This is a genomic window from Lederbergia citrea, assembly GCF_018343525.1.
Classification (GTDB): Bacteria; Bacillota; Bacilli; order Bacillales; family Bacillaceae_C; genus Lederbergia; species Lederbergia citrea.
Genome location: NZ_JAGYPH010000001.1, coordinates 1,401,477 through 1,459,147, shown reverse-complemented (window position 1 = coordinate 1,459,147; position 57,671 = coordinate 1,401,477). Strand labels below are relative to the sequence as shown.

Sequence of the window (57,671 nt, the reverse complement as noted above, 5' to 3'; positions counted from 1 at the left end):
GAACTTGGCCTAGAACAAATTGGCGTTAAAATGACGGATCGTGGCGTCATTGAAATTGATAAACAATGCCGAACAAATGTAACGAATATTTTTGCCATCGGCGATATCGTACCTGGACCTCCATTAGCTCATAAAGCTTCTTATGAAGGAAAGATTGCGGCTGAAGTTATTTCGGGCCAGCCATCTGAAATAGACTATCTTGGAATTCCAGCTGTCGTATTCTCTGAGCCTGAACTTGCTACTGTTGGTTATACTGAGAAGCAAGCAAAGGATGAAGGACTTGATATTGATGCGGCTAAATTCCCATTTGCAGCTAACGGACGCGCGCTTTCACTAAACAATACGGATGGATTCGTTAAGTTAGTGACTCGTAAGGAAGACGGCTTAGTGATTGGAGCGCAAATTGCAGGAGCTAACGCATCTGATATGATTTCAGAGCTTGGACTAGCAATTGAAGCAGGCATGACTGTTGAAGATATTGCCATGACTATACATGCACATCCAACATTAGGAGAAATTACGATGGAAGCAGCTGAAGTTGCATTAGGAACACCTATCCATATTGTAAAATAATTTTACTAAAATACCCTTTCCAGCAAATAGGAAAGGGTATTATTTTTCATTTCTTTTTATAGAAATGTAATATTTATGCAATATATAGGAGACATTAATTGGTTTAAAATGTAGTGGGAGGTGCATATTATCAGTAATGGTATTATTAAACGGAAATGATGGTGATACCGTGCTGATGAAGAAATATGTCGCCCTCCTGCTGCAGTTAATCATTTGGAGTGGATTTACGATGGCTCAATGGCTATCTGGAAAAGATCACTTTTTTTCAAAAATCATTTTGTTCGTGGTGTTTTTTTATCTTGCCTTTTTGCTTGCGAGAATGATAGTAAAATCAAATAAACTCACCCTGTGGATTACAATTATGAGCCTTTCAACATATGGAATGCTTCATCTACTGCTTTCTTATGTGATGACAGATAGCATTATTCTTTAAAATATTTTATATATAACCTATTATTTTGAATGGAGAGATTAATAATTTCGGACAAGGGTATATTATAAGAAAAATAAAGTATCAGTTTGAGAGAGGAGAACAGAATGAAAAAGCTAATGACCATGTTAGCTGCAATATTAATATTATCAGCATGTAGCAGCCAAACAGCATCGAATAAAATGAATGAAGAAAAAGAAAATGTAGAAACAGAGGAAAATAAAGCAATAGAGGAAAATACAACAAAAGATAAAGAAAAGGAAGCGCTGGAACAAGATACAGCGGATGTTGAAGAGGAACAAGTGACAACAGCTCCTGAATATAAAATGAATGAGAATAATTACGCGCTTGAACCTATTGGAAAAACAAATCCAAAGGTTGTCTTACTTACAATCGATGATGCACCTGATAAATATGCGCTAGAAATGGCCCAGACATTAAAGAAACTAGATGCCCCGGCCATATTTTTTGTTAATGGCCATTTCATAAATACGCCTGAAAAAGAGCAAGTTTTAAAAGACATTTACGAGCTTGGCTTTGAAATCGGTAATCATACATATTCTCATTCCGATTTAACAACATTAACTCCTGAAAAACAACGTGAAGAAATTCTTTCGGTGAGTAACAAGATAGAAGAAATTACAGGTGAAAAGCCGAAATTCTTTCGGGCACCATTTGGAGCAAATACAGATATAAGCAGGCAAATTGCATCTGAGGAAAATATGCTCGTAATGAACTGGACTTACGGCTACGATTGGGAAAAGCAGTATATGACGAAAGATGCTATTGCTGATATTATGATTAATACTGAATTTTTACGTGATGGAGCAAATTTACTCATGCATGATCGAGAATGGACAAACGCTGGCTTGGAGGAAATTGTAACAGGCTTAAGAGATAAAGGGTATGAAACTTTAGATCCTAGTTTAATAGAAACGCCAAAAAATGATTGATGAATGAGCTATTTACTGAAAAAAGAGCATCTGGTCAGATGCTCTTTACAGATTGTCGATAAAGAGTATATTTCTTGGCAATTTTTCATTAATTGATAGTCTCTTTGATTTCCGCTCCGGGCACTCGCTTTCCGCGGGGAGGTCCGAGAGCCTCCTCGGCGCTTTGGCGCCTGCGGGGTCTCCCGTGACCTCTAGATCCCGCAGGAGTCGAGTGCCCTCCGCTCCAATCAACAAGGATGCGTACCAACATAAGTATTGCAACACACTTTTTCTAACCTCTAAGTGTGCTGCAATCTTTTTTTATATTTTGACAGTCTGAAGTGAGGAGAATCTGTTCACTTGCATTCTTCAATTCCCGTAACTGGTAGTAGCGAAGCCCATGCAGCTCTCTTGAGTCTGCGAAGCTTCGTTCAATTTTTTCAAATCTAATTTATAAAGCATTTTTCCCGAAGGTAGTGAAATGAGGCATTTCTGTATGATAACCGAAACCTAAAAACCAACGATAAGCCGTGTTGGTTTGGAGAAGCGTCCGCTCGACTCCTGCGGGATCTGCGAGACAGCCGAGACCCTGCAGGAGCGTAGCGACGAAGCGGCTCGGCGCTCGCCCCGCGGAAAGCGAGCGGTAAGCCTCGGAAAACCAGATCTAACTAATATAAACTCGCTTTTTCGAGTTTTTTACAGTCTGAAAAGAGCATCTGGTCAGATGCTCTTTATTTTATAGCCTTATGTTCTTTAATGACTTTCAGGGTTTTCAAAGTTTCATCTTCAGGCCCTTGAACGGGCAATCCGACATCAATATTCTTTCGGATATAGCGTAAATTTTCTTCTGTTATAATTTCCCCTGGAATGAAAATAGGAATTCCGGGTGGATAAACCATTATAAACTCTGCACTGATTCTGCCTGCGGAATCTTCAAATGGAACAATCTCAGTATCAGAATAAAATGCATCTCTAGGTGTCATGGCAAGAAGCGGTATCTCCGGAAGAAAGACAACACTATTTATATTTTCTTCATTTGATTTGCCATACTGTCGTGATAATTCTTTCAGGGCTTCAATAAGCATATTTCCTTCAAACTCCGTGTCACCAGGCGTGATAATACATAAAATATTATATAAATCAGATAGTTCAACTTCGATTTGATATACTTCGCGAAGCCATTTTTCTGCTTCATAGCCATTTATCCCTAGATCTTTAACTGAAATAATTAATTTGGTAGGATCGTATCCGTATACCGCCTTTGACTGCAATATCTCGTGACCTGTACAAGATAGATGAGGGATGCTATTAACCCTGCTTCGGATGGAATTGGCAAGGTTAATAGATTCATCAATTAGATCCCTTCCTTCCGTTGCTAGTCGCTTTCTTGCAGCATCAAGCGACGCTAACAATAAATAAGATGTTGAAGTTGTCGTTAGCATGCTTAAGATAGATTGTACACGCTGGGGCGAAATTAGACCTTCACGGATGTTTAAGATGGAGCTTTGGGTTAATGATCCACCGAGCTTGTGCACGCTTGTAGCGGACATGTCGGCCCCAGCTTCCATAGCTGACATTGGCAAGCTTTCATGAAAATGAATATGGACGCCATGAGCCTCGTCAACAAGTACTGGGAGATTATATGAATGGACAATCTCTACAATCTTTTTCAAGTCTGCCGTGATCCCAAAATAAGTCGGGTTGATGACGAGCACCCCTTTAGCATCAGGATGCATATGAAGTGCTTTTTCTACAGCTTCAGTTGTAATGCCATGGGAAATACCCAGTATAGGATCGATGTCTGGATGGATAAAAACGGGTACTGCTCCAGAAAAGACAATTGCAGCCATGACTGATTTATGAACATTCCTTGGAACAATGATTTTATCGCCAGGTCCACAGACTGACATGACCATTGTCATAATAGCACCGCTAGTCCCTTGAACTGAAAAAAAAGTGTGGTCGGCTCCAAATGCTAAGGCAGCCAATTGCTGCGCTTTTTTAATCATCCCTTTAGGATGGTGTAAATCGTCTAAAGGCGCAATATTAATTAAATCAATAGATAAAGCATTTTCACCGATGAATTTGCCGAATTCAGGGTCAATTCCTGCTCCGCCTTTATGGCCGGGTATATGGAATTGAATTGGCTTTTTTTTCACGTGCTGAACCAAGCCTGTAAATAACGGCGTTTCTTGTTGAGACAATGATCTCCACTTCCTTTTGTATGCACATGATTGATCTTAATGAGTTATTAAAATATAAATTAAAAACACAAAAATTATATCATCTATGATTTTCTTTTCCTAGCATTTTCTAGTTATTCGCCATCAAGATTGAAAAAAATGATGAATAGTATGAGAATACATTTAGGTATATCGGTGCTGTCGTGAACAAATAATAAAAACCACGACGGAAATAATGGATTTGAGGTGAGGAGTAAAATGGAGTATCAGTACCCTTTTTCCCAAGATTGGACCACTGACGAAGTTATTGACGTAGTTAAGTTTTTTCAAGCTATAGAAAAAGCATACGAAAAAGGAATTGTTAAAACAGAATTAATGGAAGCGTATCGGAGATTTAAGGAAATTGTACCTAGTAAAGCAGATGAGAAAAAGTATTGCAATGAGTTTGAAGAATCAAGTGGATATTCATCATACAAAACGATCCAAAAAATGAAAGCCGAAGAAACAGATAACACAATTAAAATGAATCAGTGAGCACTCCGATTGAAAAAGCGATAAGTTTACAAAAGTTGATAAACGGGTACAAAAAAACAAAAGCAATCATTATAATTTAAGTGTTTTTTCACATTGTGCTGTCGATCATCTCCCGGGACTTAAACAGTATATAGGTGAACACACAATTTTGTTACCGGCATTCTCTCGGCAACATACTATATAACAAGTAGTTCCCGAAAGTGAATTTTAGTCATATCAATTTCGGAAGGGGTGTTTTTCCATGAAACAAGTAATGAATGCATATCGGAAAAAGAGCTTGGATAAACAAAGACTTGCCGTCCTTCGTCTAGAACTCAATTATGAACTAGCTGTTCTTTTTGAAGCGTTGCAAGATGAAAATGAAGATATGAAATCTAAATCGAAGCGTAAACTGGAAAGAATACGTGAAGAATTATTAAAATTGGAGGCCCTCTAGGTAGAATTTTATGTGGCTGACAGTGAAAACAATTGATAATCGATATTGAAACGGACTCCCTGAACGCAGGTTGTTCGTTTTTTCCTTGATAATACATATTTTTTTCTCTAAGCTATAGTTAATGAACTCGGAAGAAGTGGATTGCGATGGAGGAATGAAAATGACATGTTGGGCTAGTGTGGATGAACATGCTAAATTATGGTTGAAAGAAGCAGGCAAAAAAATCATTGCTTCCTTTCAGACAGCACTTGAGATTAACACGAAAGCTGATGCAAATGATTTAGTCACAAATATTGATCAGCAAATTGAACAATATTTTACAAAAGAAATTCGATTGACATTTCCTTCCCATAAGATTTTAGGTGAGGAAGGGTTCGGAGACGAATTAGTGAATACAGATGGTGTGATCTGGATAATCGATCCGATTGATGGGACAATGAATTTCGTCCATCAGCAAAGAAACTTTTTTATATCAATCGGTATTTTGGATAATGGTATCGGTAAACTTGGCTATCTTTATGATGTGGTTCATGATGAGCTATATTATGCTGAAGCAGGGAAGGGGGCATATTGGGATGAACTAAAGCTCCCTAAGCTAGAAGAGGTTCCTGTAGAAAACGCACTAATTGGCTGTAGTGCTACATGGATGGCTCCTAATCGTTATATGGATCCAACTAACACCCTAATCCCTTTAGCGCAGGATGTAAGGGGAACGAGGTCATATGGTTCAGCAGCTCTCGAATTTGCTTATGTTGCAACAGGAAGGCTTGACGCTTATATCAGTATGAGACTTTCACCATGGGACTTTGCTGGCGGTAAAATTATCGTTGAAGAACTTGGGGGAATTGTCACGGATTTGAACGGGGAAAAGTTAAGTATCCTTCAAAAGAGTTCTATCTTAGTAGCTAAGCCGGGTCTTCATGCAAAAATCCTCGAAAATTATCTAAAAAAATAAGTCTAAAACGGAAAAGGCGCATATAGTGCGCCTTCATTCTATTTTATTATAGTTTCCCCGCATCAAGCATTTTTTTCTTTACCTTAAACCCGTAGCCCATAACAGCAACTAAAATAATCAAACAAACAATCATGCCGACTGAACTTCGTGCACCCAAGAATATCCCAATTCCTACGATAGAGAAGGTTGCCAATATGGCTAGGAAAAGGAGATTCCATTTGATATTATTCATTAACTCGCCTCCTTGCAATCCTATAGTACAAAAAAAAATACCTTTTTTCTACAGAATGTGTTATAATCATTCAGTTAATCCTATAATAAAAGCTTTAAATAAAAAGAGATGAGCATCCCAATATGCTTATGCTTTTTATATCATACATCTAACATGTCTAGCTACAGCGCCTAGCCCCTCGAGGTCAAATAACCTAATCCAATAAAAGTCAAGACCGGACTTTTGTTGGATCAGAACATTTGCTTGTCGGGGCTGACCAAGGCGCTTGCGCTTTTCTTAATTAGGCAGGAGGAAATAAATTGAAACTTAGAGAAGATATCCGGAATATTGCCATCATTGCACACGTTGACCACGGTAAAACCACTTTGGTTGACCAGCTTTTGAGACAATCTGGAACATTCCGAACAAATGAGCAAGTGGCAGACCGGGCAATGGATTCCAATGATATTGAGAGAGAACGTGGAATAACCATCCTAGCTAAAAACACCGCCATTCAATATAAACAAACGAAAATAAATATAATGGATACACCTGGACATGCTGACTTTGGGGGAGAAGTTGAGCGGATTTTAAAAATGGTTGATGGTGTACTTCTTGTTGTTGATGCATATGAAGGTTGTATGCCGCAAACACGATTTGTGTTGAAAAAAGCTTTGGAACAAAATTTAACTCCAATTGTGGTTGTAAACAAAATCGACCGCGATTTTGCTCGCCCAGAAGAAGTCATAGATGAAGTCTTGGAATTGTTTATTGAATTGGATGCAAGTGATGAACAACTTGAATTCCCTGTTATTTACGCTTCGGGAATTAATGGAACAGCGAGTAAAGATCCAAATCAGCAGGACGATAATATGGAGGTATTGTACGACACCATTTTGGAGTTTATCCCAGCTCCAATTGACAATAAGGAAGATCCGTTACAATTCCAAGTTTCTTTGTTAGATTATAATGATTATGTCGGAAGAATAGGAATTGGCCGGATTTTTAGAGGTTCCATGAAGGTTGGACAACAAGTTTCCATTCTTAAGCAAGATGGAAAAACGAGACAATTTCGCGTATCTAAAATGTTTGGATTTTTCGGTTTGAAAAGGGTCGAGATTGATGAAGCATTTGCAGGTGACCTAATTGCTGTTTCTGGAATGGAAGATATCGATGTGGGTGATACAATTTGCCCAACAGAGCATCAAGAGCCACTGCCGCCATTAAGAATAGATGAGCCAACGTTACAAATGACATTTCTCGTCAATAATAGTCCGTTTGCCGGGAAGGAAGGAAAATATATTACATCCCGAAAAGTTGAAGAACGGCTCAAAAGCCAACTTGAAACAGATGTTAGTTTAAGGGTAGATGATACTGAGTCCCCTGATGCTTGGATCGTTTCTGGTCGTGGTGAACTGCATCTATCAATCCTAATTGAAAATATGCGCCGTGAAGGATTTGAATTGCAGGTCTCTAAGCCACAAGTAATTGTAAAAGAAATAGATGGTATTAAATGTGAACCGATTGAACGTGTCCAAATAGATATCCCAGAAGAGCATACAGGCAGTATAATCGAATCACTTGGTTCTAGAAAAGGGGAAATGTTGGACATGGTCAATAATGGAAATGGCCAAGTTCGTCTAATTTTTAATGTTCCAGCTCGAGGATTAATTGGGTACACGACAGAATTTATGTCATTGACAAGAGGTTACGGTATTTTGAATCACACGTTTGATTCCTACCAGCCGATGCAGCAAGGAAAGGTCGGAGGCAGGAGACAAGGCGTAATCGTATCAATGGAAACCGGTAAAGCCACGACGTACGGTATTATGCATGTAGAGGATCGTGGAACCATATTTGTAGAACCGGGAACAGAAATATATGAGGGTATGATTGTTGGAGAGCATACACGGGAAAACGATATAACAGTAAATATTGCAAAAACGAAGCATGCGACAAATGTTCGCTCAGCAACGAAAGACCAAACAACTGTTATCAAAAAGCCAAGAATTATGTCTCTAGAAGAAGCGTTGGAGTATTTAAATGATGATGAGTATTGTGAAGTAACTCCAGAATCAATCCGACTTCGTAAGCAAATTCTAGATAAAAATGAACGTGAAAAATATGCTAAAAAGAAGAAGTATGCTGAAATCGAACAATAAATGATTGTATGAAAGTAAAATATGCTATGCTAGACTCGGTCCCTGTGCGCAGGGCCGGGTTTTTACACTTATAATTATATATGGAAGGGAGTTGCGAAGAACTTCATGTTACATATATTTTTTGTTTTAGGGTTAACGACCGCAGATCAAAGAGCAATCGACAGTTTTTCTCCTACTTTAAGATTTTTTTATCTTTTGACTAATAATCCATCAATAGCGAATTGGTTATTATGGTTTACCATTACAGGCCTTGCTATTTTGGTTTATAAATTAGGATTTGCCAAAAGATTGCCTTTACTAAAATCTGCTGTTATTTATCTATTTCTAATAACAGGATGCTTATTTTTAACATTCCTTGCCATTTTCCTGCCGATCGCAGAAGGACTTATGGTTGCGGCCTTAATATTAATTATTTACAAAATAAGACTGAAACGTGAAAAAAAAGCAGGAACTATATAACCAAAAGCGTAAGCGCCTTGTTCAGATGAAAAAACCCGCTACATCTTTAGATGTAACGGGTTTTTTTTTGCTTTTATGCAGCAATTAAAAATCGTTTTCTTTTGTGTTGTAACTATACAGTTGAAAAGATCCGCTTGTATGTCTTGCTTCTGTATTGGCTTTTATTCGATCATGGCAATTCTCGCACATATAAGTGTGAATAGGTCTGTTTCGTAATTTTTTTGCAAGTGGCGAACCGTCTTCTAATGATGACTGCTGGTCACAAATAACACATTGTACTTTCATGGTTTAAACACCTCTGGTGAATGAAAACATTCTATTTCACCACATTATAACATGAAATGCCATAAAAATAATTACTTTTGTTGATTGGACTGGTCTTTCTGTTCCATTTCTAATTCCCGATCATTTGACCTATTCATTTCATCTTTTGGTCTTTCCGTAGCATTTTGTGGGTTTTTTCCGTTCTCAGGAAGAGGTACGTCAGGCATCAGTCTTCCAATCATTGCCGAGAGTTCATTCATAATCCCTTGGATTGGTTTACCTGCAGAAATTTCCCTTCGCATTTCTATTAGCCTGGCATTGACATCTGGATCGGCAACTACCATTGCACCTACTCCTTGTGGATCATGCCTTAGGCTTTCAGAAACGGCATACTTAATTGTCCCTACTTTTGATCGGTCAACATTGGGGTCCACATCAATTCCAACTATGGCGATATTCCCAATTACTAATCCCGTTGCATTCCTTACATTCGGTATATCTCCTGCCAAGTCTGCTAAATATTGCGCTCTTTGTTCATCTACCATGTCCGATCGGTCCCGAACATCTATGTGACTGTCCTTAACCGATACTCCTTGGGGCATGACGTCCATATTATTCTGATGTTGGGTATTCTTTTGTTGGCAAGCGGACATCAGCAACAAAAACAATAATAAAAATAATGCATTTCGCATATCCATCCCTCCAGTGCTTCCGCATTTCTCTTTTATTTTGCTATTTAATTCTATCTTTATTCAAACTGTCATATATTTCATAAAATAGTCTGATCCCCTGTATGGCTAACTGCTGGAACCGGCCGCCGTAAAGCCACATATGATATATCAAAAAGGAGCAGGAGGCATCAATATTGACGAAAATATACGTGTTAGATACAAATGTCTTGTTACAAGATCCAAATGCGGTCTTCTCATTTCAGAATAATGAGATCGTAATTCCTGCTGTTGTACTTGAAGAAGTGGATTCAAAAAAAAGATATATGGATGAAATTGGCAGGAATGCAAGACATGTTTCGAAATTAATTGACAGCTTCAGAGAAGCAGGGAAACTCCATGAAAAGATCCTACTAGAGAATGGAGGAACGCTGCGGATCGAACTTAACCACCGCTCCTTTCATCAACTTCAGGAAATATTTATAGAGAAAACAAATGATAATAGAATTTTGGCGGTAGCAAAAAATATCGCTATAGAAGAAGAAACAAAACCTAATGGAAAACCCGTCATTCTCGTTAGCAAAGATGCTCTTCTAAGGGTGAAAGCTGATGCTTTAGGTTTACAGGCTGAAGATTTCTTGAGTGATCGAGTAGTCGAAGTCGATCATCTTTATACCGGTCTTCAAGAATTGCATCTAGATATAGATAAAATTGGTTTATTTTATGAAAAAGGTGAGTTGCCATTGGAGAAGTTTGCTAACCAAAAGTTTTATTCTAACCAATTCTTAATCTTAAGAGATGAACTTGGAAGTTCGGCATCAGGAATTGGTATTGTAAATCACACTGGCACAGTCGTAAAAAAACTCGTAAATCATTATGACTCGATTTGGGGGATTAAACCTAGAAATGCTCAGCAAACTATGGCTGCTGAACTTTTATTCAGGAAGGATATTCAGCTAGTCACCATGATTGGAAAGGCAGGAACGGGAAAAACCTTATTGGCGCTTGCTGCAGGCCTGATGCAAACTGAGGATTTACGTATGTATAAAAAGTTGCTTGTCGCTCGTCCGATTGTACCTGTCGGGAAAGATATCGGATATTTACCGGGGGAAAAGCAAGAGAAGCTCAGGCCGTGGATGCAGCCGATATATGATAACCTTGAATATTTATTTAATACTAAAAAGCCAGGTGAACTAGATGCTATTCTCGCTGGAATGGGGTCAATTGAAGTTGAAGCGCTAACCTATATCCGCGGACGCAGTATACCTGATCAATTTATTATCATTGACGAAGCGCAAAACCTAACGAAACACGAAGCTAAAACAATCCTGACAAGAGTAGGGGAGAGAAGTAAAATCGTATTTATGGGGGATCCAGAGCAAATTGATCACCCTTATTTGGACGAATACAATAATGGACTAACTTATGTATTAGAAAGGTTTAAAGAAGAACCAATCGCAGGACATATAAAACTTCTTAAAGGGGAGCGTTCCGGTCTTGCGCAGTTGGCAGCGGATTTATTGTAAGATAAAAAGCAGTCGGATGATTTTGATATCCGGCTGCTTTTAAATTATTCTACCCTAAATGCTTTCACGTTTTTAATTGGATTCTCACGGTTTGAGCCGTCAGGATAAAGAATATGAACAGGACCGTTCTCAATCATCGGCTTCCCATCTTTTGAGAATTGAACGATTATTTTGTAACCTTCTTCTAAAGGAAGATCAATTTCTTCTGTAATAGTTTCAATGACGAGCTTAGTCGCATCCTTGGCAGGTTCAGCATTTTTTAAAAAAGGCTCGAATATGATGCCAAATGTTCCCGTCAAAATTTTAACTTTTTCAAATTGACGCTCTGATTTCAATGTTGGGGGAGAGACAGCACCTTCTTTAATTACCCTATCCCAATGCTTCGATACGACAGTAAATTCCTCGCTATCTTTACTCTCTTTTTGCTTTTCTGTGAAATATGTATTTAGATCAATTCGGCGATCATCGAAAATCCAAACGCCGGCATCAAGTGTAATTGGGAACTTGACTTTTCCTTTGATTGGCATGATTGTATCCACAATTTCAGCCCCTTTCTATAGTCTAGTAAATTATATCGCGAATACCGGTAAATTAAAAGTTGTTGTCCCCTTATCATAACTGACAATACATATCATTATTATTAATATGAATCCCGGTCCATTTACCCTTGCAATTTGGGCAGTTTAAATGTAAAATTTACAGATAGTATTGTCTATTTGTTCATATGTCTAGCGCAAGGCGCTTGCGCTTTTCTATAAGATAGGGGGATTTATGTGGTGTCTGAAATGAAAATAGATCATCGGGAAAAAGCCTATGCCCTTCTTAAGGCAGACGCTGAGAAAATATTGCGTTTGATACAGGTGCAAATGGACAACTTAACAATGCCGCAATGCCCTTTATACGAAGAAGTGCTAGACACTCAAATGTTCGGATTATCCCGCGAAATAGATTTTGCTGTCCGTCTTGGCTTGATCGATGAGAAGGATGGGAAAGAATTAATGGGCTCGCTTGAGAGGCAACTTTCTTCACTGCATGAAGCATCATTGAAAAAATAAGGGTTTTCCGGCTAAAAGGGAATCTTAGTATAGCTTTTTGTTATGCTTGCGTGCAGGAATTTTATATTAAAACTCAAACAGTTCGATGTAATTGTTTGGGTTTTTTTATAACTCAATTATAGATTGGAAGAGTTTTATGTTCAAAAAAATACTAAAATCTTATGACTATTCGATTATAGCTGTGTACATATTGCTTTGCTTATTTGGTCTTGTGATGATATACAGTTCTAGTATGGTAATGGCTGTCCAATGGTATGAATACCCTGCCGATTTTTTCTATCAAAATCAGAAACTTAATTTATTGGCGGCATTTACAGTTTTTTTATTCTTTGCAGTTTTTCCTTATAAGGCATTTAGGAATAAAAAGTTTCTTATTGTGATGACGATTATATCTGTATTAGGTTTATTTGCTGTTTCTGTCTTAGGTCATGTAACAAATAATGCCCAGAGCTGGATTCAAGTAGGGGCAAGGAAGGTACAACCATCAGAGTTTGTAAAAATCAGCGTCATTATTTATTTATCAGCTGTATATGCAAATAAACAACGTTATATTGACCAACTGAATAAAGGCGTTTTTCCGCCCATTATTTATCTAGTTTTTGTCTGTTTCTTAATAAAAATAGAACCGGATAACGGAACTGCGGCGATTACTTTATTAATTGGTTTAATGATTATTATCTGCTCTGGTATGCGATTAAAGACGATTATTAAACTTATTATGATGGGAGTTTTAGCTGCATCGTTGCTGGCTCCATTTGTCATTTTGAAACTTGATAAATTTTTCACAGCTGGAAATATGAAGCGGATATCAGGATTCTTGGATCCGTTCGGAACAGCAGGGAATGAAGGATTTCAACTCGTCAATTCTTATTTAGCCATCGGTTCAGGGGGATTAAAAGGTTTAGGCTTAGGCCAAAGCATTCAAAAGATGGGTTATCTTCCGGAAGCTCACACGGACTTTATTATGGCGGTCATTGCCGAAGAATTAGGAGTGTTTGGAGTTGGATTTGTAGTGCTTGGGCTAGGATATATTGTCCTTCGGGGTTTTTATGTTGGCATTAGATCCCGGGATCCATTTGGCAGTATGCTGGCAATAGGGATTGCTGGAATGATTGGAATTCAAACTTTCATCAATCTCGGAGGAATGTCGGGATTGATTCCGATTACAGGAGTACCATTACCATTTATTAGTTATGGCGGTTCTTCCATAGTAGTTTTATCAATAGCAATGGGAATTCTCACAAATGTAGCCATGTTTAGAAAATATGATGAAAAGTTTAAGACTAAAAAGACTACACCTGAACCAAAGTTAGAATCATCTCCTCTTAATTATCGTAATGAAACAAAATTCCGAAACCGATCAAAATTAAATATATAGATTGCGGTTTGGAGAAGCGTCCGCTCGCCCCGCGGAAAGCGAGCGATAAGCTTCGGAAAACCTGCCTTACCAATATAAAAAAACTTGCACAACGGCTGTGCAAGTTTTTTTATTGAATAATTACTTTAGTTGTTTTCAATTCCGACTCTTGAACTTTATCATACGCTGCTTCTGATACAACTTGAGGATTTCGAGTTAGCAGCATAATAAAGTAACTTAATAAACCGAATAAACATGCGATAAACAGAGCGTGTGCTAGCGCAAAGTAAATATTTAAGCTAGTTATGACAACGATAGCACCTGCTGTTACTTGTAGAGTCACAATAATAAGAGCGATAATCCATCCCCAATACATTACCTTTTGGTGCTTGTAATGTTTCATGGCAAGTATAGCTATATACGCAATCCAAAGGAAAATCAAGCCTGCAGCTAGACGGTGACCCATCTGGATCCATTCATATATATTTGCAGGAAAAGCAAAAGCTCCGTTTACGCAGAGCGGCCAATCCCGGCATACGAGGCTTGCGTCTGTATGTCTGACAAGGGCCCCTGTATAAACGACTGCATAACTATAAATTGTTACACCAATAGTGTGGACTTTCATTCTTTTATCAATAACGAGTTTACTCGTATCGAATTTTTGATCTACCTCGAAAACAAGCAAGGTTAATAAAAATACGGCTGCAAATGAGATGAGTGATATGCCAAAATGAAGGGCTAATACAAAATCAGACTGAGGCCACATGACTGCCGCTGCACCAATCAATGCTTGCAAAAGTAAAAAAGAAACAGATAGAACTGCTAATGGCTTCGTTTCTTTTTTGTGACCGATTGCTTTCCAAGCCCAAATAGAAAGGCCTAGAACGAGTAGACCTGCACTTCCTGATACAAGACGGTGAGCAAGTTCAATAATAAGGGCCGGCGTAATTTCCGTTGGGATCCACTCTCCGTTACATAACGGCCAAGTCCTTCCACACCCAAGCTCGGAACCGGTTTTCGTCACCAATGCTCCTCCAAGCAAGACTCCCAGCATGACAAATGTCGTGAGAACAGAAAACCATTTTAATTTGCGGTGCAAATCTTCACCTTCTTACTATAAATATTAATTCCATTTCCGATAGTACATAATCAGACAAGAAAAAACAACCGACAAAATTGTTACAATACCTAAATGGAAAGTGAAAGCTTGATAATACTTCTAATTTTTGCTAAAAGTAATAGAAGATATACTTAAGTAAAACAGTTGCCTATTTGAGTGAGCTGTCACAGATTGGACATACTCTTTTCGCAATGATTCTCCAAATTAAATGAAAAATATGATTTAATATTGAATTGGACCAATATAACTATACCCGGCTAGCATTCTGTTTTTTTGTCACAATATGGTACAATATTTAAAGCGGTCTGTCATATATAATGAATCGAAAGATTTTTAGAAAGAAAAAATAGTGAACAAATACTGAAATCTAGCGGGAAAGTGAGAAAATAAGCGAGGAATGCATTATAGTATTTATGTATGGACTTAGAATTTTGCAAAGAAGGGAGGAATTAGAATGGGAAATAGTCGTACTCTAACAACAATGCAAGAAACATCTAGCCCTCCAACAACTGCATGGAAAGATTTTGCGGCACTTATCAAAATTGGCATCGTAAATTCCAATTTAATTACGACATTTACTGGCCTGTGGCTAGCATTTATGTTTACAGGGGCACATTTTCTCCAGTCAATTGATATTGTGATTTTCACATTGTTGGGTTCATCGCTTGTTATAGCGGGCTCATGTGCATTGAATAACTACATAGACCGGGATATCGATCCGATTATGAAACGAACGAAAGGAAGGCCAACAGTTACCGGCAAAATAAGTGGATCTAGAGTGCTTATCGTCGGTTTCACTTTCGTATTTCTAGGATTGGCCATGTTGTTTATGACCAATATTACAACTGGGATCATTGGCATTATTGGTATATTCAGTTATGTTGTTTTATACAGTATGTGGTCAAAGCGACTGTATGTAAGTAATACGGTTATCGGTAGTATTTCAGGTGCGGTTCCACCTTTAATTGGTTGGGCAGCAGTTGATCCAACATTACCGCCTATGGCTTGGATGCTGTTTTTGCTCATGTTTATTTGGCAGCCGCCACATTTTTATGCGTTAGCCATGAGAAGAGTGGAGGAATATAGAGCTGCCGGTATCCCAATGCTTCCTGTTGTAAAGGGATTCGCTGCAACAAAAAAACATATCATCATTTGGGTAGCCATGCTTTTACCAATTCCGTTTTTCATGACGTCCCTAGGACTACCTTTTGTTATTCTTGCAACAGCTTTTAATATTGGCTGGCTTGCTCTCGGTGTAATTGGGTATAGAATGAAAGACGAAATAAAATGGGCTACACTTATGTTTGTATATTCATTAAACTACTTGACGATTCTGTTTACAGCAATGGTCATCTTTACTGTCATTTAACTTTAGGAATTCTTTCTTTAATAGGAAATCCACATAGAAGAACCGGTCCTTAGAACCGCTAAGACACTTTACGAAAGAGGGGTTTGATTAAACTATGAAAAAATGGCTGCAAAAGTGGCGTCTCGCATCAGTTTTTGCGATTTTGGCGCTTGTCCTGTCAGGATGCGGCGAGCCATTCCTGTCCGCTCTTCGACCGGCAGGTCAAGTAGCTCAAGAGCAATATGACCTTATTCTGTTTAGTTTAGGAATCATGATGTTGGTCATCGTAGTAGTTTTCGTCATCTGGATTATTGCACTCGTGAAATTCCGTCGAAAAAAAGGCGAAGAGAACAAAATTCCTAAACAAGTTGAGGGAAGTCATGTACTAGAAATTATTTGGACAGTTATCCCGATCGTTTTACTTTTAATCCTTGCTGTTCCAACTGTTGCTGTTACTTTTTCCCAAGGCGATGTATCCGCAATTGGTAAAAAAGATGAAGACGGCAATCCGGAAGCACTTGTCGTCAACGTACGCGCTCATCTTTACTGGTGGGAATTTGAATATCCAGATTTAGGAATCGTAACAAGCCAGGACCTTGTTATTCCAACTGAGGAAAAAGTTTATTTCCAATTGAAATCTGCAGATATAAAGCACTCGTTCTGGATTCCTCCACTTGGCGGGAAACTAGATACGAATCCTGATAATATCAATAAGTTTTGGTTAGTAGTCGATCAAGATAAAGCAACCGAAGCTGGAGATGTTTTCTACGGAAAATGTGCTGAATTATGCGGTCCTTCGCATTGGCTCATGGATTTTAAAGTAAAAGCATTGCCTAAAGCTGATTTTGATCAATGGGTTGCAGGTATGCAAAATGCTGAAAAAGTTCAACCTTCAACTGATCTTGCAGTAAAAGGTGAAGAAATTTTCAATAATAGCTGTATTACTTGTCATGCTGTCGGTACGGATAACGCAACACCACCTGAAGGTAGAATTGCACCTAACCTAGCAAATTTTGGAGAACGCGAAAAAATTGCTGGTGTTCTCGATCATAATGAAGAAGAATTGAAAAGATGGTTAAAAGATCCGGAAAGTATTAAACCCGGAAACAAAATGACCAATACTTATCCGAAGTTGGAAGAGGATGAATTAGATGCTCTTGCCGCTTATTTAATGGAATTAAAAGTACACAATAAATAAACGGCCCTGAAAAAAGGAGGTTAAAACGTGAGTAGTATTGCTCAAAAAAGAGGCTTCGGAGCTACGGTTTGGGACTACATGACAACTGTAGACCATAAGAAGATTGCTGTTTTATATCTTGCAGCAGGTGGTTTCTTCTTTTTACTTGGCGGACTCGAAGCGATGATTATACGAATTCAGCTGGCTGTACCTGACAGTAATTTTGTCAGCGCCGGAGTATTTAATGAAATGCTTACAATGCATGGTGTTACAATGATATTCTTAGCCGCCATGCCGATCTTAATTGGTTTCATGAACTTAGTCATGCCACTGCAAATTGGTGCCCGTGACGTTGCATTTCCATTTTTGAACTCCCTAGGATTTTGGCTGTTCTTTTTTGGAGGATTGCTTCTGAACTTATCATGGTTCTTAGGTGGTGCGCCTGATGCAGGTTGGACATCATATGCATCATTGTCACTTAATTCTACAAGTCATGGTATCGATTTTTATGCATTAGGGTTACAAATATCAGGGTTTGGTACATTAATGGGCGGAATTAACTTCTTGGTTACCCTTATTAATATGCGTGCCCCTGGAATGACTTATATGCGTATGCCGATGTTCTCATGGACAACTTTTGTAGCGTCAGCACTAATATTATTTGCTTTTCCTCCACTTACTGTTGCATTGTTCATGCTTACATTCGATAGGATGTTCGGAGCAAACTTTTTTAATGTAGCTGCGGGAGGAAACACGATTATCTGGGAGCATTTCTTCTGGATTTTCGGTCACCCTGAAGTATATATTCTTATCTTACCGGCATTTGGTATTTTCTCTGAGATTTTCTCAACCTTTTCAAGGAAGCGCCTTTTCGGATACTCATCGATGGTATTTGCGACAGTATTAATTGGATTCCTTGGATTCATGGTTTGGGCTCACCATATGTTTACGGTTGGGCTTGGTAATATCGCGAACGCAATTTTCGCAGTTGCATCGTTTGCCATTGCAGTGCCAACTGGGATTAAAATTTTCAACTGGTTGTTTACGATGTGGGGAGGAAGTATTAAATTTACTACTCCGATGCTTTATGCAGCAGCATTTATTCCTTCATTCGTTATGGGTGGAGTAACGGGCATCATGGTCGCGACGGCACCTGCCGATTATCAATTCCATGATACGTACTTTGTTGTTGCCCACTTCCACTATGTTATCGTTGGGGGAGTTGTGTTAGCGATTTTGGCTGCTACGCATTTCTACTGGCCAAAAATGTTTGGTACTATGCTTAACGAGACACTAGGTAAACTTACTTTTTGGTTATTCCTAATCGGTTTCCATTTAACTTTCTTCATTCAGCATTTCCTAGGGCTTATGGGAATGCCACGTAGAATTGCTTCCTACATGGATGGACAAGGATTAAATCTTGGAAACATGATCAGTAGTATTGGTGCAGCATTCATGGCTGTCGGAGTCTTGATTTTGTTGTATAACATTATCATTACACAAGTTAAAAATGTACGTGTTGGCAATGACCCTTGGGAAGATGGACGTACACTTGAGTGGGCGCTTCCTTCACCGCCTCCATTTTACAACTTTAAGCAGCTTCCTTTAGTTCGTGGGATTGATCCTTATTGGCTTGAAAAAATGGAAGGTAAAACAGAGATTACACCGGCTGAGCCACTTGGAGATATCCATATGCCTAATGGTTCAATCCTTCCGGTTTTCATCTCACTAGGATTCTTTATCGCATCATTTGGCGCCATTTACCGGACGGAACATTCATGGGGACTTGCAGTATTGATTATTGGACTAATCGTTGCATTTGGTTCAATGTTACTCAGATCCCTGAAAGATGATCATGGTTTCCATATTCCAAAATCAGAATTAGTGGATGATAAAGATAAGGGGGTAAAGGCATAATGCATGTTGAAGAGAAATTCACACCAAAAACATGGCCTGAAGCACCCGAAAAAGCAACCCTTGAGGGGAAAAATAAATTTTTGGGTTTCTGGTTCTTTCTTGGAGGCGAAACAGTATTGTTCGCTTCCCTCTTTGCAACATATCTTGCATTGAAAGATAAAGTTCCAACGAGCAAAGATTTAATTTCAACTGATATATTTGAACTGCCGCTTGCATTCATTATGACAATGGTTCTTCTTACAAGTTCTATCACGAGCGTGTATGCCATTTACCATATGAAAAACTTTCATTTCAAGAAAATGCAGGCATGGCTATTAGTTACAGTACTATTAGGCTTGACTTTTCTTGGTTTAGAAATATATGAATTCTGGCATTATACTTCCGGTTTAGGATTTGGATATACTTCGAGTGCATTTAGTTCAGCGTTTTATACACTCGTTGGTTTCCACGGGGGGCACGTTGTGTTCGGTCTTGGCTGGATCATTGCATTAATGGTTCGAAATTCGAAAAGAGGATTAAACCTATTCAACGCTCCTAAGTTTTATGTTGCGAGCCTTTACTGGCACTTTATTGACGTTGTTTGGGTGTTTATCTTCACTGTTGTATATTTAATGGGAATGGTGGGATAAAAGATGGAAAACCAACATTTGAATTCTGGCAACCCTAGAGTAGATTATGAATATCGCCGTAGAAGAAGCGCTGAGGAAATGCGTCATCAAGTAATTGCCTTTGCCATCTCCATTTTCTTGACATTGATTGCATTTGGTGCCGTTTATGCCGGTTTTGATAAATGGTTTGTTGTTCCATTTATCCTCTTGCTGGCTCTTGTACAAGTAATTTTTCAATTGTATTACTTCATGCACATGAGCCATAAAGGTCATGAAGCACCACAGCTGTTTATATATGGGGGCATAATCATTGGATTTGTCACAGTCGTTTGCTTCCTAACAATTGTTTGGTGGTAATGAACAAATACGGAAGTGCCAGTCGCTGGGCACTGGAGCTAGATGATGATTTAAAAAGCCAGCCGATTTCGGCTGGCTTTTTAATGTTCATCAACTTGTCATTAGCCTGCGTTGAACTATAGAGGCTGGAAAAGTATAATGGATGTTAGGATGTATTACAAACAAAGAGGTGAAGGCGTATGCCTTTAAGTATTTTTGGTTTCCGGGCACTATGGAGTCCGTATTTTATGATTTTTTGTTTACTATTAATTGCGGGTTATTTTTATCTAACTGTCAAACAACGACATAAATTTGCAAATAGTGAACCTTTAAAAATCAGCCAGGCAATTTTATTCGTACTTGCGATGATTCTGTTGTATGTGACAAAAGGATCGCCGGTCGACTTAGTGGCCCATATTATGTTTACGTTTCACATGGTGCAAATGGCTTTCCTGTATTTAGTTATACCACCAATTCTTATCTCGAGCATTCCGAATTGGGTATGGCTACATATTCTTGAATACCGATATATTAAGAAAATATTTGCTTTCTTTACGAAGCCATTAATAGCGCTAATATTATTTAATGGAATCTTTTCTATTTATCATATTCCATTAATTATGGATGCAGTAAAGATGAATATTGTTATCCATGCGGTTTATACAGTCGTCTTGTTTGTTCTAGCTATATTCTTATGGTGGCCGCTGTTAAACAAACTTGAAGGCCAGTATCAATTACACGGTCTGAAAAAAATAGGCTATATTCTTGGTGACGGTGTCTTGCTTACGCCTGCATGCGGGATGATTATTTTTGCTCCAGCGGCGATGTATGCAACCTATACAGATGGTGAGATGTGGATGAAAGCGATGGCGCTTTGTGTGCCGGGAAGTACATTGTCCGGTTTATCCATTAGCGGACCAGAATTGTTTACAAATATGCCTGCTCAAGAGGATCAGCAGCTTGGCGGAGTATTAATGAAAATAATCCAAGAAATTGTTCTTGGTGTTATGTTGATGAAGGTTTTCTTCGAATGGTATAAAAAAGAACAACGGGAAGGCGACCAGATTAATAATGATGCGATACTGCACCATGAGCCTCGTCCAGTGGAATAAATGTGAGGGAGCATCTCTCTCACGTACATATATTATGTTAGGGGAAGGATTCTAGATTATGATAGTTCCAATAATGCCAACTATTAGCACTGCCTGTATTGTCACCAGTGCGATTCTCGTGGCCGTAGGCTGGGGAAAGATAAGAAAACGCGATATTGAAGGTCATAAAAAGATAATGACGTTAGCAGGGATTTTTGCGGTAATCTTTTTTATCATCTATTCAAGTCGTACAATTTTTGTAGGGAATACATCTTTTGGCGGACCCGATGATATAAAAATATTTTATACAGTTTTTCTGATTTTTCATATTTCACTTGCTACAATTGGGGCAGGACTGGGTATTTTCTCTTTATGGACTGGTTATAAAAATAAACTAGCAAGACATCGAAAGTTAGGACCATATACAAGTGTCGTTTGGTTTTTTACGGGTATAACGGGTGTGGTAGTTTATTTATTACTATATGTGATTTACCAAGGTGGAGAAACCACTTCAATGATTAAAGCAATCCTAGGATTTTAAATAAAAAAAGCTCTCCCATATAATGTTATTATATGGGAGAGCTTTTTTACATAAGGAGGGAAAAAGATGAATGTTATTAAATTGACACAAGAATATTTCAGAGAAGCCATTGAAATGTCTATGTACGCATTCCAATATGAGCTTTCGCAAGAGCAAATTGATGAGCGATTGAAATCGATGAAAAGTCAAAATATCCTTGGTATCATTGAAGGTGAGAAATTGGCTGCAAAACTTTATATTCTTCCATTTAAGATTATTCAAAATGGGAAGGAATTTAATATGGGTGGTGTCGCCGGAGTGGCAACCTATCCTGAATTTCGAAGAAGAGGATATGTAAAACAATTACTAAATAAAGCACTGGAAGACATGAAAGAAAAGGGCCAAGTAATTTCAATGTTGTCACCGTTTTATATTGATTTTTATCGGAAATATGGATGGGAACTCTTTGTAGAATATCAGCTAATTAGTTTGGAGAAAGAGGATCTAATAAATCGGAGTGGAGAGTCCTATGGATGGATAAAACGCTATAAAAAAGGTGAGTTCTATGAAGATCTTAATACTGTTTATGAGAAATTTTCCCTGAATTATTCTGGAATGTTAGTGCGTAGCGAAGAATGGTGGAAAAAAAGTGTGTTAAATAATTTTTCACCAGCAATCTATTTTTCGGATGATGGGCATCCACAAGGTTATATACTTTATAAAATTGAAAATAGAAAAATGGAAGTTAAAGAATTTATCGTCCTCAATCATCAGGCAAGATTGGCGCTATGGAGATTTATTTGCCAGCATGATTCTATGCTTGATAAACTCGAGATAAAGCTTCCAATGAATGAGCAATTACCATTTATACTGAAGAATCCTAATGTTAAAAGAGAAGTTAAACCATATTTCATGGCTAGAATTGTTGATGTGGAAAAGTATTTGCAAGCTTATCCATTTATTAATCCTGGAACCAAGTCAGTTATCTTCAAAGTGATTGATGAGCATGCTCCCTGGAATGAAGGTAAATATGTTATTACGACATCCGGCGTGACGAAAATTGCTGATGGAAGCTACAATGAAAATCAACCATATTTAGTTCTCTCCATTAACAGTTTAACAGCACTACTTCTTGGCTATATGAATGCAATCCAATTATGGGAAATTGGAGCTATTCAGGGTAACTTGGAACTAGTAGAATGTTTGCATTCTATGATTCCGAGGCAAACACCGTATTTTCTAGACACTTTTTAACTGTAAAAGACGCCGATGAATATGGCGTCTTTTTGATGATTTATATCTTGAAATTCATTTTAATTAAACCTGCTTCTTTTGCCGATTTAAATACGATTAGTAAAGTGGGACCAAGAATCAATCCCAAAACACCAAGTAATTTGAGACCAAGATACATTGAAATCAATGTTGAGAGGGGTGAAAGCCCCATATGCGTTCCCATTACTTTCGGTTCGACTGTTCTTCTAATGATTAATAGAATAACCGCCAAGATGGCAAGTTTTGTACCTAAAGCAATATTACCAGTCAGCAGATGATATAAAGACCACGGTGCCAAAATGACAATGGAACCGATAATCGGAATGAGGTCAATAATCCAAATAATTAAAGTCATGACAATCGCTACTTTAGGTGCGATAAGAATGAGTCCGATAAAAGCCGCTATCATAATAATAATGCTAACAAAGAACTGGGCTTTAAAGAAACCAAAAACAACGGAAGAAAGACGGGAAGTCATAAATGACACTTTTTCCGATGTCTTTTCAGTCATGTACTCATATATGCTGCTTCTAATCCGCGGCAAGTCAATCATAAACATGAACAATGCAATCAAGTACACCAAAAAACTTACTAAATAATTGGGTATGTATGATAAAAATGCACTGATTTTTTCAATATTTACATACTGTTTTAAACTGGTCTTAAAAGTTTCAAATAGATTATTTGCTTCCTCAGTAAAGGCTGTAACTACTTCCTCAGGAAAGTCCTTTGCAGCATTTTGAAAATGTTCTTCATAACTATGCCACATGTCAGTTAAATTATTTATGTATATAGGTGTATCTTCAATTAATTTAATACCTTCTCCAATTACTTTAGTAACAATAAAGAATATGCCTGATCCTAAAAGAAGAGTAAATAAAGTAAACACAATAATAATAGATAATTGCCTCTTTAGTTTAAATTTAGCTTGAACTATTTTAGTTAAGGGATCTAACATCAATGCGGTAATAAAAGCTACAATAAGCGGCACTGATACAGGCAAAATATAAAACATAACTAATACTATTAAAATGATAAGAAGGATCGAAATTAAATATTTCTTTTTTAAAAATCCGCTCAAAACAGGGGGCCACCTCTCTCCAATAATAGTTCTTATTATCCATTATAATTCCGACATCCATATTTAGCCAATTAACAACTATAAAAAAAGAACACGGTAATTTCCGTGCTCCTCTTGCATTTTATTCAGCAAATACTTCAGCTTCTTTATGAATATTAGCGATGATTTGATTGCATTGCTTTACAAGATGTGCCGGAAAATATTCATCTTCCCCATACTCGACTCCATGAGGGTAGTAGTGTTTTCCGAGCATAGGAGTCATTAATTGAATATAAGCATCATGTGCTCCTACATCTCCTTCAACAGCATAACCCGGAATGCGCAAGTAATATATACCTTCTTTAATTTGAAATTTATAATCGTAAGTGACACGCTCATAATCCCATTGGCCTGCCCGGACCATTCCGTTATTTTCCATTACTTCATCAAGGCGATTTAAATCTAGTTTTAATGATTCAAGTCCGCTATTCTCAAATCTCATGATATTTCCCTCCTAAATATTCCCCGTCGTTTTATCGACTTTGCATTCAAAAATTGATTTTTCCTCATGTCTAATCATAGTCGAAAAACCTTTCCGTTGCAACGATATGCAGTTGATCAAATCTCATTAGCAATTGAGAACAATATTATGTATAGATTAGAAGGCGAATGGTGAATATAAAAAATGGTCAAGGCACTTTCACTATATTTTTGGGAGGAATTAAGCAAATGACACAAATTCGAGATATTATGACGACTGAGGTTCTAACTTGCTCTTTGAAGGATAATGTTTATGAAGTTGCTGTAAAAATGAAAGATGAAAATGTGGGTGTCATACCGATTGTTGATAACGATAGACTAGTCGGTTTAATTACCGATCGTGATATTGTTTTGCGCTGCATTGCTGAAAAGAATCCTCCATCATCCAAAGTTGAGGAGATAATGAGCAGTCGCATTGTTACCGTTACTCCTGATACTACAACACAAGAAGCCGCACGTATCATGGCTAAGGAGCAAATTCGCCGCCTGCCAGTGGTTGAAAATGGAAAGCTTTCTGGGATTGTTGCACTCGGCGATTTAGCTGTTCGGGATTTGACTGATGACCAAGCAAAACATGCGCTATCTGATATATCAGAACCAGATGAAACTCAATCCTTTCACTAAGATCCTAAAACCCTGATATCAGGGTTTTTTCTTATAAAGTAAAACCTATTATGGTACTTGTTATATTAAATGTTATAATAAAGAAAAACTGCATAAATATATTAGTTTTTTGTCGATTTTTGTCATGAAGGGAGGAATCCTACTGCGCACATTATTTAGAGTTATGATTTTCTCAGTCATTATATTTTTTATTATGATTTATTATTATTCTGTTCCAGACAATAATGAACCATTGAAGGATAGTAATTATTCAACCTCTCCCAAAGTTGATAATTTTATCGACGATATAATAAATGACGGAACGAGCCGACCAAAAGAAGGCCTTTCGATTTACATCGGAAAATCAGTGGAAAAATTGATTTCAGATTTTGGTGAACCTAATAGAAAAGATCCTTCTGCATACGGATATGAATGGTGGATTTATAATAATTTTTCAGGAACATATATGCAGGCGGGCATTATTGATGGGTCTGTTGTCACTGTTTATGCAATTGGCAACCAATTGAATGTGGCTCCCTTCTTAATCGGTCAAACGATCGAAGAGATTTATCGTTCAACCCTTCTTGAAACAGAAATAATGGTTGCTACAAAGAGGGGAACTTATCGATTTGAGTTATCGGAAGAGGATTTAAATATTCGTCCCCTCGTTCAATTGGGGGATATTTTTGCACAGTTATCAATTGATAAATATACTGGAACACTTTCAAGTATTAGATTTTATGATAAAAAAACGCTAATTTCCCATCGGCCATATGAAATGGCGTATCGCGGTGATTTTATCCAATCTTCGGAACCCACAGAAGAAGAGTGGCAAGCTATTGAAAAAGGCAGTGAGCAGCAAATTTACGATATTACAAATGTGATTAGGGGCCGCTTTGATTTAGATGCATTGGCATGGGATAACAATGTCGCTGAAGTGGCTTATGGACATAGTAAGGACATGTATGAGCATGGGTATTTTGCGCATGAATCTCCTCAGTTTGGCGACCTTGCAGCTCGGCTTGCGGCCAATGATATTCATTATCAAGCTGCCGGAGAAAACATTGCATCTGATTACAATGACGGTCCTGCTGCTGTTGAGGGATGGTTAAATTCCGAAGGACATAGGAAAGCGCTTTTGGAGAAGGACTACTCCAGTCTTGGTGTGGGCGTATTCCAAAAGTTTTATACGCAAAATTTTATCCAAAACGAGTAACATCAAAGACCTTTTAAAGGTCTTTTTATTTTGATATAGGATAGATCAGGTTTTCCGAAGCTTACCGCTCGCTTTCCGCGGGGCGAGCGCCGAGCCGCTTCGTCGCTACGCTCCTGCAGGGTCTCGGCTGTCTCGCAGATCCCGCAGGAGTCGAGCGGACGCTTCTCCAAACTAATAAAGTTCTGTATTTTACTTTTCTATATATCCATTCATTTTTATCATGGAAAGTAAAGCTCACCTTAAGGTGATGGAATGATGACAAGAAACCAAAATCTTGAACATGAAATTAGAAATCCTCACAATTGAACAACTTGTTCTACTAGACCATTTAGTTCGCAAATTGGAAGCTGTAATTGATTTTAACTTTATTTACCCATTGGGCGAAGACATTTATTCCTCATTGGGACGGCCTAGTATAGATGCCTTTGTTTTAACTAAGATGACGCATATTCAGTATGTATTCGGAATTCGCTCCTTACGTCAAACAATTTAAGAAAATGAAACCAATAAGGCATATCGTTGCCAGTTACGGGAATTGAAGAATGCTAGTGAACAGGCTCTGCCTACTGCAGACTGTCAAAATATAAAAAGATTGCAACACACTTAGCAGGTTACAAAAAGTGTGTTGCAATACTTATGTTGGTACGCATCCATGTTGATTGGAGCGGAGGGCACTCGACTCCTGTGGGATCGAGAGGTCACGGGAGACCCCGCAGGCGCCAAAGCGCCGAGCAGGCTCCCGGGCCTCCCTGCGGAAAGCGAGTGCCCGGAGCGGAAATCAACAGGCCGGTTACAGAGACCATCAATCAATAAAAAATTACCGAGAAATATACCATTTATCGACAATCCGCAAAGACCTTTTAAAGGTCTTTTCATTTTACTTAAATCACACATTATGACGCAATGCCATAATCTGAATATAGGATAAATGATTCAGTTGAGGTGAGAAACAATGGCGAGGAAAAGTCTGCATCCGTCAGTCGAACAATTTAAGTCTTTTGTTAAAAAACATCCAAAACTTTTAAAATCAGTTAGAAACGGAGAAAATACATGGCAGGAAGTTTATGAAGACTGGTACTTACTTGGAGCAGATGACCCAAAATGGAATTCATTCAAAGACGCCGGCGCCAGTGAAGAGACCGCTGTAGAAAAGACTGAAACTGATAAGGGCTGGATGAATCAAATAACTGGCATCATTAAAAAAATGGACGCAAATCAAGTGCAAAATCATATTCAACAATTAAGCCAAGCAATCGGTGCTATTCAAGGTGTACTCGGTCAGTTTCAAGGTGGAATTGAACAAAAAGCAAATCAACCTCCTTCAGCAAACACAAATCCTTTTTCCTTTAAAAAAGACTAATTGAGAGGAGAAATGGCCATGAGAGAAGAAATACTTCAGTATATTTATTCGAAAAATGAATTAAAGCAGTTTATCAGAGAACAGCCATACTGGTACCGAAAACTTGCAAGGGAACCTGAAAGCCTAGAGCAATTTGAAATTGCGTCACTCCATTATTTTAAAAAGACAATTCCTCATCGAGTCGAAAAATTTTCCAATGGCCTACATATGGCATCGATGATGATGGGGATGTTGCAATCACTGAATTCTTCTGGATGATTTCTAGATTAAATATTGTATGAACTTCCTTCTTTAGTAAAAGCTAAAGAAGAGGAGTGATTTCATATGAAGAAAATTATCGTTTACTTATTTTTTTTGGTGATTTTAGCTGGCTGTAGTTATGGAGATCCCGAATCTGAAATTAAAGCGCAAGCTTCACAAAGCGGTGCGAGCGTATCTCCGCAGGCGATTGATATACGTCATATCGTCGAAGGTAAAAGTGTTATGGTCGAGTGCATCATTAGTGGGGTATCATTTTCCGGCAAAGACTTAGGTTTAGATCAAGGGAAAATTATGTTGTATATAGATGGAGAAATGTATGGAGAGTATAGTACTGCCGCTTTTATCGTAAAAAACTTAGAGGCCGGTACCCATAAATTTAAAATAGACGTAGTAAATAAGGATAATAAGCCTTTTGGTATTAGTAGGCAGTTTTTAGTGACAATCAAATAATACTGGTCGCAACAGTATGAAAAACATGATAAAATAACGGTTGGAGGTGAGCTATTTGCTTGCTACAATCGAAAGTGTTGAATTACTTGAAAAAGCCGAACTGATTGGTGAATGTATCATTGCATCTGACATCGCTGAAAAATATAGATTTTTTTATCATAAATTACAGAATGACGTAGATACAAGAAAGAAAATTGCTGCCTTTGCAAAGATGAAAGACTTATATGATGATGTACAAAGGTTTGGCCGCTATCATCCTGATTATAAACAAATCATGACAGAAACCCGAGTGCTAAAACGGGAGATGGATCTTGATGAAAATGTGGCAAACTTTCGCAGAGTCGAGAATGAGCTGCAATCATTATTAGATGAAGTGAGTGTTTTGATTGGCAGATCTGTATCAACAAATGTAAAAGTTCCAACAGGCAATCCATTCTTTGATTCAGGATCCTCATGTAGTGGTGGCTGTGGTAGTGGCGGGGGATGCGGTTGTTCATAAAAAGGCAGAAAGAGAAAAAGGGGAAAAATCATGTTTAATGGAAGACAAGGATTAATTATTTGGTTGTTTAGTTTGAAGAACGCTAAAGCATTAAGGCGTTTTGGCAATGTCCATTATGTCTCTAAACGGATGAAATATGTCGTGCTTTATTGTAGTGAGAATGAAGTAACCTCATTGTCCGAGAAATTATCGTCCATGCCCTTTGTCAAAAAAGTGGAACCGTCTTATAAACCATTTTTAAAAACAGAATTTGAAAACTCCAAACCTGATAAAGCGAAAGAATATGACTACAGAGTTGGACTATAAGTGAATGTTGGCTGTCCCTTGTTATTTTATTTTAAGGGGCAGTTTTTTTATATGTGAAAATTGGTAAAACAAGCCGATAATAATGATAAGGATAAAATTATACTGAACATCATTGCAAGGAGAATCCAAATTGAAAAAGACCTCATTTTTCTTATTCATCTTTTTGCTTTGTTTAACATCAAGTTTACTTTTTTATCAATGGAAAGGCTATTCATCCCAAACAGAAGATAGCTTTCAAAATACAAAACAGAAAGTCAGTATCAGCCAAGTTGCTAATGCTTTTCGTGTTGAACAAACAATAAGTGATATACCTGCAGGCAAATACGCCATTAGCCTGCCTAAAAAAGCTAAAGAAATTACCTGTTATTTTGCAGATGATCAAGTTTGCGACTTGAAAGAGGCTAAAAGGTTCACGCTAAATATTGAAGAGGGGAAGGTGCATTTTACATATTTGCTGCCAGCACAAAGTAATCTTAAAAGTATTCTTCTTCGAAATTGGACAGTTCATATTGAAGACTTACCAATTGTCTCTACCCGTGTGCAATTAAGCGATTCGCGATGGCGAAAAGGAAGCTGGGTAAGTGATGGAAATTTGTTAGGAATGAAAAAAATGGCTTTATTAGATTATTATGTTTTTGAAAAAACAGGGGACGCACCAGTTTTATTTTGGCAGCAAGAAGCTTTAAATAAAACAAAAGTCAATGATCGTCTAACTGTTTTTGCAAATGCCGATGTTGACAAAGCAATTAATTTGATTGATGTGAAGAAAAATAAAGGAAAGAATTATTCTGTCGTTATTACGAGTCTCCATGAGGAAGTGGATGAGGATACTTTTATGCTTGTCAATTCCAAGAATAAATTAAATACGATTTATGAAAAAATTGCGATCACCGAAATCGAAAATTCACTTATCTTTCCTGATAGGGAAAAATGGTTAATAGGAATTATCTCATCTGCTATCTTCAAAAAGCCTGTCGGAGAACAAAAGGCGAAAAATATGTATTTAGAGCTAACAAATAAATTAAGTGCGGCACAGCTCGATGATTGGTTAAATAAAATTATTTTGTCACAAGAGGAACCTCTTGATAGTATAAAAATGGACGAGGTTTTAGAGGAAACGACAGGATTTAAATCGCATTTTTTTGCTTTAAATGCTGATATTGGAACGCCTTTGGAACCATTTTTACTTGTTGATCCTCGTTATGTATATGTTGATGGCATCAAAACTGAAGAGGCATTAATAGTGCATGAGGACGGAAAATCTTTTCTCGCCTTGGAACCGCTATTAAAATCTTTACAATATAAGACACAAGTTATTTCAAATCAAAATGGCTTGAAAGCGGAAAAAGGATTAATCAAATATCGATTTTACCCCAATAAAAGAATTTTTGAATTGAACGGCCAACAGTATGGAATGCAACAAGCTCCTATTGTAAGAATAGGTAAGGATCTTTACATCGACATTATCTTCATTAATATCCTTCTTAACGCACAGGTTATTGATGATGAAAATGAAATAAAAATAAATCAATAAAAAACCCTGCATTTTCATGCAGGGCCCTTCTATGTCCATTAAAACGGATAGAAGGCAAAGGGAGAGGAGAAACCGGAGGAAGAACTTATGGGGAAACGTAAGTCTTCTCCGCGGTTGGCAACAACATCAGTAGATGCTGTTATCGTCATTATCACCTTAATAGCTGATTTTATACATAGAAACATTATTTCGAGATAACCTTCTTGCAATTGGAATGGTTACATTAATTGTGTTAGGATGATAAGGAAAATCTATGATAATTTGGTGAAGAAAATGAGAGTCATTTCAGGAACTTGTAAAGGCAGGCAGTTAAAATCTGTCCCTGGAAGCCAGACTAGACCAACAACTGATAAAATAAAAGAGACAATATTTAATGTTATCGGCCCTTATTTTACTGAAGGGTTAGGTCTGGATTTATTTGCAGGCAGCGGTGGTCTAGGAATCGAAGCGCTTAGCAGAGGCTTGGATAAAGTTATATTTGTGGACAGGGATATGAATGCTATTCAAACGATTAAGCGCAATATCGCACTATGTGGATTAGAGGAAAAGAGTGAAATATACCGCAATGACTCAGAGCGGGCATTAAAAGCAATAATCAAAAGAGATTTACAGTTCGATTATATTTTTTTGGATCCCCCATATTATCGGCAAAAATTAGTTTCATTACTAAAGTTGATCGATGAAAGCAAATTGCTTAAAGCACAAGGTGCCATTATTTGTGAACATAGTACAGATGTCGAGCTTCCACAAAATATAGGAAAATTAGTACAAGGAAAAGCAGGGGACTATGGAAGTATCGGCTTAACAATTTATGTAATAGACGTTGATAAGGGAGTGCAACTATGACTAGTATTGCAGTTTGTCCTGGCAGTTTTGATCCGGTAACGTTGGGACACCTTGATATTATCAAGCGGGGAGCTAAAGTTTTTGATGAAGTTTATGTAGTGGTACTAAGCAATTCTTCTAAAAAACCATTGTTTTCCGTTGAGGAAAGAATCCATCTGCTTAAAGAAGTAACGAAAGAAATGGAAAATGTTAAAGTGGATACCTTCAACGGTTTACTAGTTGACTATGCAGATAGTGTAAACGCGAACGCAATTATCCGAGGACTAAGAGCGGTATCCGACTTTGAATACGAAATGCAGATCACTTCAATGAATAGAGTGCTTAATGAAAAGATTGAGACTTTCTTTATTATGACGAATAACCAATATTCATTTTTAAGTTCAAGCATAGTTAAGGAAGTAGCTAAATACCATGGGAATATTTCTGAACTTGTTCCAAAAGAGGTAGAAAAAGCATTATTAAATAAATTCAGTCGTTAATCATTTGAATTAAGTAGGAAAGGATGTATTCTACATTAGGTAATAGAATTCATCCTTTTTTTATAATAAAAAATGTACAAAATCAATGAAACAATTGTTAATAAAGGACCAAATTTAATAAATATGTGCAATATGTTTTCCCACCATACATCATGTTCTTGAAGAACTACTGGTACAACCGTGTTTTCCGTAGAGGCTAGATGAAATTTTAACGAAAATGGTTTCCAAAGAATAAAGGTTAATAAACCGGAAAGAAAGCCATGTATGATGCGAGCTGCAAAGAACGGTTTAAATCTAATATCAGTCGTCGCTAAAATACTAGCAACTTGTGCTTGAACACTTAAGCCGCTGAATCCGAGAATAGCGCTTGCCATAATCGCTTGCTGCATTAAGTTTGCTTCTTCAATCTGACTCGTCATCCGGCTCCCAAGTGTAATTTCGAAAAGACCTGCTATAAAAGGAACAGATAGTTCCCGAGGCAAATGAAGAACTGTGAGGGCATATTCTACTATGGATGCCAAAATAAGTGTGATATTTAAATGGAATAATAATTTGTTTATAACTGAAAACAAGATAATAAATCCACCAATCATGAGTAAAGTGTGGATCGATGAAATAACAGCATCCCCAATTAATTTACCAATTGGTTTTTTATTTTGCAGCCTTGTGCGATGAAGGGCGGATAATGCTTGTACAATGATCGGTTTTGTTAAAGACTTTGAAATCACTTTGTTCTTCTCATTCTTACCGTAAAATCTCATCATCACTCCAACGCAAAAATTCCCTAAATAATGAGCAACTGCAAGTAAAATCCCTAGCCTTGGATTATGAAAAAAGCCAACCGAAACTGCCCCGAAAATAAATAATGGACTAGAGGAATTTGTGAATGATACTAATCTCTCAGCCTCAGTTCTTGTTAATTGCTTTTCCTGTCTCAACCGAGCAGTTAATTTAGCTCCGGCAGGGAATCCTGTTGCCATCCCCATTGCCCATGCAAACCCACCAACACCTGGAACCCGAAATAGTGGCCTCATCAACGGTTCTAGTAATACCCCCATAAATTTGACTACTCCAAAACCAATTAACAGCTCAGATATAACAAAAAAAGGAAATAGTGATGGAAATACGATCTCCCACCACATTTGTAATCCTCGAATGGATGCTTCAAAAGATTGTTCAGGAAGCGAAATCATAGAGATTGCCATAAATGTTACACCTGAAGCTAGAAGAACTGACTTTATTTTGGAAATATTCAATACGTATACCTCCTGTCCGACATCCACACATTCAATATACTCATAGAATCGACTTTTAGACCATAAAATGTGGAAGGGGGAGATACATATGGACATGCCGAAAATTGGGATTGCTTTAGGGTCAGGAGGAGCTAGAGGGTTCGCTCATTTAGGGGTATTAAAAGCACTTCAAGATAATTCAATACCCGTCAATATGATTGCAGGCAGCAGTATGGGGGCTCTGGTTGGCTGCTTCTATGCATTTGGGCATGATCTCGAGCAGTTAATAAAGTTATCTACAGCCTTTAAAAGAAAATATTATCTTGATTTTATCGTGCCAAAAATGGGGTTTATTGCAGGAAACCGAGTAAAGAATCTCATCGGTTTATTTATGCAAGGGAAGAATTTGGAAGAATTAAATATTCCGGTTTCTGTTATCGCAACAGATTTGCAATCAGGTGAAAAAGTTGAGTTCATGAAAGGGCCGATAGCAGAGATTGTTAGAGCGAGTATTGCTATTCCAGGAATATTTACACCCGAAAAATTTAATGGGAGACTACTCGTTGATGGAGGTGTTGCAGATCGGGTCCCGGTATCTACAGTAAAAAAAATGGGGGCTGATATTGTAATTGGATCAGATGTTGCAAGGGTCAATCCGAAAGCAGAGATATCGACTGTTTATGATGTAATCATGCAAAGTTTAGATATTTTGCAGATGGAAATTGGGGAAGCAAGAGAATTTGAATCCGATGTTATGATTCGTCCCCATGTCGAGATATTTAGCGCTCGAGCGTTTAAAAATATAGAAGAGATTATCCATGCGGGGGAAGAGGAAACGCTAAAGAAAATTTCAGAAATCAAACATGTGATTGAACAATACACAAATAAAGAAAGCAAATCAAAACCATCTTAAATGCAGAAGCAGCAAATTTAGGCTGCTTCTGGTTTATGCATTATTAAAAATTGGTGGTTGTCTATATTCAAAAGCCAGTAGTTTTCTCCGGTATGGTTCTGCTAACCCATGAGCATAAACATCTGCCGCTCTTATATCGAGCATGAGCATATTATTTTCATACGCAGAAAGCTTTGAAACAAGTGGGATTGGCAGCTCTTTCTTGATTTGGTTTAAGTATTCTCGACCTATGCTACTCATACCAAGTAGTCTTGCGTATTGAGGGCTTTTATCCAAAGCATGTATAGTAGTTTTACGTGTGTTTGTAAGGATATGGACACAAAGTCGCTGCAGTCTTGTCCAAGTATATCGTTTTGTTTTTATTGCTTTCATAAAGGAATGGAAATTATCTGCAGAATGTGCCGCTTTTATTAACCGATTTTCCAGCCCTTCTTCCACTTCGTAAATCTCTCTCAGCTCTTCCTTATTCATCGAAAGCAGCCGATATTGTAAATATGGCCAGTAATCTTCCCAAATATGAAATTGCGCAAAATCCGAGCTATATTGATGGAGGTTAGCTAAAGTTTCATGCGGTATATATGCTTGAATTTCACTTAAATTGCCATGAGCATTCAAGGATTTGCGAATAGAGGTAGCACTGGCAATCGTAGCATCACTAAACGACTCATCATGGTATCCCGCACTCTTTCTTTGGATAGTGTAAAAATTCAAACGCGGATTAATTTCCGCAGCTGCATATACGTAGTGGTATCCAAGGATATTATTAGGTGTAGATAAATCAACAGAACGAGAATCTGGACCTAGTTCCTGATATGCTAACGCTAATGCCGATGGATAGCTTATCCCTTGTTTAATAAACATGCGAATATGTTTATCATATTCCGTTTTTTTATCATTCATAAAACTTAAAGTATGTATAAACTGCTGAATATCCCCTGACTCACTCCCGAAACATATACCGCTGCATTTCATCGCATTTAATAGAAAAATGGCTCCGTGGGCAAAAACTTCAGCTTTTTGAACAGCGAAGGCATACGGAAGTTCAATGACAATATCCACTCCCGACTGCAAAGCCATTTTAGTACGAGACCATTTTGAGACAAGGGCGGGCTCTCCTCTTTGTAAAAAGTTACCACTCATCACAGCAATAGTAACGTCTGACTGTGATAACCGTTTAGCCGCTTGGACATGGTATAGATGGCCATTATGGAAAGGATTATATTCTGCGACAATTCCAACACTTTTCATCCTAGTTATCCTCCAATAAACTCAACAAAATTTTATATATCCATCATACTTGATGTAGAGTTAATTGAAAAATTTTCAGGATAAAGAGGGGACTTAGCCCCCTCAAATCATGTCATCTTTACTCTTCTCGATGTCCATGAGATCCTTATTGTCCGTGATGGCCGTGACTCCCGTGATGCCCGTGATGCCCGTGATGGCCGTGATGGCCGTGACCTCCATGATGCCCATGATGCCCATGATGACTGTGGTGACTATGGTGTCCTTGGTGATATCCAGTATGATGATAATACCCTCCATGTCCAGGATACCCACCGGACATAGGATACCCACCGGACATAGGATACCCTACATTCATTGGATATGTGCCAGGTCCATAGTATGGGTAAGGAAATCTTGATTGATCCATAAAACTCACCCCCATGCTCAATGATTCAACATAGTGTATGCGTTTGAATATTTGTAGTGAAGATAGTAGCCCGTTTCGGGAAAATATATTGGGAAATCCCCTACATAATCAATAGTTTTTAAAGTATCAATAAAAAGGGTAGAATACATAGGAAGCGAGCGTAGTTGCCATTCTACCTTTTATATATCTGTAAAGATAATATATTGACAAACCGTATACTGAAAGCTATAATTACTTTTGTTGCCAAGAGGTGATGATGATGAAATGGACAGTAATTCAATTGCAAAAGTTTCGGAACAATGCCATGAAGATAGACGATTATATCGAAGTCGCAGCGGATCTACGACAGAGGGACCCCGAAATTAGGGGGGCATCTCCCATTCACGTTACGGGAAAAGCTGATATTGACTCTCAAAAGGTAACTTTTCATCTTCATTTGACAGGGACACTTATTTTGCCGTGTTCACGAACACTTGCAGATGTAGAATACCCGATTAACATTCGTTCAATTGAGACTTTTATGTTAAAGCCGCTTGAATACGACCTTGAGGAATTGGAAGAGATCCATGATGTTCAAGGAGGCATAATTGATTTAATGCCTATTATTCAGGAGCTTTTACTGCTAGAAGTTCCGATGCAAGTATACTGCGAAGCTGAAATAACTGATCCAGCGCTTCAAACGGGAAAAGACTGGGAAGTTATGACTGAAGAGCAGTTTGAACTTGAACAACAACAACAAAAGAAAAAAGTAGATCCACGCCTTGCAGGTCTTGCTGAATTGCTTAAGAGCGATGAGGAGTAAGCAAAAGCGTGATGAATGAAACGTAACTTTTTAAGGAGGTGGGAAAAATGGCTGTACCAGCTAGAAGAACATCAAAAACTGTAAAAAGAAAACGCCGCACACATTTTAAATTACAGGTGCCAGGCATGGTTGCGTGCCCTAACTGTGGTGAAATGAAACTTGCACACCGTGTTTGCAAAGAGTGTGGAACATATAAAGGTAAAGAAGTAAAAGCTGACTAATTAATTAAAAGCGTGAAGAGACCATGGCTCTTCACGCTTTTAATTGTTTATTAATACTTTTTCATAGGATGCAGCAGTCTATCTCTTCTAATATGTGCATATACATAGAAAAAAAATAGGAGTGATAAATATGACAGCTGCACGCCAGGATGCCTGGAACGCTGATGAAGATAATATGCTTGCAGAAATAGTTCTTTCTCACATAAGAGAAGGAAGCACACAACTCCGGGCATTTGAAGAAGCAGGAGGAAAACTGAAAAGGACAGCTGCAGCATGTGGTTTTCGATGGAATTCAAATATTCGAAAACAATATATATTAGGTATAGAATTAGCAAAAAAGCAGAGAAAAGTGAATAAAGATAATAAAAAACATTCCGTCCCCCACGTACATTCCAATTTTAATAATGATGCACCAATCTTACAGAACAGTAAGGAAGATGTAATTGTTCTAGCTGATGCAGTAATTTTCTTCCAAAAACTTGAAACGGCCATTGCATCTATAGAAAAATATAAGATTGAAAACGATGAACTAAAAAAAGAAATCAATATATTGAATGCCGATAAAGCTGAAGCAGTGCAAACGATGGAGGGGATGAAGAAGGAGCTTGAACAATTGAAGGAGGAGTACCATTCACTTATCTCCTTATTAGATAGAGCAAGTAAAATGGCTGGAGAATTAGGGGAGACTCATAAAATTAATACTCTTGCCCAGACAAAATAACAGGAGCCGTGAATTTCACCGGCTCCTTCGCTTTTTTCGCTCATATTTCATTCGTTTCAACAGGTGGCTTACGTACTAAACACATAATTCCTGCAATTAAGAATAGTAATGCTGGCAAGAATCCGAAACCTACAGAAATGACTCCTACTGATACAGTTCCTGCAATAAATAGCCATCCCGCTAGTTTTGGATTTTTATTTCCTTTAATATTTAAAACACCAATTAATCCAAAGATAACCCCTAGTACGGCAGCGATAATTAAGGCCCATCCTGCTCCAGACATAAAGTTAAAAATCATTTCGAAGTCTTCGGGTTTTATGCTTGGATCATTTGCAAACTCATCCATCATAGCAGTCTTAAACTCATCGGTTTTGCTTATCCACATAAACAACATGCCGACAAAAATCATTAATCCACTTAAGATTATGCCAATAATACCTAACGCCAATTCTCCAGTTCTTTTCAAAAAATAACCTCCTGCAACTCATTAATAAAAACATCAAGTAATTATACGAAACTTGAGTCAAATAGTTTCCTGTTTTATGAATGTTTTTGTTCCGATACACCCTCCGGGTACCAAACAAGCGGATTTTCTCCTCGGTCACGGTCCATTTCGTAAGTGACAGATTCAAATCCCATTTTTTCAAAAAAAGCACGAGAATTCATTCGGGGATTTGTTTTAATCGGCATCTTGTATTTTTTTGCATAGTCAATTAATCTCTTTCCATATTCTTTTTGCTGGTATCCAGGCAAAACTTCTAATTTCCATAGTTCCAAGTAGTCTTGCGGTGGATCAAAATATTGGTCAAACCTTGCATCACGGCGATAAAGACTCATCCTTGCAACGAGCTTATCACCAAAGTAAATACCATAAAAAGGAGAATGCGAATCATCTTCCACCATATTTGCTTCTAAATCTTCTAGCATTGAAAGTTCCTGAGCACCGTATTCTTTAAATTTTTTAAATTCTTCTAATGTCTTAAAATTTATTTTTAATTTTTCAACCGTGATCGCCATTCCAGGATCCTCCTCTAGTTATATAAAATAATTTTTAAATTAATCATGAATTATTAATCATTATATAACAAAGTGAAAAAAAATTCAGATATACTTACAGTAAGCGCTTGCAAGCGAGTTGGAGATTTTTTGAAAGACATAGGAAAGGAGTTAGGATGTGAAGAGAATTCTAATTGCCAATCGGGGTGAAATTGCTTCTCGAATAATTAAAACATGCAAAAAGATGGGCATTGAAACAATCGCTGTTTATTCGGATGCTGATGAAGGAATGCCTTATGTAAAAGAGGCTCATTACGCTGTCCATATCGGAGAATCCCCGGTAAACCGTTCATATTTAAATATGAATATCATATTAGAAACAGCTATTAAAATGAAAGCCGATGGTATTCATCCTGGATATGGACTGCTATCTGAGAATAGTGATTTTGCTCAAAAAGCAATAAAGGAAGGCCTCATCTTTATCGGCCCTTCACCCGAAACGATTAAATGCATGGGCGATAAAATAACGGCCCGTACAGTGATGAAAAATGCAGGGGTACCTATTGTACCCGGGAGCAATGACCGTATTTCTACATTGAATGAAGCCATAACAGCAGCGAAAAAAATAGGTTATCCCGTCATGCTTAAAGCAAGCAGCGGTGGAGGCGGCATTGGTATGATTTGTTGTGAAAATGAAGAGATACTTAAACAAGTATATGAATCTACAAAAAATCGTGCTAAGGCTTATTTTGGAGATGACACTACTTTCATAGAAAAATTTATTCCGTATGCCCGTCATATAGAGGTGCAAATCTTTGGGGATAAGCATGGAAATATCGTCCACTTGTTTGAAAGGAATTGCTCTGTGCAAAGACGTAACCAAAAGGTGATAGAAGAAGCTCCTTCTCCATCACTATCAGAAAAAACAAAGGCACTCATGTATAAGGCTGCCCTAACAGCAGCAAAGGTTGCAAATTACGTAAATGCCGGGACGGTAGAATTTATTGTCGGAGAAGATGAGCAGTTTTATTTTCTGGAAATGAATACCCGATTACAGGTCGAGCACCCGGTTACAGAGGAAATAACAGGACTTGATCTCGTTGAATGGCAAATTTTAATCGCCCGAAGCGAGAAAATACCATTGCAGCAGCATGAGATTAGGAAGGACGGGCATGCCGTTGAACTTCGTATCTATGCAGAAGATCCGATCACATTTTATCCATCACCCGGTTTAATCACTGGAATGGAATGGCATTACAGTGGAGTCAGAATTGACTCAGGATACACATCTGGATCTATGATCACTCCATTTTACGATCCGATGATCGCAAAATGTATTATTCATGGCCCGGACCGAAACAGTTGTATAGAAAAAGCAAAGTATTTCCTTGCCGAAGCAAAGATTTCAGGCATAAAAACAAATATTCCATATCTTGAACGCATATTATCAGAATCTAAGTTTCAATCAGGAATCTATAATACGAATATGATGAGCGATCTTGCGAAATAAATAGACTCTCGGAATTTCAGGTCGTAAATCTGCCGAATTTCCAAAAATCTACTGGAAATTAAGCATTATTGAATATTTGGTATTCATTTTCAAAACAATTGCAAAAAAAGACATGCGAAAGAAGCGTTGCTTTACCAAGGTAGTGCGTGGTTGATTTCCGCTACAGTTGCTCGCTTTCCGCGGGGCGGGCGGTGAGCCTCCTCGGCGTAAACGCCTGTGGGGTCTCACCTGTCCCGCTGATCCCGCAGGAGTCTCGCACTTTCGCTCCAATCAACCTTCAACAGATGATTTTGTTTTAAAAGCAACTCTCCTTTAGACAAGAGCCTTTAAAAAAGATTAAGCCATTGGAGAGAAAATATGTCCGTTAAGGAACGGTAGGTCATCTTTTTGATGAGCATACCAAGCGTCAATGTATTGGTCCATCCTGATGGCATTTGTCCTTATGTACCACATTTTTGTTGACCGATGCCTCCCGGATTCTTAGTGATAATCTATTTTTCCCGTAATAAGACTGACAGAATCATGCGGGGAAGCAGATTGAAGTCTTGGATACAATGGTAAATCATATCGACTGTCGTTGGTAGATGCCATGTAAATAAAGATGGTATCCGTTGAATCCTAACTTGGCTGAAGTTTTTAAAATCGCTTGGAACAATTCAAACCCGGTCCCCTGGTAGCTCCTTTTTCTTGGAGCCATACCCGAAAAAGCGATCGATTAACTTTCTTACAATTTCTGAATAGTCGCCCTACAATGATCAATATGATATCTCAGTTGATTGGAGTGGAAGGCGGCGACTCCTGGGGGATCCGCGTGAAGGTGAGACCCCGCAAGGAGCGAAGCGACTGAGGCTCACCGCACGCCCCCCGGAACGCGTCCGCCTGGAACGGAAATCAACGCTGGTAGGCGGAGAAATAAGAAAATGGCACAAGAAAATCTTGTGCCATCGACTCGGTGAATGCTGAGAGTCTATATTATGAAAAGGAGGATGATTCACCATGAAAGAGGTGCAATCAACGATGGCGGGAGTAGTTTTAATGATATCAGTTGCCGATGGAGATATAGTGAGTACTGGCCAAACGGTAGTAATGCTGGAGTCGATGAAAATGGAAATTCCCGTTGAATCTCTTGAAGCCGGGAAAGTAACTGAAGTAAAAGTGGCTGTTGGCGATTTTGTGAATGAGGGGGATGTTCTTCTCATTTTAGAATAAATCAAGATTAGGAGGGACCTTAGTGCCAAATATTAGCGAATTTAATATGTTGGAAGAACGTCGCAAAGAAGTTTATTCAGGAGGCAAGCCAAAATATCATGAGAAGCTGAAACTAGAAAATAAACTATTTGTAAGGGATCGACTATCACTTCTTTTTCATCAAGGTAATTATGAGGAGGACGGCCTGTTTGCTAATTATAATGCTACGGATCTTCCTTCGGATGGAGTAGTTACGGCCATAGGTAATATAAATGGCCAAACCGTCTGTGTGATGGCAAATGATTCAACTGTGAAAGCAGGCTCATGGGGGGCAAAAACAGTTGAAAAAATAATCCGAATACAAGAAACAGCTGAAAAGTTACAAGTACCACTTCTTTATTTAGTCGATTCAGCGGGTGCCAGAATAACAGACCAACTCGAAATGTTTCCGAATCGACGCGGGGCAGGGAGAATATTCCATAACCAAGTAAAATTGTCAGGGGTTATTCCTCAAATATGTATTTTATTTGGCCCCTCAGCCGCCGGAGGAGCGTATATACCTGCATTTTGCGATGTTGTAATTATGGTTGAAAAAAATGCATCAATGTATTTAGGTAGCCCTAGGATGGCTGAAAAAGTAATTGGCGAGAAAGTGACGCTTGAAGAAATGGGCGGAGCGCGAATGCATTGTTCCGTGAGCGGATGCGGTGATATCCTGGCAAAGTCAGAAGAAGAAGCGATAGAAGCGGCCAAAAAATATCTTTCCTATTTTCCAGCAAACTTTAAGAATAAACCTAAAATGGAAAAAGAAAAAAATCCGAAGAGCGGAAGAACTTTAGAGGAAATTATCCCCTCCAACCAAAATGCACCTTTTGATATGTATGAAGGGATTGACGCTCTTATCGATAAGGATAGCTTTTTTGAAATTAAGAAACTGTTTGCCCCTGAGCTGATTACAGGATTTTCGAGAATCGGTGGAAAAACGATCGGCATTATTGCAAACCAACCGAAAGTAAAAGGTGGAGTCCTTTTTGTGGATTCGGCCGATAAGGGAGCAAAATTTATCCAGCTCTGCGATGCTTTTCACATTCCATTGCTGTTTCTGGCAGATGTACCGGGCTTTATGATCGGTACAAAAGTTGAACGTGCCGGAATCATTAGACATGGAGCAAAACTAATTGCAGCGATGAGTTCTGCAACTGTACCAAAAATATCCGTAATTGTAAGGAAAGCATATGGTGCTGGTCTATATGCAATGGCGGGACCTGCATTCGACCCGGATTGCTGTATTGCTTTGCCGACAGCCCAAATCGCAGTAATGGGTCCCGAAGCAGCTGTGAATGCAGTATATTCGAATAAAATCCAAGAAATTGAAGATCCCACTGAACGAAATCTCTATGTCCAATCAAAACAAAGAGAATATAAGGAACATATCGATATTTATCGACTCGCTTCAGAGTTGATCATTGATGATATTGTAGCAGCGAACGAACTGCGCCAAACCCTTATATCACGTTTTCATGTATATGAAACAAAAGAGATTCCATTAAGTTCACGGAAACATCCAGTCTATCCTGTCTAATTTTATTAAGGATAAATTCCTCTTCAAACTGAAGAGGAATTTATTCGAATGGGACGTTTGGAGGGATTCTATTTCAAAAAAATACCTTGTTTTCAAAACTTTTGCTACAATAGTACTAAAGTATAAATATAGGTGATAATGTGAACATCGGCATAATAGGTGGCGGAGCAGTGGGACTTTTGTTTGGAGCTTACTATAGCTCGGAGTTTAACGTCGCTATTTTTACAAAGACGAGAGAACAAGCAAATCTAATCAATGCTCAAGGTATTAAATTATTACGACAAGGTGTAGAAATAACATGCGTCGCAAAAGGATTCGCAAATTATGAGAATTTGGAAAGCCAGGACTTTATCATTGTTTGTGTAAAGCAATATGATCTTGAATCCTTAATACCCATACTTAATCATATTCCCAAGAGAATACCTATGCTGTTTATACAAAATGGCATGGGACATTTAAATCAGCTCAATTCTTTACCTCATCAGACAATTTTCATCGGGACGGTTGAGCATGGAGTGGTACGGCTAGATAAAAGAACCGTTATGCACACCGGGGTTGGCAAAGTAAATATAGGAATCTATCGTGGTATAGATGAAGGTGAGGCTATTTTTCCAAGCGTTAATAAGCCTGGTTTCCCATTCTCATTCCAGACAAATTACGAGGAAATGCTGCAATCGAAGCTTCTTGCCAATGCTGTAATCAATCCTCTCACAGCCATCTTTAAAGTGAAAAATGGCCAATTGCTTGAAAATTCTTCTTATTATCAAGCGTTTTTACTGTTGTATACAGAAATAGCTGCGCTTTTTCCTAAGATGCATGAAAAAGGAGTATTTAACGAAATTGAAGCTATCTGCAGAAAAACCAAAAATAATACGTCTTCTATGTTGAAGGATATATTAGAAGGAAGGGAAACGGAAATAGATGCTATTTTAGGATACATAATAAAGGAAGGGGAGAAAGTTGGGGTGAAAATGCCAATATCCACGATGATTTACCATATGATTAAAGGAATGGAGTTTGAAAGGGGATCTAGAGAATAATGGCAGTTATTTTTTCCTCTTTGGCAGCAATATTCGTCACTCTACCAGTTCTGCTTTATATTCTAATTTTTATTCTGACCAAACAATTGACCAATAACCATCGCAAAGCAAAAAGTGCTGCAATGAATGCCACTACAATTGTATTGATTTTTTCAGTGCACTTTTTAATTTTGGCCATATGGGCAAAATCACTGATTTGGATTATTTTCTTATTCATGCTAATAACAGCAATCGTTTTTACATATATTTATTGGAAAATAAGAGAAGAGATTGTATATCCAAAAGTATTTCTTGGTTATTGGCGACTGAATTTTCTTTTATTTTCGGTTTTATACATTGCCTTACTTTTATACGGCGCTGCTACAAGAGCAATACAAGCAGTATTGGCGACCTAATGGGTATCAGTGCGAGTTGATGTCTTTTTATAAATGAGTTTGCTATACTCTACCTGAGAAAAAGCAGATACAGAAAGGAAGTACAGCTTATGAAAATTGAAAGCATTGTCATTCCAGCGACGAGCGACTTTGCTTCTCTTTATATAGAACAAAAAGAACCTGTAAAAGGATTTTTTCATTACGATATAACGGAGAACACAGTATTTGAACAAAGGTATCATGATGTAATGGGAAGGGATTTCGACCGAGCAGGGATTGCAAACTGTATTGAAGAATATATGGAGAAATTCCCGCAAACTGAACACACAAAGAAATCGATTGAAAAGCTCCGAAACGAAGGTTCCACCGTTGTGATAGGAGGACAGCAAGCGGGGTTATTGACTGGTCCACTATATACTATCCATAAGATTGTCTCAATCATTAAACTTGCTCAGCAGCAAGAAAAACTTTTAGAAAAGCCCGTCGTTCCTGTTTTTTGGATTGCTGGGGAAGATCATGATTTTCTTGAAATCAATCACATTTATGCTGAAGCTGGCCAAACAATGAAAAAAATAAGCTTTGCCGGCAATTTGGATGAAAAGCGCATGACTTCCGATATTTCTTATGACAAAGCGGAAATGCGTAAATGGGTTGAGCGTGTGTTTATGCATTTCGGAGAGCGGAAACATACGAAAGAGATACTTTCAACATTACATAAATCAATATTAAAATATGAGACGATCACCGATTTATTTTCCGATATCATTATGTCATTATTTAAAGAATATGGTTTACTTATTATCGATTCGGCACACCCATCATTACGACAATTGGAACAGCCTTACTTTGCCAAGTTAATTGATAATTGCTCAGAAATAACTGATGCTGTGTTAAACCAGCAAGAGTCAATAATGGGATACGGTTTTAATAAAGTAATTGAGATGGACAAAAATGCTGCTAATTTATTTTATTACTTAGATAATGAAAGAATTCTTTTAGATTATCATGCAGACGGCAATTACTTTGAGGCAAAAAAGGCGAATTTTCAAATTAAGAAAGAAGACATACATAACTTGCTTCGGGCTTACCCTGAGCGCTTTAGTAATAATGTAGTTACAAGACCGATTATGCAGGAGTGGCTATTTCCTTCCCTTGCATTTATCGCTGGGCCGGGAGAAATTGCTTATTGGGGCGAATTAAAATTAGCCTTTGATACGTTGAAATTCAAAATGCCACCGATTATTCCGAGAATGAATATGACATTTATAGATGCGGCAATCGAAAGAGATATAGTGGAATTGGAGTTGTCACTCCGAGACATTCTTACACAAGGGATTGATTCCAATAAAACCAATTTCCTAGAGACAGCTGCTGATAAAGATTTAGATAACATGCTTGATCAGACGAAGGATTTTTTAGAGGGACAATATGGATCAATCATCAATAGGCTTGAAGAAAATGATCGCGGGCTGGTGCCCCTTGCCAGAAAAAATCTCTCCTTTCATATGAATCAAATTGATTTTTTAATAAGAAAAGCAAATATGTCACTTGAAACTAAACATAAAACGATTTTGGATAAATATAACCGAATAGAACAGCATTTACGGCCCCTTTCTAGTCCTCAGGAAAGAATCTGGAATGTTTTTTACTACTTAAATGAAATGGGAGAAGAGTTTATTCATCAATTGATGATGGAAAACTATGAATTTGATGGTGCTCATAAAATAATTAAGCTATAAGTGAAAGGGGATGTCCAAAAAGTCTGAGTAAATGACTTTTTGGAGCCCCTCGGCGCTTTGAAGGGCACTAAAAAAGTCCTCGTAATGTAAGGGTCTTATGAAATACTGTTGATTTCCACTCCAGGCGGACGCTTTCCGCGGGCGGTCGGTGAGCTTCCTCGTCGCTTCGCTCCTGCGAGATCTAACCTGGACGCGCTTTTCCCGCATATGGCTTCTGAGGAAACCGAAACCTAAAAACCACGATAAGCCAATTTGGTTTCTGGTCATCATTTTCCATCACCTTAAGGTTAGTCTTACTTTCCAATATAAAAAGAATGAGTAGATAAAAACGTAAAATTTAGTACTTTATTGGTTTGGAGAAGCGTCCGCTCGCCTCGCGGAAAGCGAGCGGTAAGCTTCGGAAAACCTGATCTAATCCAATATAATAAGACTGTAGAAAACTCGTTATATTTAGCGTTTGTCTACAGTTTGAAGCCTTTCCTCTTGGGAAGGCTTTTTTATATTACATTTTTATAAAAAGACGGAAAAATAGTGGTGAAAGGTGGGGGGATGTGGTAAAGTAATCATAGAAAGTGGGGGCATAGCCTATGTTCATGGGAGAATACCAACATAACATTGATGCCAAGGGTCGTTTGATCGTACCGGCAAAATTTCGGGAACATCTCGGCGAGACGTTTGTAATAACCCGTGGTCTAGATCAATGCTTATTCGGTTATCCTCTTGATGAATGGCGCCAATTAGAAGAAAAATTAAAAGCTCTCCCAATGACTAAAAAGGATGCACGCGCCTTTACGAGATTTTTTTTCTCCGGAGCTGTAGAATGTGAACTTGATAAGCAAGGAAGAATCAATTTACCATCACCACTTCTCGGATATGCGAAACTCACGAAAGAATGTGTCATTTTAGGGGTATCGAGTCGAATTGAGATTTGGAGCAAGGATTTATGGGAAGACTATTTTGCAGAGTCAGAAGAGTCATTTGCTGAAATTGCAGAGAATATGATTGACTTTGATATTTAGGCAAATAAGGCGGTATTTCATCATGATTGTTGGGAAATGGAAAGGTGTTGGCCGATGTTTAAACATACAACCGTGTTATTAGAGGAAACTGTCGATGGGTTAAATATTCGCCCTGATGGAATCTATGTGGATTGTACTCTGGGGGGAGGAGGCCATTCTGAAAAAATCCTTTCACAGCTATCCGATGGCGGCAGATTAATTGCCTTTGACCAAGATGAGACGGCGATTGCACATGCGCGTGAAAAGCTTTCGCAATATGAAAACAAACTTACATTTATTAAAAGTAACTTCAAACATATACAAGAAAAAATAAACAGCCTTGATATACATAAGGTAGATGGAATTTTATACGATTTAGGGGTTTCATCGCCACAGCTGGATACACCAGAACGGGGTTTTAGCTATCACCACGATGCTCCACTTGATATGAGAATGGATCTGCAAGGAGAAATATCAGCCTATGATGTAGTGAACTTTTGGGCATATGAAGATCTTGTACGGATTTTTTTCAGATTCGGCGAAGAAAAGTTTTCAAAACAAATCGCCAGAAAAATTGAAGCTGCCCGGGAAAAAGCGCCAATACAAACGACAGGTGAACTTGTAGAACTAATTAAAGAGGGAATTCCTGCGCCTGCCAGAAGAAAAGGCGGCCATCCTGCAAAGCGAATATTTCAGGCGATCCGGATTGCAGTAAATGACGAGCTAGGTGCATTTGAAAACTCGTTAAATCAAGCGATTGACTTACTGAATGCCGGCGGTCGAATTAGTGTTATTACCTTTCATTCACTGGAAGATAGAATTTGCAAAAGTGTATTTAAAGAAGCGAGCGAAGGACCACCATTACCTCCGGGGATGCCGATTATTCCTGAGGGATATGAACCAATCATAAAACTAGTTAACAGAAAGCCGATTATACCTTCAGAAGAAGAGCTGGAATTCAATAATCGATCGAGATCTGCTAAATTAAGAATCGCTGAGAAAATATAAAAAAATAGCACGAACAGGGGGAGAAGTTTTTGAGTAATTTAGCTCGTAAACATCAGCAGCACTATAATGAACCAGTAAAACAAACAGAAGTACAAGTGAAAACAATCAGGCGCCATTCAAAAATCACTCCTGGTGAAAAGTTTATTGGCATGTTGCTTATTGCTTTTGTTGCTGTGATGGCCATTCAAATCATTTCGGCCCAGGCCGCTATATATGAAGTGAATAAAGATATTGAGGACGTGAAAACCGCCATACAAGAGCAACAAAAAGTGAATGGTGATTTAGAGATCCAAGTTAGTGATTTGAGCAGGTACGAACGCGTCTGGAATAAAGCCAAAGAACTTGGCCTGAATTTAGATGAAAATAATGTCAGGGTAGTTGAGAAAAAATGAGTGGAAATCAAACGAATAGAAACATAGGAGCGGCTGGTTTATTTATTATATTCAGCCTGCTCTTTTTTGTATTGGTCATAAGATTCATCACCATTCAGTATACGGGAGAAGCAGAAGGCAGAGTGCTGGCGGCTAAAGCTGCACAAATGTACTTACGTCAAGATGTCATCAAGGCAAAGCGGGGAACGATATATGATCAAAAAGGAGAAGTCATTGCAGAAGACTCTGCTTCTTATACATTAGTTGCTGTCCTTGATGAAAAGTTGACGATAGATGAGAGCCACCCGAATCATGTTGTTGATCCAGAAGAAACTGCCTCTCAGCTTGCGAAGCAAATTGATATGAGTGAACAAGACATCCTTTCACTGCTCACAAAAGAAGGTAGGAAACAGGTGGAATTTGGCCAAGCTGGGAGGGATTTGTCCCATAATGTAAAAAAGAAGATTGAACAATTGAAATTACCGGGCATAACCTTCATAAAAGACTCCAAACGATTCTATCCAAATGGTATTTTTGCTTCGCATCTAATTGGATATGCACAAAAAGAAGAAACAAAAGGGAATACATCGGAAATTATCGGTAAAACGGGATTAGAAAAAAGCTACAACAAGTTGTTAAAAGGGGCAGATGGGTCGATCAAATACGATGGCGATAAATGGAACTATATTTTACCAAATTCAGAAAAACAAATTAAAAAGCCCAAAAATGGCCATGACATTTATTTAACCATCGATAAAAAAATCCAAACGTTTCTAGAGGATGCGATGAATAAAGTAGATGAGGAATATAAACCAAAGAGAATCATGGCTGTCGTGGCAGATCCAAAGACAGGAAGAATCCTTGCAATGGGTCAGCGACCAACATATCATCCGACGACAAGAGTGGGTATTGATCAATCTTGGCATAATGAAATAATTGAAACGTCCTTTGAACCTGGTTCGACAATGAAAGTTTTTTCGTTGGCGGCAGCCATTGAAGAAAAAGTTTTTAATCCAAAGGAAAAATTTCCTTCGGGCACCTACGTTATTAACAATAAAAGTAAACCTATCAAGGATCATAACCAAGGAGTCGGCTGGGGCCCGATTACTTATCTTGAGGGAGTGCAACGTTCCTCGAATGTAGGCTTTGCCTATTTGCTGGAAAAAATGGGCACAGATACTTGGCGCAAATATATGGATGAATTTAAATTTGGCACAGAGACCGGTATTGCTCTTCCAAATGAAGTTCCTGGGAAAATCCTATACGATTGGCCAATTGAAAAAGTAACAAGTGTGTTTGGACAAGGGACTACAGTAACAGCCATGCAAATGGTTCAGGCAATGACTGCTATTGCAGGCGATGGACAAATGATGAAGCCATATGTTGTGGACAAAATTCTTAATTCTGATGAAGATACAGTCCTAGAAACGAAACCCGAAATAGCTGGTAGACCGATTAGTAAAGAAACAGCTAAGGAAGTAAGGGAAATATTAGAAACTGTACTTACTTCTGAACATGGGACGGGAGAAATTTATCAGCTTGATGGCTATAAATCTGCAGGTAAAACGGGGACAGCGCAAATCCCTAATCCATCGGGAGGTTATTTAGAAGGACGAAATAACTTCATCTTTTCCTTCCTTGGGTTAGCACCAGTTGAAAATACAAAACTGGTCATGTTTGTTTCGGTTGAACAGCCAAACCTCGCTGAGAATGAAAGCGGCAGTGTACCCGTTTCGAAGATTTATAACACAGTGATGAAAAACAGTCTCCAATACTTAAATATCGAACCTGAAGACATTCCGGAAGCAAAAATTACAACCCTTCCTGATTTTTCTAAACTGAAAATAAATGAGACGATGAAAATTTTAAAAAAGAGTGGTTTAAAACCAGTAATTATCGGTAAAGGAAATAAAATTACCGGCCAGTCACCGCTAGATGGTGTCACCATGATAGAAGGTGAAAAAATCATCATAAGGACTGATGGAGAGCTTACTATTCCTGATATGAGTGGGTGGTCCAAACGGGATGTTTTAAAGGCGGCACAATTGGCTGGACTTAAGGTAAATATAGTTGGAAATGGCTTCGCGTTTAAACAGAATTTAAAGCCTAACTCACCGATTGCAGAGGGTGATCACCTTGTGGTTAACTTTGAAACTCCTCAGCAAAAACTGGAAAGAGAAAAAATGAATAATACAGCGGAAAAGGAAGATAGTCCAAGAGATTAATATTAGTCAGTGGCTGGCACTAACAGTGTCAGCCGCTGTTTGTTTGTATGACGTTCTACTCTAGGGGGACAAGGCATATAGTTGAACGAGCCTGATAAAGAGGAGGTCCTTTTTTTGAAGCGAGTCTCAACTGTAACTGTTCGGAAAAGACTGTCATATATTTTAATAGGTGGATTGCTTGTTTTTTTAATTATCGACATTAGACTAGGTTACGTACAGTTCGCAATGAGCGATGTTTTGACTGAGCGAGCAAGGGATTCGTGGAGTCGAAATATTCCATTTGAGCCTGAACGCGGAAAAATTGTAGATAGGAATGATGTGCCGATTGCCACCAATCAAAGTGCGCCAACGGTTTACGTTGTTCCCCGCCAATTAGAGCAACCTGCTGAAGCAGCTGAAAAGCTTGCCGCTGTTCTGAATGCTTCTAAAGAAAAATTATATAAACAAATGATGAAAAACTCGTCGATCGAAAGAATCCCAGAAGGAAGGAAAATTTCATATGAAAAGGCGCGGGAAGTTCGTGCACTTAATTTAAAAGGTGTTTATATTGCAGAAGATTCAAAACGCTATTATCCATTTGGTCGTTATTTATCACATGTTCTTGGATTTACGGGTATAGACAATCAAGGACTAATGGGACTTGAGCTTTATTATGATAAAGAATTAAGCGGCAGCAAGGGATCTGTTCAATTTTTTTCAGACGCAAAAGGGAAAAGAATGCCTGATATGTCCGACGACTTTGAAGCACCTGTTGATGGATATAATTTAAAACTAACCACCGACACTAGAATTCAATCCATCGTTGAACGGGAATTGGATAATGCAGAAGCGTTATACAATCCGGATGGGATTATTTCTATTGCTATGAATCCAAACAATGGTGAAATCTTGGCGATGTCAAGTAGACCATCATTTGATCCAGCAGATTTTCGTGAAGTACCACAGGAGGTTTATAATAGAAATTTACCGATCTGGAGTACATATGAGCCTGGATCAACATTTAAAATTATTACATTGGCAGCAGCTCTTGAAGAAGGGAAAGTTGACCTAGAGCATGACCATTTTTTTGATCCCGGTTATTCAAGGGTTGGAGGAGCCACTTTAAAGTGCTGGAAGCGCGGCGGCCATGGAAGTCAATCATTTCTTGAAGTAGTTGAGAATTCTTGTAACCCTGGCTTCGTTGAGCTTGGAGACAGGTTAGGGAAGGAAAAGTTATTTCAATATATTAGAGATTTTGGTTTCGGACAAAAAACGGGGATTGATTTAGCTGGAGAAGGTACAGGTATTTTATTTAAATTAGACCGGGTAGGACCTGTGGAACAAGCGACAACCGCTTTTGGGCAAGGTGTATCTGTAACTCCTATTCAGCAAGTAGCGGCTGTTGCAGCGGCTGTAAATGGCGGTACATTGTATCAGCCTTATATTGCCAAGGAATTGATTGATCCGGTTACTGGAGAAGTAGCGATGAGGAAAACCCCCGTTGCAAAACGGCGGGTAATATCGGAAGCTACTTCAAAAGAAATCCGCCATGCACTTGAAAGTGTTGTTGCTCAAGGTACAGGTGGAAATGCATTTGTTGATTCTTATCGTGTTGGAGGGAAAACAGGTACAGCACAAAAAGCAAAGGATGGTCGATATTTAGAAAATAATCATATTGTTTCCTTTATCGGCTTTGCTCCTGCGGATGATCCTCAAATTGTCGTGTATACAGCTGTTGACAATCCGAAAGGAACGATTCAATTTGGAGGTACTGTTGCCGCTCCAATTGTTGGTAAAATTATGGAAGATTCATTGAGGGCTATGGGAATTAAACCGAGAAAAAAACAAATAGAAAAAGAAAAGAAATGGAACGATCCTGTTATGATAACAGTCCCTGATTTAAAAGGAATGACTAGAAAAGAAATTCAACAGCAATTATTTGATTTGCGGCTTGAAACAAGCGGTGATGGCTCAACGGTCGTCCAGCAAGTACCAAAACCAGGAGTGAAACTGGAGGCTGGCTCTGTTATTCGAATCTATATGAAATAATCCCGCGGGCGGCATGAAATTTCATGTCCGCTCCTTGTATGTTTAGAAGATGATGTAAAAGTAAAAAAAACTTTTATAGCTTCATCTTCAATAATTTTGTAGAATAGATTAGAATGCTTTTAAGATATGATAAAGTTTCACTGTTAGAAAGGACTGAAAAAATGAAATTACATACACTTCTACAAGCAATTCCCTTTATTCAAATACCTCCAGAAAACCCGGAAATTCAGAGCATCGTAAATGATCATAGGCAAGTGCTTCCAGGAAGCTTATTCATATGTATCAAAGGATATGTTTTCGATGGCCATACGGTTGCAAAAGATGCAGCCCGTAATGGTGCAACCGCAATCCTTTCTGAGAGGGAGCTTGATTTGGATGTTCCTGTTATTCTAGTAAAAGATACAAAACACGCAATGGCGATACTAGCTGACGCCTTTTATGGTCATCCGACTCAGAAATTACACTTGATTGGCATCACTGGAACAAACGGAAAAACAACGACAAGTCATTTAATTGAAAAGATATTCAGCGATCATAACCAAAGTACGGGACTGATCGGAACGATTCATATGAAAATAGGAAATCGTGAAATTGAAACGAAAAACACTACACCAGATAGTCTTGTACTTCAGTCGGTTTTTAATGATATGACAAATGAAAATATCGATACAGCCATTATGGAAGTTTCTTCCCACGCACTTGTTCAAGGAAGGGTGAATGGCTGTGATTATGATATTGCAGTATTTACTAATTTATCCCAAGATCACCTTGATTATCATCACACAATGGAGGAATACGCACAGGCAAAAAGCCTTCTATTTTCAAAGCTTGGCAACTCCTATATTGAGAATAAACCAAAATTTGCTGTATTGAATGCAGATGATATGGCTTCAAATCAAATGATGACCGTTACATCTGCGCATATCATCACATATGGTATCGAGCAACAAGCTGATTTTACTGCAAGCAATATTGTTCTTAAAAGTGGGGGCACTTCTTTTACTCTTCACTCTCCTGAAGGGAAAAGGGAAATCACGCTGAAATTAATGGGGAAATTCAATATTTATAATGCACTGGCTGCTATCGCATCGGCCTACGTTTCAAATATTCCGCTGCATTCAATTATCCGTTCACTTGAAAGTGCGGCAGGAGTAGACGGCCGTTTTGAACCAGTTATGGGTGGGCAGGATTTTCCTGTTATAGTTGATTACGCACATACACCGGACAGTCTGGAAAATGTATTAAAAACAATTGGTCAATTTGCAAAAAAACGTATTTTTGCTGTTGTAGGCTGTGGTGGGGATCGGGATCCATCGAAGCGTCCATTAATGGCTGCAATCGCCTGTAAATATGCTACAGATCCAATTTTCACAGCCGATAACCCGCGAAGTGAAGATCCTCTTGCTATCTTGGAGGACATGGAAAAAGGAGCGTTAGGAATGAATTATCAAATCGTTCCTGATCGAACGGAAGCCATCAAAAAGGCAGTTGGATCCGCCAAAAGTGGCGATGTTGTTTTAATTGCTGGAAAAGGACATGAAACATATCAAATCATCGGAGACAAGGTATTTGATTTTGATGATCGGCTTGTTGCATTAGAGGCCATAAAGGAGCGATAAAAAATGCTCACTTATCGAGATGTTTTAAAATTATATCCAGAGACAAGAGGAATAAAAGAGGAACATATAAGTTTTGGGTCAATCGCATTAAACAGCTCCTCAACTCAATTAAAAGGTTTGTATTTTGGTACAGCCGCAGATTTAGACCTTGGGGCTGCCATTGCCAATGGTGCGATTGCGGCCATCTGGCCAAAAGAAATCTCCTTGCCAGCATATACACCGAATCACTTCCCAGTATTTTTCGCTCATGATTCCATTGAAGCGATGGTGGTAGTGGTTCGTAAATATACGAATAAAATAACTTTGGAAAAACGTGAGGACTTAACAAACATGATACTTTCTAAGCAAGATTTACAAAATGAAAAAATTTATAATGAAATTCATATGCTGCTTGACGGGATGCAGCCTGAAACGAAGAAGGGGCGAAAACAGAAATGATGGAACGTGTAATCTTATTTGCAATTATTATGGCATTCTTAATAACAGTACTTTTTTCTCCTATCTTAATCCCGTTTTTAAGAAGGTTGAAATTTGGGCAAAGCATCCGTGAAGAAGGACCTAAATCACATCAAAAGAAAACCGGCACCCCTACGATGGGTGGCATATTAATTGTTCTATCGGTTATTATTACAACAATTGTTATGACTTGGAAATATTCGCAGCCGGGAGCAGAAACATATATGCTTTTGCTTGTGTTAATAGGCTATGGCCTGATTGGTTTCCTTGATGATTTTATTAAGATCGCTTTAAAGCGAAATCTCGGTTTGACTTCTAAGCAAAAATTAATAGGGCAAATTGCTGTAGCGATTCTTTTTTATTACGTTCTTAAACTGAACGGTTTTTCAACAGCAATTTCCATACCATTAACCGATTTTTCGTTAGACCTTGGATGGCTATATGCAATCTTTATTATTTTCTGGCTAGTTGGGTTTTCAAATGCTGCTAACTTAACAGATGGACTTGATGGATTGCTGTCAGGTACAGCAGCGATTGCATTTGGTGCATTTGCAATTTTGGCATGGAGCCAGGCACAATATGATGTCGCGGTTTTTGCTGTAGCAGTCGTTGGTGCTGTGCTCGGATTTCTTGTTTTTAACGCTTATCCTGCCAAAGTGTTTATGGGTGATACTGGATCGCTTGCACTGGGAGGAGCAATTGCTGCCATTGCCATTTTGACTAAGTTTGAAATTATTCTCCTTCTCATTGGGGGCGTTTTTGTTCTAGAAACATTATCGGTGATATTACAAGTAGCATCATTTAAAACTACAGGAAAACGAATCTTTAAAATGAGCCCAATTCATCACCATTATGAACTTTCTGGCTGGTCAGAATGGAGAGTTGTTGTTACATTTTGGACGGTGGGACTACTTTGTTCAATACTAGGAATCTATATTGAGGTGTGGTTATAAAGTGATAAATATCAACGATTATCAACATAAAAAAATTCTTGTTCTTGGTCTTGCGAAAAGCGGAGTAGTAGCTGCATCTCTTCTTCATCAATTAGGAGCTTTTGTTACAGTTAACGATTATAAGCCATTTGAGGAAAACCCAGAGGCTCAAGGGCTTTTAGAACAAGGAATAAAAGTGGTTTGTGGAAGTCATCCAGTTGAACTTCTTGACGAAGGCTTTGAACTTATCGTTAAAAATCCAGGAATTCCTTACTCCAATCCGCTTGTTAAAGGTGCTGTTCAACTAGGATTGCCAATTATTACTGAAATAGAGTTGGCATATCGAATTTCCGAGGCAGAAATGATTGGAATTACAGGTACGAACGGAAAAACAACAACGACAACTTTGATTTATGAAATGCTTGATAAAGCTTATCGAAAACCGCTTATTGCAGGCAATATCGGTACAGTTGCATCTGAAGTGGCCCAACAGGCAACATCTGAGAATACAATGGTCGTTGAGCTATCATCCTTTCAATTAATGGGTATACAAACATTCCGCCCTCGTATTGCCATAGTGACAAATCTATATGAAGCTCACTTGGATTATCATGGTAGCTGGAAAGAGTATACACAAGCGAAAGTAGATATAACAAAGAATCAAACAAAGTCCGATTTCCTTATTGTGAATGCTGACCAGCAAGAACTCCTTGATTTGGTAAGTTTTACAAAGGCGAATATCATTCCTTTTTCTACCAAGGAATATCTCGAAGAAGGTGCATCAGTTAAAGATGGAATGTTAACCTATTTCGGAGAGGAGATTTTGAGCCTGGAAGAAATCGTTTTGCCGGGGGCACATAATTTGGAAAATATTCTCGCGGCAGTAGCATCAGTAAAATTAATGGGAGTCGAAAATGAACCGATTCGGCAAGTTCTGTCTTCTTTTACCGGTGTAAAACACCGTACGCAATTTATATGCGAAAAAGACGGACGGAAATTTTATAATGATTCCAAGGCAACCAATATTCTTGCAGCTTCCAGCGCATTAAATGCATTCTCTCAGCCTGTCATTCTTTTGGCCGGAGGATTGGATCGTGGGAACGGATTTGAGGATTTTATTCCGGCCCTTAATGGTGTAAAGGCACTCGTCCTCTTTGGTGAGACAGCAGAAAAACTTGAAAAGGCGGGAAGGGCTGCTGGAATACAAATAATCCAACATGTACATAACGTTGAGGAAGCTGTCCCGGCAGCATATGAATTATCAGAAGCCGGCGATGTTATATTGCTCTCGCCTGCCTGTGCAAGCTGGGACCAATATAAAACATTTGAGGTTCGTGGTGATATATTCATCGATTCAGTGCATAAACTTGTAGAGAGCAAATAACTAATAAGAGCGCACAGATTTGATAAAACACCTATGACATGCTCTGGAAAAGGCTCTAATACTGAGTATGCAGAGGTGTTGCGAAGTGCCGTTTAAAAAAACAGCTCCTGATTTAATCTTGATTATTACAACCTTTGCTTTACTTGTAGTCGGATTAATAATGGTTTATAGTGCTAGTGCAGTATGGGCCGATTATAAATTTTCCGACACATTTTTCTTCGCAAAACGACAACTGCTTTTTGCTGGTCTGGGAATCATTTCAATGTTTGTGATAATGAATATTGATTATTGGATTTTTAAACGATGGTCCAAGCCGATGTTAATCGCTTGCTTTGTTTTGTTAGTTGCTGTTCTTATTCCCGGAATCGGAATGGAAAGAAACGGATC

Annotated in this window: 62 protein-coding genes and 2 pseudogenes (2 of these 64 cut by a window edge); 50 read left to right on the top strand and 14 right to left on the bottom strand. The window is 38.3% G+C overall.

Translation table 11 applies throughout. From position 1 onward, the window contains the following. From lpdA to KHA88_RS07555, 3 genes are all read left to right on the top strand, one after another. On the top strand, positions 1-573 hold the final stretch of the coding sequence (gene lpdA, locus KHA88_RS07565) for a dihydrolipoyl dehydrogenase (RefSeq protein WP_213096499.1). The gene continues 837 nt to the left of window position 1, outside the view; the window shows 573 of its 1,410 coding nt (coding positions 838-1,410); the start codon falls outside the window, past its left edge; it ends in the stop codon at positions 571-573. Positions 574-709: 136 nt separating this feature from the next. Further along, positions 710-1,006, top strand: coding sequence for a hypothetical protein (locus KHA88_RS07560; RefSeq protein WP_249305879.1), 297 nt, complete (start codon positions 710-712; stop codon positions 1,004-1,006). 104 nt (positions 1,007-1,110) lie between these two features. Continuing rightward, positions 1,111-1,956 (top strand): polysaccharide deacetylase family protein, encoded by an 846-nt coding sequence (locus KHA88_RS07555; protein ID WP_213096500.1) that lies wholly within the window; start codon positions 1,111-1,113, stop codon positions 1,954-1,956. Positions 1,957-2,395: 439 nt separating this feature from the next. Here KHA88_RS07555 and KHA88_RS20950 read toward each other — a convergent pair. Both KHA88_RS20950 and KHA88_RS07545 read right to left on the bottom strand, forming a co-directional pair. Continuing rightward, a pseudogene (locus KHA88_RS20950) lies at positions 2,396-2,479 on the bottom strand (transposase); the annotation flags it as partial. 187 nt (positions 2,480-2,666) lie between these two features. Beyond that, positions 2,667-4,139, bottom strand: coding sequence for an aminotransferase class I/II-fold pyridoxal phosphate-dependent enzyme (locus KHA88_RS07545; protein ID WP_213107239.1), 1,473 nt, complete (start codon positions 4,137-4,139; stop codon positions 2,667-2,669). Positions 4,140-4,376: 237 nt separating this feature from the next. Between KHA88_RS07545 and KHA88_RS07540 the strand changes: the two genes are divergently transcribed. The 3 genes from KHA88_RS07540 (at position 4,377) to KHA88_RS07530 (ending at position 6,043) form a co-directional block, all read left to right on the top strand. Continuing rightward, complete coding sequence (locus KHA88_RS07540; RefSeq protein WP_213096502.1) at positions 4,377-4,652, top strand: UPF0223 family protein; 276 nt, start codon at positions 4,377-4,379, stop codon at positions 4,650-4,652. A 241-nt stretch (positions 4,653-4,893) separates the two neighbouring features. Next, complete coding sequence (locus KHA88_RS07535) at positions 4,894-5,088, top strand: hypothetical protein (RefSeq protein ID WP_213096503.1); 195 nt, start codon at positions 4,894-4,896, stop codon at positions 5,086-5,088. A 160-nt stretch (positions 5,089-5,248) separates the two neighbouring features. After that, a complete protein-coding gene (locus KHA88_RS07530; RefSeq protein WP_213096504.1) occupies positions 5,249-6,043 on the top strand; it encodes an inositol monophosphatase family protein in 795 nt (264 codons plus the stop codon). 46 nt (positions 6,044-6,089) lie between these two features. On the opposite strand, the gene KHA88_RS07525 is transcribed toward KHA88_RS07530, so the two are convergent. Continuing rightward, positions 6,090-6,275 carry a YlaF family protein gene (locus tag KHA88_RS07525; RefSeq protein ID WP_213096505.1) on the bottom strand — a complete coding sequence of 62 codons (186 nt, stop codon included), beginning with the start codon at positions 6,273-6,275 and terminating at the stop codon, positions 6,090-6,092. Positions 6,276-6,574: 299 nt separating this feature from the next. On the opposite strand from KHA88_RS07525, the gene typA reads away from it, so the two are divergent. Both typA and KHA88_RS07515 read left to right on the top strand, forming a co-directional pair. Beyond that, positions 6,575-8,416: a translational GTPase TypA gene (typA, locus tag KHA88_RS07520; protein ID WP_213096506.1), complete on the top strand. Its 1,842-nt coding sequence runs from the start codon at positions 6,575-6,577 to the stop codon at positions 8,414-8,416. Between the two features lie 105 nt (positions 8,417-8,521). Further along, positions 8,522-8,875, top strand: coding sequence for a YlaH-like family protein (locus KHA88_RS07515; protein ID WP_213096507.1), 354 nt, complete (start codon positions 8,522-8,524; stop codon positions 8,873-8,875). An 84-nt stretch (positions 8,876-8,959) separates the two neighbouring features. On the opposite strand, the gene KHA88_RS07510 is transcribed toward KHA88_RS07515, so the two are convergent. Together KHA88_RS07510 and KHA88_RS07505 are read right to left on the bottom strand one after the other, a co-directional pair. Then, on the bottom strand, positions 8,960-9,160 hold the full coding sequence (locus tag KHA88_RS07510) for a YlaI family protein (protein WP_213096508.1): 201 nt from the start codon (positions 9,158-9,160) through the stop codon (positions 8,960-8,962). Between the two features lie 71 nt (positions 9,161-9,231). Next, positions 9,232-9,831: a YhcN/YlaJ family sporulation lipoprotein gene (locus KHA88_RS07505; protein WP_213096509.1), complete on the bottom strand. Its 600-nt coding sequence runs from the start codon at positions 9,829-9,831 to the stop codon at positions 9,232-9,234. Positions 9,832-10,004: 173 nt separating this feature from the next. On the opposite strand from KHA88_RS07505, the gene KHA88_RS07500 reads away from it, so the two are divergent. Further along, a complete protein-coding gene (locus KHA88_RS07500) occupies positions 10,005-11,333 on the top strand; it encodes a PhoH family protein (protein WP_213096510.1) in 1,329 nt (442 codons plus the stop codon). Positions 11,334-11,377: 44 nt separating this feature from the next. On the opposite strand, the gene KHA88_RS07495 is transcribed toward KHA88_RS07500, so the two are convergent. Next, positions 11,378-11,872 (bottom strand): peptidyl-prolyl cis-trans isomerase, encoded by a 495-nt coding sequence (locus KHA88_RS07495; RefSeq protein WP_213096511.1) that lies wholly within the window; start codon positions 11,870-11,872, stop codon positions 11,378-11,380. Positions 11,873-12,106: 234 nt separating this feature from the next. On the opposite strand from KHA88_RS07495, the gene KHA88_RS07490 reads away from it, so the two are divergent. Beyond that, a complete protein-coding gene (locus tag KHA88_RS07490) occupies positions 12,107-12,388 on the top strand; it encodes an Fpa/YlaN family protein (RefSeq protein ID WP_213096512.1) in 282 nt (93 codons plus the stop codon). Between the two features lie 136 nt (positions 12,389-12,524). Beyond that, entirely contained in the window at positions 12,525-13,766 is a 1,242-nt protein-coding gene (locus tag KHA88_RS07485; RefSeq protein WP_213096513.1) for an FtsW/RodA/SpoVE family cell cycle protein, read from the top strand. Between the two features lie 109 nt (positions 13,767-13,875). On the opposite strand, the gene KHA88_RS07480 is transcribed toward KHA88_RS07485, so the two are convergent. Then, a complete protein-coding gene (locus KHA88_RS07480) occupies positions 13,876-14,844 on the bottom strand; it encodes a COX15/CtaA family protein (RefSeq protein WP_213096514.1) in 969 nt (322 codons plus the stop codon). Positions 14,845-15,319: 475 nt separating this feature from the next. Between KHA88_RS07480 and cyoE the strand changes: the two genes are divergently transcribed. The 8 genes from cyoE to KHA88_RS07440 all read left to right on the top strand — a co-directional run bounded on the left by cyoE (position 15,320) and on the right by KHA88_RS07440 (position 23,116). Further along, positions 15,320-16,234 (top strand): heme o synthase, encoded by a 915-nt coding sequence (gene cyoE / locus KHA88_RS07475; RefSeq protein ID WP_213096515.1) that lies wholly within the window; start codon positions 15,320-15,322, stop codon positions 16,232-16,234. 94 nt (positions 16,235-16,328) lie between these two features. Beyond that, positions 16,329-17,411 carry a cytochrome c oxidase subunit II gene (gene coxB / locus KHA88_RS07470; protein WP_213096516.1) on the top strand — a complete coding sequence of 361 codons (1,083 nt, stop codon included), beginning with the start codon at positions 16,329-16,331 and terminating at the stop codon, positions 17,409-17,411. A 27-nt stretch (positions 17,412-17,438) separates the two neighbouring features. Continuing rightward, on the top strand, positions 17,439-19,307 hold the full coding sequence (ctaD, locus tag KHA88_RS07465; RefSeq protein WP_213096517.1) for a cytochrome c oxidase subunit I: 1,869 nt from the start codon (positions 17,439-17,441) through the stop codon (positions 19,305-19,307). Continuing rightward, positions 19,307-19,936: a cytochrome c oxidase subunit 3 gene (locus KHA88_RS07460; protein WP_213096518.1), complete on the top strand. Its 630-nt coding sequence runs from the start codon at positions 19,307-19,309 to the stop codon at positions 19,934-19,936. Before ctaD ends, KHA88_RS07460 begins: the two co-directional genes overlap by 1 nt. 3 nt (positions 19,937-19,939) lie before the next feature. Then, complete coding sequence (gene ctaF / locus KHA88_RS07455; protein WP_213096519.1) at positions 19,940-20,272, top strand: cytochrome c oxidase subunit IVB; 333 nt, start codon at positions 19,940-19,942, stop codon at positions 20,270-20,272. Positions 20,273-20,451: 179 nt separating this feature from the next. Next, positions 20,452-21,363 carry a cytochrome c oxidase assembly factor CtaG gene (gene ctaG / locus KHA88_RS07450; protein WP_213096520.1) on the top strand — a complete coding sequence of 304 codons (912 nt, stop codon included), beginning with the start codon at positions 20,452-20,454 and terminating at the stop codon, positions 21,361-21,363. 58 nt (positions 21,364-21,421) lie between these two features. After that, positions 21,422-21,883 carry a DUF420 domain-containing protein gene (locus tag KHA88_RS07445; protein ID WP_213096521.1) on the top strand — a complete coding sequence of 154 codons (462 nt, stop codon included), beginning with the start codon at positions 21,422-21,424 and terminating at the stop codon, positions 21,881-21,883. 66 nt (positions 21,884-21,949) lie between these two features. Then, entirely contained in the window at positions 21,950-23,116 is a 1,167-nt protein-coding gene (locus KHA88_RS07440) for a GNAT family N-acetyltransferase (protein ID WP_213096522.1), read from the top strand. 40 nt (positions 23,117-23,156) lie between these two features. On the opposite strand, the gene ytvI is transcribed toward KHA88_RS07440, so the two are convergent. Then, the gene (gene ytvI, locus KHA88_RS07435) at positions 23,157-24,215 is read right to left on the bottom strand and encodes a sporulation integral membrane protein YtvI (protein WP_213096523.1); all 1,059 of its coding nucleotides are present in this window, start codon (positions 24,213-24,215) and stop codon (positions 23,157-23,159) included. A 121-nt stretch (positions 24,216-24,336) separates the two neighbouring features. Continuing rightward, complete coding sequence (locus KHA88_RS07430) at positions 24,337-24,696, bottom strand: YugN family protein (RefSeq protein WP_213096524.1); 360 nt, start codon at positions 24,694-24,696, stop codon at positions 24,337-24,339. A gap of 227 nt (positions 24,697-24,923) precedes the next feature. On the opposite strand from KHA88_RS07430, the gene KHA88_RS07425 reads away from it, so the two are divergent. The 11 genes and pseudogenes from KHA88_RS07425 to coaD all read left to right on the top strand — a co-directional run bounded on the left by KHA88_RS07425 (position 24,924) and on the right by coaD (position 32,288). Continuing rightward, positions 24,924-25,358, top strand: a complete 435-nt coding sequence (locus KHA88_RS07425) for a CBS domain-containing protein (protein ID WP_213096525.1) — start codon at positions 24,924-24,926, stop codon at positions 25,356-25,358. Positions 25,359-25,551: 193 nt separating this feature from the next. After that, complete coding sequence (locus tag KHA88_RS07420; protein WP_249312935.1) at positions 25,552-26,553, top strand: CAP domain-containing protein; 1,002 nt, start codon at positions 25,552-25,554, stop codon at positions 26,551-26,553. A gap of 252 nt (positions 26,554-26,805) precedes the next feature. Continuing rightward, positions 26,806-27,043: pseudogene (locus tag KHA88_RS07415) on the top strand (transposase); the annotation flags it as partial. 462 nt (positions 27,044-27,505) lie between these two features. After that, a complete protein-coding gene (locus KHA88_RS07410; RefSeq protein ID WP_213096527.1) occupies positions 27,506-27,913 on the top strand; it encodes a YlbD family protein in 408 nt (135 codons plus the stop codon). 18 nt (positions 27,914-27,931) lie between these two features. After that, the gene (locus tag KHA88_RS07405; protein ID WP_213096528.1) at positions 27,932-28,171 is read left to right on the top strand and encodes a YlbE-like family protein; all 240 of its coding nucleotides are present in this window, start codon (positions 27,932-27,934) and stop codon (positions 28,169-28,171) included. 66 nt (positions 28,172-28,237) lie between these two features. Beyond that, positions 28,238-28,624, top strand: coding sequence for a membrane lipoprotein lipid attachment site-containing protein (locus tag KHA88_RS07400; RefSeq protein ID WP_213096529.1), 387 nt, complete (start codon positions 28,238-28,240; stop codon positions 28,622-28,624). A gap of 55 nt (positions 28,625-28,679) precedes the next feature. Next, complete coding sequence (locus tag KHA88_RS07395) at positions 28,680-29,123, top strand: YlbF/YmcA family competence regulator (protein ID WP_213096530.1); 444 nt, start codon at positions 28,680-28,682, stop codon at positions 29,121-29,123. Positions 29,124-29,153: 30 nt separating this feature from the next. After that, a complete protein-coding gene (locus tag KHA88_RS07390; RefSeq protein ID WP_213096531.1) occupies positions 29,154-29,429 on the top strand; it encodes a YlbG family protein in 276 nt (91 codons plus the stop codon). Positions 29,430-29,559: 130 nt separating this feature from the next. Further along, positions 29,560-30,963 carry a stalk domain-containing protein gene (locus tag KHA88_RS07385; protein WP_213096532.1) on the top strand — a complete coding sequence of 468 codons (1,404 nt, stop codon included), beginning with the start codon at positions 29,560-29,562 and terminating at the stop codon, positions 30,961-30,963. A gap of 237 nt (positions 30,964-31,200) precedes the next feature. Next, positions 31,201-31,809, top strand: coding sequence for a 16S rRNA (guanine(966)-N(2))-methyltransferase RsmD (gene rsmD / locus KHA88_RS07380; protein WP_213096533.1), 609 nt, complete (start codon positions 31,201-31,203; stop codon positions 31,807-31,809). Then, positions 31,806-32,288, top strand: a complete 483-nt coding sequence (coaD, locus tag KHA88_RS07375) for a pantetheine-phosphate adenylyltransferase (protein WP_213096534.1) — start codon at positions 31,806-31,808, stop codon at positions 32,286-32,288. The genes rsmD and coaD overlap by 4 nt, the downstream gene beginning before the upstream one ends. A gap of 35 nt (positions 32,289-32,323) precedes the next feature. Here the strand turns inward: coaD and ylbJ are convergent, their stop codons facing one another. Further along, positions 32,324-33,544: a sporulation integral membrane protein YlbJ gene (gene ylbJ, locus KHA88_RS07370; protein ID WP_213096535.1), complete on the bottom strand. Its 1,221-nt coding sequence runs from the start codon at positions 33,542-33,544 to the stop codon at positions 32,324-32,326. A gap of 88 nt (positions 33,545-33,632) precedes the next feature. On the opposite strand from ylbJ, the gene KHA88_RS07365 reads away from it, so the two are divergent. Beyond that, complete coding sequence (locus KHA88_RS07365; protein ID WP_213096536.1) at positions 33,633-34,436, top strand: patatin-like phospholipase family protein; 804 nt, start codon at positions 33,633-33,635, stop codon at positions 34,434-34,436. 33 nt (positions 34,437-34,469) lie between these two features. Here the strand turns inward: KHA88_RS07365 and KHA88_RS07360 are convergent, their stop codons facing one another. Both KHA88_RS07360 and KHA88_RS07355 read right to left on the bottom strand, forming a co-directional pair. Next, entirely contained in the window at positions 34,470-35,684 is a 1,215-nt protein-coding gene (locus KHA88_RS07360) for a nucleotidyltransferase (RefSeq protein ID WP_213096537.1), read from the bottom strand. 102 nt (positions 35,685-35,786) lie between these two features. Then, positions 35,787-35,981, bottom strand: a complete 195-nt coding sequence (locus tag KHA88_RS07355) for a hypothetical protein (RefSeq protein WP_213096538.1) — start codon at positions 35,979-35,981, stop codon at positions 35,787-35,789. A gap of 368 nt (positions 35,982-36,349) precedes the next feature. Here KHA88_RS07355 and KHA88_RS07350 point away from each other — a divergent pair, with 368 nt between their 5' ends. From KHA88_RS07350 to KHA88_RS21150, 3 genes are all read left to right on the top strand, one after another. Next, entirely contained in the window at positions 36,350-36,892 is a 543-nt protein-coding gene (locus KHA88_RS07350; protein WP_213096539.1) for a YceD family protein, read from the top strand. Between the two features lie 47 nt (positions 36,893-36,939). After that, positions 36,940-37,113: a 50S ribosomal protein L32 gene (gene rpmF, locus KHA88_RS07345; RefSeq protein ID WP_213096540.1), complete on the top strand. Its 174-nt coding sequence runs from the start codon at positions 36,940-36,942 to the stop codon at positions 37,111-37,113. A gap of 130 nt (positions 37,114-37,243) precedes the next feature. Continuing rightward, complete coding sequence (locus tag KHA88_RS21150) at positions 37,244-37,834, top strand: RsfA family transcriptional regulator (protein ID WP_213096541.1); 591 nt, start codon at positions 37,244-37,246, stop codon at positions 37,832-37,834. Between the two features lie 40 nt (positions 37,835-37,874). Here KHA88_RS21150 and KHA88_RS07335 read toward each other — a convergent pair whose 3' ends face one another. Together KHA88_RS07335 and KHA88_RS07330 are read right to left on the bottom strand one after the other, a co-directional pair. After that, positions 37,875-38,300, bottom strand: a complete 426-nt coding sequence (locus KHA88_RS07335) for a DUF4064 domain-containing protein (protein WP_213096542.1) — start codon at positions 38,298-38,300, stop codon at positions 37,875-37,877. Between the two features lie 74 nt (positions 38,301-38,374). Next, positions 38,375-38,851, bottom strand: coding sequence for an N-acetyltransferase (locus KHA88_RS07330; RefSeq protein WP_213096543.1), 477 nt, complete (start codon positions 38,849-38,851; stop codon positions 38,375-38,377). 157 nt (positions 38,852-39,008) lie between these two features. Here KHA88_RS07330 and KHA88_RS07325 point away from each other — a divergent pair, with 157 nt between their 5' ends. From KHA88_RS07325 to spoVE, 16 genes are all read left to right on the top strand, one after another. Next, positions 39,009-40,340, top strand: a complete 1,332-nt coding sequence (locus KHA88_RS07325; protein WP_213096544.1) for an acetyl-CoA carboxylase biotin carboxylase subunit — start codon at positions 39,009-39,011, stop codon at positions 40,338-40,340. A 996-nt stretch (positions 40,341-41,336) separates the two neighbouring features. Next, complete coding sequence (locus tag KHA88_RS07320; protein WP_213096545.1) at positions 41,337-41,549, top strand: biotin/lipoyl-containing protein; 213 nt, start codon at positions 41,337-41,339, stop codon at positions 41,547-41,549. Between the two features lie 46 nt (positions 41,550-41,595). Further along, a complete protein-coding gene (locus KHA88_RS07315; protein ID WP_213097812.1) occupies positions 41,596-43,110 on the top strand; it encodes an acyl-CoA carboxylase subunit beta in 1,515 nt (504 codons plus the stop codon). Between the two features lie 140 nt (positions 43,111-43,250). Beyond that, positions 43,251-44,150 (top strand): 2-dehydropantoate 2-reductase, encoded by a 900-nt coding sequence (locus tag KHA88_RS07310; RefSeq protein ID WP_213096546.1) that lies wholly within the window; start codon positions 43,251-43,253, stop codon positions 44,148-44,150. Then, complete coding sequence (locus KHA88_RS07305; RefSeq protein WP_213096547.1) at positions 44,150-44,545, top strand: DUF3397 domain-containing protein; 396 nt, start codon at positions 44,150-44,152, stop codon at positions 44,543-44,545. The genes KHA88_RS07310 and KHA88_RS07305 overlap by 1 nt, the downstream gene beginning before the upstream one ends. Before the next feature lie 89 nt (positions 44,546-44,634). Further along, positions 44,635-46,263 (top strand): bacillithiol biosynthesis cysteine-adding enzyme BshC, encoded by a 1,629-nt coding sequence (gene bshC / locus KHA88_RS07300; RefSeq protein WP_213096548.1) that lies wholly within the window; start codon positions 44,635-44,637, stop codon positions 46,261-46,263. Positions 46,264-46,850: 587 nt separating this feature from the next. After that, a complete protein-coding gene (gene mraZ, locus KHA88_RS07295) occupies positions 46,851-47,282 on the top strand; it encodes a division/cell wall cluster transcriptional repressor MraZ (protein ID WP_213096549.1) in 432 nt (143 codons plus the stop codon). A 54-nt stretch (positions 47,283-47,336) separates the two neighbouring features. Then, a complete protein-coding gene (gene rsmH, locus KHA88_RS07290; protein ID WP_213096550.1) occupies positions 47,337-48,269 on the top strand; it encodes a 16S rRNA (cytosine(1402)-N(4))-methyltransferase RsmH in 933 nt (310 codons plus the stop codon). Between the two features lie 29 nt (positions 48,270-48,298). Continuing rightward, the gene (gene ftsL, locus KHA88_RS07285) at positions 48,299-48,661 is read left to right on the top strand and encodes a cell division protein FtsL (protein ID WP_213096551.1); all 363 of its coding nucleotides are present in this window, start codon (positions 48,299-48,301) and stop codon (positions 48,659-48,661) included. Next, on the top strand, positions 48,658-50,865 hold the full coding sequence (locus tag KHA88_RS07280) for a penicillin-binding protein (protein ID WP_213096552.1): 2,208 nt from the start codon (positions 48,658-48,660) through the stop codon (positions 50,863-50,865). Before ftsL ends, KHA88_RS07280 begins: the two co-directional genes overlap by 4 nt. Before the next feature lie 114 nt (positions 50,866-50,979). Continuing rightward, positions 50,980-52,893, top strand: coding sequence for a stage V sporulation protein D (locus tag KHA88_RS07275; protein ID WP_213096553.1), 1,914 nt, complete (start codon positions 50,980-50,982; stop codon positions 52,891-52,893). A gap of 161 nt (positions 52,894-53,054) precedes the next feature. Continuing rightward, positions 53,055-54,512 (top strand): UDP-N-acetylmuramoyl-L-alanyl-D-glutamate--2,6-diaminopimelate ligase, encoded by a 1,458-nt coding sequence (locus KHA88_RS07270; protein ID WP_213096554.1) that lies wholly within the window; start codon positions 53,055-53,057, stop codon positions 54,510-54,512. A gap of 3 nt (positions 54,513-54,515) precedes the next feature. Then, entirely contained in the window at positions 54,516-54,950 is a 435-nt protein-coding gene (locus KHA88_RS07265) for a hypothetical protein (protein ID WP_213096555.1), read from the top strand. Further along, positions 54,947-55,921, top strand: coding sequence for a phospho-N-acetylmuramoyl-pentapeptide-transferase (gene mraY, locus KHA88_RS07260; protein ID WP_213096556.1), 975 nt, complete (start codon positions 54,947-54,949; stop codon positions 55,919-55,921). Before KHA88_RS07265 ends, mraY begins: the two co-directional genes overlap by 4 nt. A gap of 1 nt (position 55,922) precedes the next feature. After that, positions 55,923-57,284, top strand: coding sequence for a UDP-N-acetylmuramoyl-L-alanine--D-glutamate ligase (gene murD, locus KHA88_RS07255; RefSeq protein ID WP_213096557.1), 1,362 nt, complete (start codon positions 55,923-55,925; stop codon positions 57,282-57,284). 85 nt (positions 57,285-57,369) lie between these two features. Next, positions 57,370-57,671, top strand: partial view of a stage V sporulation protein E gene (gene spoVE / locus KHA88_RS07250; RefSeq protein WP_213096558.1) — the start only. 799 nt of this gene lie beyond the right edge of the window; the window shows 302 of its 1,101 coding nt (coding positions 1-302); it begins with the start codon at positions 57,370-57,372; its stop codon lies off the right edge, out of view.

Bases quoted from the DNA above. Each gene is read 5' to 3' on its own strand.
- KHA88_RS07560 (WP_249305879.1), top strand. From the start codon at position 710: ATGGTATTATTAAACGGAAATGATGGTGATACCGTGCTGATGAAGAAA.
- KHA88_RS07555 (WP_213096500.1), top strand. From the start codon at position 1,111: ATGAAAAAGCTAATGACCATGTTAGCTGCAATATTAATATTATCAGCA.
- KHA88_RS07540 (WP_213096502.1), top strand. From the start codon at position 4,377: ATGGAGTATCAGTACCCTTTTTCCCAAGATTGGACCACTGACGAAGTT.
- KHA88_RS07535 (WP_213096503.1), top strand. From the start codon at position 4,894: ATGAAACAAGTAATGAATGCATATCGGAAAAAGAGCTTGGATAAACAA.
- KHA88_RS07530 (WP_213096504.1), top strand. From the start codon at position 5,249: ATGACATGTTGGGCTAGTGTGGATGAACATGCTAAATTATGGTTGAAA.
- KHA88_RS07525 (WP_213096505.1), bottom strand. From the start codon at position 6,275: ATGAATAATATCAAATGGAATCTCCTTTTCCTAGCCATATTGGCAACC.
- KHA88_RS07515 (WP_213096507.1), top strand. From the start codon at position 8,522: ATGTTACATATATTTTTTGTTTTAGGGTTAACGACCGCAGATCAAAGA.
- KHA88_RS07510 (WP_213096508.1), bottom strand. From the start codon at position 9,160: ATGAAAGTACAATGTGTTATTTGTGACCAGCAGTCATCATTAGAAGAC.
- KHA88_RS07505 (WP_213096509.1), bottom strand. From the start codon at position 9,831: ATGCGAAATGCATTATTTTTATTATTGTTTTTGTTGCTGATGTCCGCT.
- KHA88_RS07485 (WP_213096513.1), top strand. From the start codon at position 12,525: ATGTTCAAAAAAATACTAAAATCTTATGACTATTCGATTATAGCTGTG.
- cyoE (WP_213096515.1), top strand. From the start codon at position 15,320: ATGGGAAATAGTCGTACTCTAACAACAATGCAAGAAACATCTAGCCCT.
- coxB (WP_213096516.1), top strand. From the start codon at position 16,329: ATGAAAAAATGGCTGCAAAAGTGGCGTCTCGCATCAGTTTTTGCGATT.
- KHA88_RS07460 (WP_213096518.1), top strand. From the start codon at position 19,307: ATGCATGTTGAAGAGAAATTCACACCAAAAACATGGCCTGAAGCACCC.
- ctaF (WP_213096519.1), top strand. From the start codon at position 19,940: ATGGAAAACCAACATTTGAATTCTGGCAACCCTAGAGTAGATTATGAA.
- ctaG (WP_213096520.1), top strand. From the start codon at position 20,452: ATGCCTTTAAGTATTTTTGGTTTCCGGGCACTATGGAGTCCGTATTTT.
- KHA88_RS07445 (WP_213096521.1), top strand. From the start codon at position 21,422: ATGATAGTTCCAATAATGCCAACTATTAGCACTGCCTGTATTGTCACC.
- KHA88_RS07440 (WP_213096522.1), top strand. From the start codon at position 21,950: ATGAATGTTATTAAATTGACACAAGAATATTTCAGAGAAGCCATTGAA.
- KHA88_RS07430 (WP_213096524.1), bottom strand. From the start codon at position 24,696: ATGAGATTTGAGAATAGCGGACTTGAATCATTAAAACTAGATTTAAAT.
- KHA88_RS07425 (WP_213096525.1), top strand. From the start codon at position 24,924: ATGACACAAATTCGAGATATTATGACGACTGAGGTTCTAACTTGCTCT.
- KHA88_RS07420 (WP_249312935.1), top strand. From the start codon at position 25,552: ATGATTTATTATTATTCTGTTCCAGACAATAATGAACCATTGAAGGAT.
- KHA88_RS07410 (WP_213096527.1), top strand. From the start codon at position 27,506: ATGGCGAGGAAAAGTCTGCATCCGTCAGTCGAACAATTTAAGTCTTTT.
- KHA88_RS07405 (WP_213096528.1), top strand. From the start codon at position 27,932: ATGAGAGAAGAAATACTTCAGTATATTTATTCGAAAAATGAATTAAAG.
- KHA88_RS07400 (WP_213096529.1), top strand. From the start codon at position 28,238: ATGAAGAAAATTATCGTTTACTTATTTTTTTTGGTGATTTTAGCTGGC.
- KHA88_RS07390 (WP_213096531.1), top strand. From the start codon at position 29,154: ATGTTTAATGGAAGACAAGGATTAATTATTTGGTTGTTTAGTTTGAAG.
- rsmD (WP_213096533.1), top strand. From the start codon at position 31,201: ATGATAAGGAAAATCTATGATAATTTGGTGAAGAAAATGAGAGTCATT.
- coaD (WP_213096534.1), top strand. From the start codon at position 31,806: ATGACTAGTATTGCAGTTTGTCCTGGCAGTTTTGATCCGGTAACGTTG.
- KHA88_RS07365 (WP_213096536.1), top strand. From the start codon at position 33,633: ATGGACATGCCGAAAATTGGGATTGCTTTAGGGTCAGGAGGAGCTAGA.
- KHA88_RS07360 (WP_213096537.1), bottom strand. From the start codon at position 35,684: ATGAAAAGTGTTGGAATTGTCGCAGAATATAATCCTTTCCATAATGGC.
- KHA88_RS07355 (WP_213096538.1), bottom strand. From the start codon at position 35,981: ATGGAGGGTATTATCATCATACTGGATATCACCAAGGACACCATAGTC.
- KHA88_RS07350 (WP_213096539.1), top strand. From the start codon at position 36,350: ATGAAATGGACAGTAATTCAATTGCAAAAGTTTCGGAACAATGCCATG.
- rpmF (WP_213096540.1), top strand. From the start codon at position 36,940: ATGGCTGTACCAGCTAGAAGAACATCAAAAACTGTAAAAAGAAAACGC.
- KHA88_RS21150 (WP_213096541.1), top strand. From the start codon at position 37,244: ATGACAGCTGCACGCCAGGATGCCTGGAACGCTGATGAAGATAATATG.
- KHA88_RS07330 (WP_213096543.1), bottom strand. From the start codon at position 38,851: ATGGCGATCACGGTTGAAAAATTAAAAATAAATTTTAAGACATTAGAA.
- KHA88_RS07320 (WP_213096545.1), top strand. From the start codon at position 41,337: ATGAAAGAGGTGCAATCAACGATGGCGGGAGTAGTTTTAATGATATCA.
- KHA88_RS07315 (WP_213097812.1), top strand. From the start codon at position 41,596: ATGTTGGAAGAACGTCGCAAAGAAGTTTATTCAGGAGGCAAGCCAAAA.
- KHA88_RS07305 (WP_213096547.1), top strand. From the start codon at position 44,150: ATGGCAGTTATTTTTTCCTCTTTGGCAGCAATATTCGTCACTCTACCA.
- bshC (WP_213096548.1), top strand. From the start codon at position 44,635: ATGAAAATTGAAAGCATTGTCATTCCAGCGACGAGCGACTTTGCTTCT.
- mraZ (WP_213096549.1), top strand. From the start codon at position 46,851: ATGTTCATGGGAGAATACCAACATAACATTGATGCCAAGGGTCGTTTG.
- rsmH (WP_213096550.1), top strand. From the start codon at position 47,337: ATGTTTAAACATACAACCGTGTTATTAGAGGAAACTGTCGATGGGTTA.
- KHA88_RS07280 (WP_213096552.1), top strand. From the start codon at position 48,658: ATGAGTGGAAATCAAACGAATAGAAACATAGGAGCGGCTGGTTTATTT.
- KHA88_RS07270 (WP_213096554.1), top strand. From the start codon at position 53,055: ATGAAATTACATACACTTCTACAAGCAATTCCCTTTATTCAAATACCT.
- KHA88_RS07265 (WP_213096555.1), top strand. From the start codon at position 54,516: ATGCTCACTTATCGAGATGTTTTAAAATTATATCCAGAGACAAGAGGA.
- mraY (WP_213096556.1), top strand. From the start codon at position 54,947: ATGATGGAACGTGTAATCTTATTTGCAATTATTATGGCATTCTTAATA.